Genomic DNA, 50,313 nt, shown 5'->3' on the forward strand with positions numbered 1-50,313 from the left:
GGCATTAGGGCCAGGCCCCGGTTTTCTGTCAGCGTTCGGCTCAAGCCTTCGGCGTGACCCGATCGGCGGTCATCGCGGCTTGCGCGTCACCGTTTTCGATCATCAGTTGCTTCAGACCCTGCGGAAAACCAGGGAATGGCGCGTCGAAGCGGAACTTGGAATGGCTCATCAAGCCACCCGCCTTCTCTACCGCCGCCTGACTCCAGCTCACCTGATAAGCGCTACCAGCGATCGACTCCAGGTCAATGTTGACCAGGAACAGCGCATGCATCGGAGTAATGCCGGCGTAGTCGGCCGCATCAAGGTCAGCGCCCGCGGCAACCAGCCCGTCGATGAACTGCGGGTTCTTCTTCATGCAGTAGTGCAACGCGGTCTTGCCCTGGTAGTCCTTGGCGTTGACGTCCTGATTGGCGGCAAGGCTCAGCAGGCGCTCATCGGCACTCGTGTTTTCGCGGAAGCCCATGAACTTGGCCGAACGGCACAGCAGGTGCAGCGGGGTATTGCCGTACAGATCGACCTGCTTGCCCGCCGGCTCGGCGGCCAGGCGCAGGACGTGGTCGGCGGAGCAGCTCAGTTCATTGGTCATGCAGCGCATCAGGCGGTTCTGGCCGTTGAACGACTGCTTGGAGGCATCGGCGCCCAGCTTGATCATCAGCTCGTAGGCGTTTTCCGCGACACGGTGAATCGGCCGGTTGCCGTACTGATCAAGGGGTGCGTTGATATCGACCTTGCTGTTGGTCAGCAGGTATTCCAGGCCCTGCAGGTCCGCCACCTCGTTGGCGTAACCCTGTTGCCGGCCTTCAAGCATCTTCGCCAGTTGGTAGTTCTCGCCGTCGTTCAAGCTGCGCTCGTAGACGTTGGCCTTGCCGTAGGTGAAGGTGGTCAGGGTCTTTTCGCTGTCGTTGACGATGTCCTGACGCTCTTTGACCGTACCTTCCGGGAACGGCGCGCGGAAGTAACTAAGCTGCTCGCCATCGCGCTTGCCATTAACGTAGTTGTTCACCTTGGCAAGACGCGAGGTGCCGTCTTCGAGTTGGTAATACTCTTCGCTGCGACCGCTGAGTTCGCCGGCCTTGTAGGCCTTGCGCACGCCGATGACACCGGAAGGGAAATACACCTCGCTGATGCCCTCGAGCTTGCCGCTGCCGTCGGTGGCGTAACGATCGACGCCGCGCAGCACTTGCTTGCCCTCGACGATTTGCCAGGCCTTCTGCTCGCCAACGGTCTTGCGGTGATTCGGCGTGCCCGGCTCGTCGATCTTAGCGGTCTGACGCAGGCTGAAGCCGGTGGCGCAGTCGAACGTGGTGTCGGTGCGCACACCGCTTTTCACCACGATAGTCATCGACGGCTTCTTCTCGTCGCCCTTGCTGGTGCAGTACACGGTCGACGAACCGGTGAATTCGCCGGCGCGCAGTTCCAGGTCCTGGATCAGGTTGCCCTGCTCGTCGTGAGCCACCCACTTGCCATCGGCGCGACCGTCCTTGACGCTGAATTCCAGGGTCTTCACGCCGTTTTCGGTACGGGTCACCGAACCGTTGGCCGGCTTGCCGCCATCACGCTCGGCGTAGCGGGAGCCCGGGTTGAAACGGTCACCGTCGGACGACTTGAGGTCCTTGGCGTCATAGCCACCGCAACCGGTGAGGATCAGGCCAATGGCGGCGGGCAACAGAAGTTTGCGCATGCGTTTCTCTCCGTGAATGAGCACAGTCATTTGACGCGAACCAAGGTGACGTTGAGCAGGTTGCCCTCGCCAACCACTTGCAGGCGGTTGCCGCCGTCGAGCACGCGGGCGTGGATGATTGCCTGGCCGTCCTTGTCACGGGCGGTGACCATGCCGTCGGCCTGTTCCCACTCGTCGACCACGTACTTGTCGCCTTCAATGACGATGCTGTCGGACTTGAGTACGGCCTGGCCGCCGTTGATCTGCATACCCATGACACTGCTCTGGACCTGGAAGGTGCCTTCGATGGCGTCATTGCCGCAACCAGTCAACAGCGTGGCGGCGCACAGCAGGGAGAGAAATTTGAGTTTCACGAGGAAGCTTCCTTGTCGCGGGGTATGGGCCCGACTCAAGGTAGCGTGCCATCCACGAATGGCTGACGTTCGTCCCTGAACCCGGCGTTGGAGAGATAACGCGCCACCCACAATGATGGCTACTCAATATCTTGACGCCATTGACTTGCCACTATCGGGAAAGTTCCGATAAACGGTCAGGAAAGATGAAAAAGTTTTCATTCTGGTGGGAAAATCCGGCCCGCACGTCACCACGTCAGGGCGAGGGGCAGCCCCGAAGACGCGCGAAAAAACCGTCAGGCTTCTTCGGGGTAACTGAACTCGAAGACCCGCACCACTTCGGAGGCATGCCAGGACGCCGCAGCCATACCGTCAGACGGTCCGGAAAAGCGCCCCAGACGCTCGACGCATTCGAAGAAGCCGGTGCGCGGCAAACGGCTGGCGCCCTGGCTGATCACCAGCGAGCTGCGCAGTGGTTGCTCGGCACGGGCATCCAGAAGCGCCAGGTGCTCTAGGGCGGCGGTCAGCGTCTGCATCGCTGGGCTGGGCAATTGCAGACGTTCGAGCAAGGCGCGGTAGGTCAGCAGATGGCGCTGGCGGCGCGCGACATCCAGCTCGCCGAGCAGCCCGTCCCAGTGCTGCCGGCTGATCCGCACGGCGCTCATGACGGATCGCTCCAGCCCGGCAACCCCAGCTCCCACGCCAGGCTGCGGCGAATCGCCGAGTCGGGCAGGCGCTCACCGCTTTCAATCATGGCCAGGTAGTGCGGGCTGATGCCAACGCTCCGGGCCAGTTGCTCCGCCGCCAGGCCCTTGGCCTGACGCAATACGGCCAGCTCGCTCAACAAAGGCAGGCTGGCCGGTTCGGAGGGTGCTTCAATGGCGGTCTGCGCGGCCGGAGATACGGCCTCCGGCTGACCCGCCGCCTTGAGTAACGCCTGATAGTGGTCCCAGGGAACAACCGCGTACTCGGGTTGACCGTCTCGGCTAATAACCTGAATAGCCATCACAACCCCCTTGTCGGACTTCTCGCATGTAATCTGTAGGCATAATCGTTATGCCAATAATATTACCAGCCAACGGGGGAATTGCAGCAGCCCGGTTTTACTCAGTGCCGGTTCTGCTCCAGGCGCAGGGCTTCCGGGGTGTCTGGCAGGCGTTCGACCACCCGCAGTTTTTCCGGAGATTGACGCTCGCGCCAGGCACGGAAAGCGTCCAGTTCATCACTCACGGTCTTGAGCACCCAGCCCAGCACGGCAATGTCGTCGAGCAGGCCGACGCCGAGCAGCCAGTCAGGAATGGCGTCCAGCGGGCTGACGAAATACAGCAGGCCCGCCACGATGGTCACCAGCGCCTTTGGACTGATGGCCCGGTATTCGCCGCGCCACCAGGCCACGCAGAGCGCCTGGAGCAGCCGTACATCGTCCTTGAGCTGGCCCAGCCGCGGGCCTTTGCGGGCGACGGCGAACAGCAGCGCCGGCAAACGGCCGCGACTGAGCAGGCGTTCGGCCAGGGGCAGGAAGCGAGCGAAATTCCACGGTGCTTTCATGTGACCTCCAACGGCAATGCCGGAAGGTTATCCACATTAATTGTGGATAACCTTGTGAACAGAGCCTCTTTTTAGGCCCGCGAATCCCGGTGGGCAAGGCCCGGGGTTAAATCGGGCGTTTTTTACACACTTGTTTCAATGCGCAATCGTTTTGCGAAGGGCTTCACAATCTGGCCGCAAGCGCCCTTTGCGTCCCGCACAAACGACAACGCCCCGTCATGACGGGGCGTTGGACAACAGCAGCGGCCGAATTACTTGGCAGGTGCTTCCGCTGGTGCTTGCGCAGGAGCTTCGGGTGCTTCCGGAGCATCCAGCTTGGCCTGATCCTTGATGCCCAGCAGTTCCAGGTCGAAGACCAGAACCGAGTTGGCCGGGATCATCGGGCTCGGGCTCTGTGCGCCGTAGGCCAGGTCAGCCGGGATGAACAGCTTGACCTTCTCGCCAACGTGCATCAGTTGCAGGCCTTCAACCCAGCCCGGGATCACGCCGCTGACCGGCAGATCGATCGGACTGCCGCGCTCGACGGAACTGTCGAACACCTTGCCATCGATCAGTTTGCCTTCGTAGTGAACAGTCACCACGTCGGTCGGCTTGGGCTGGACGCCGTCGGCCTTCTTGACGATTTCGTACTGCAGGCCCGAAGCGGTGGTAACGACACCGGTCTTCTTGCCGTTCTCTTCGAGGAATTTCTTGCCAGCCGCGGCGGACTCTTCGCTCATCTTGGTCAGGCGCTCTTCAGCGCGCTTCTGCAAGGCGGCGAAGGCTTCGATCAGCTCTTCGTCCTTGAGACGCTGCTCTTTCTTGCCTACGGCGTCTTCGATGCCCTGGGCAACAGCCTTGGAATCGAGGTCGTCCATGCCTTCCTGAGCCAGGCTCTTGCCCATGTTCAGGCCGATACCGTAGGAGGCTTTCTGTGCCGGGGTTTTCAGCTCGACGCTGGTCTGCGAATCGCAACCCGCCAGGACCAGGCTAACCAGGGCAACCGCAGCCGCCAACCGATGCTGTTTCATGCTATTTCCTTGTTCATGCGCCAAAGGGGCAATCGGGTAAAGCCGCGAGAATATCAGGCGGCCACGACCAATGGCTACCGGCAATAGGAACGAGAAAAGTCCTAGAAGTTCAGCAAGATGAACAGGTCTTCATGCAAGCATCCGGCACAGGGCCAGTATGGAAGGTCCGCCCCGGGCAAATGTGCCTTTGCCGGGCTTTACGGATAGTCGCCGTCGCGGTATTGCGCTGCAACTTCACGCAACACTTCACACAGCCATTGCGCTGGCAACGGCAGTGGCAAGGCAGCATTGCTGCAGATCCCCACCGAGCCGCCCGGCTCGCTGACGCCCAGGTCCAGCTCGCACAACTCGCCACGGTCCAGATCGACCCGCACGGCGTCGCGCGGCGCCACCCAGATCGCATCGCTGCCCTGCACATAACGCCGGCTCAGGGCCGGTGACAGGGTTTCCAAACGCTGGCGCGGCTGCTCGATGGCGCATTGCACGAACAGGCTGTCGGCATGCTTGCGAATGGTGGTGCCGGCCAACGGCAGCACCAAGGGATAGTCGCCGAGCTGGCTGCGCTCGATCGGCAGGCGCGCCAGCAATGGATGGCCGGGGCGCACCACCAGCGACATTGATTCGCTGTACAGGTGCTCGAACAACAGGCCCTGGATTTGCGGGCTGTCGGTCATACGACCGATCACCAGGTCCAGCTCACCGACATGCAATTGCGCCAGCAGGTGCGCGCTTGGTCCCGTGGCGACACTGACCACCAGCGCGGCATGCCGCTGGTGCAGGCGGCAGAGGGCTTCTGGCATCAGCAGGCTTTCCACGGTGGAAAGCACGCCGACCCGCACCTGCGGCGGCGCGTGTTCTTCGCCGCGCAAGGTGCTGACCCCTTCACGCAGTGCCTGCACGCAAGGCCCGGCGTAGCGCATGAAACGGACCCCGGCCGGGGTCAGTTCGACGCCTTGGCGACCGCGTTCGAACAGGCGGGTCTGGAGCAGGTCTTCCAGTTCCTTGAGGGTCTTGGAGATTGCCGGCTGGGTGATCGCCACGGCGTCAGCGGCCTTGGCGAAACTGCCCTGGCGGGCAATTTCGAGAAAGCACAGGAGGTGGCGGAATTTGATTCGGGTGTCGAGGTTCATGGGTGGGGAGTTTATCGGCTTCCGAGCCTCAAGTTGCAAGCTTCAAGCCGTAAGAAACAGCGGCTGGCGTCGCCGCTGCTTTCCCCTTGCACCTTGTAGCTTGCGGCTTGCAACTGCGATCAAGCGCCGATCTCCACCCGCCCCTCATTCACCCGCACCGCCCAGACGCGCAACGCCTGCCCGTCATCCTCCAGGCAGCGCCCGTCGCGTAGAGAGAAATGCTGCTTGTACAACGGCGACGCCACCACCAGTTCGCCCTTCAGGCTGCCGATCAGGCCACGCCCGATCACATTGGCACCAGAGCGCGGGTCATGGTTGTCCAGCGCATGCACTTCGGTCTCGGCACCCGGCACATAGAACAACGCCACCTGCGCGCCCTCATGCCATACCACCACCCCCGACTGGGCCACCAGGTCGGTTTCGGCGCACACCGGGGTCCATTGGGTTGGCGTTTGCACCGCTACGTTCGACAGGTTCATCAGAGCACCTCCTCGGTGGTCGGGATCAAATGGAGTTCAGCCGCAGCAATCGGCCGGCGCTGGCCGCGCTCGCGGACGAAATGCACGCCCGGATCGGCGCGGTGGTCGTTGACGAAGGTGCGGAAGCGCTTGAGCTTTTCCGGGTCTTTCAGGGCGTTGGCCCACTCGCATTCGTAGCGGTCGACCACATGCTGCATCTGCGCCTCCAGCTCGGCGGCGAGGCCCAGGCTGTCGTCGAGGACCACCTGCTTCAGATACGCCAGCCCGCCCTCCAGCCCCTCGCGCCAGACCGAAGTGCGCTGCAACTTGTCGGCGGTGCGGATGTAGAACATCAGCACGCGGTCGATGAGGCGCACCAGGCTGTCGTCGTCGAGGTCGGTGGCGAACAGTTCGGCATGCCGCGGGCGCATGCCGCCGTTGCCGCAGACGTACAAGTTCCAGCCCTTCTCGGTGGCGATCACGCCGATGTCCTTGCTCTGCGCCTCGGCGCACTCGCGGGTGCAGCCGGACACCGCGAACTTGAGCTTGTGCGGCGAGCGCAGGCCCTTGTAGCGGTCCTCCAGCAGCAAGGCCATTTTCACGCTGTCCTGCACGCCGTAGCGGCACCAGGTGCTGCCGACGCAGGACTTCACCGTGCGGGTCGATTTGCCGTAGGCGTGGCCGGTCTCGAAACCGGCAGCGATCAGCTCTTCCCAGATCAGCGGCAACTCATGCAACTGGGCGCCGAACAGGTCGATGCGCTGGCCGCCGGTGATCTTGGTGTAGAGGTCGTATTTCTTCGCCACTTCACCGATCACGATCAGCTTGTCCGGGGTGATTTCGCCGCCGGGAATCCGCGGCACCACCGAGTAGGTGCCGTTCTTCTGCATGTTGGCCATGAAGGTGTCGTTGGTATCCTGCAGCGGCACCAGCGCCGGGTCCATGATCGGCTGATTCCAGCACGACGCGAGGATCGAGCCTACGGTGGGCTTGCAGATATCGCAGCCGACGTGACCCTTACCGTGACGTTCCAGCAGTTCGGCGAAGGTGCGAATTCCCTCGACCCGCACCATGCCGTACAGCTCCTGGCGGGTGTAGGAAAAGTGTTCGCAGAGGCTCTTGTCCACGGTCACGCCGCGGGCGGTCAGTTCATGTTCGAACACCTGCTTGAGCAGCGCCGCGCAGCCGCCGCAACCGGTGGCGGCCTTGGTGCAACCCTTGACCGCGGCGAGGTCGCCGCAGCCGCTGTCGATGGCGGCGCAGACCGCGCCTTTGCTGACGTTGTGGCAGGAGCAGATGGTCGCCGTGTCCGGCAGCGCGTCGGCGCCAAGGGCCGGGGCGCCGGCCGATTGCGGCAGGATCAGCGACGACGGATCGGCCGGCACCGCGATGCCGTTCTGCACGTATTGCAGCAGGGTGTCGTAATAGCTGTTGTCGCCCACCAGCACCGCACCGATCACCCGCTTGCCGCTGGGGTCCAGCACCAGCCGGCGGTAAGCGCTGCCGGCCTCGTCGATAAAGCGATAGCTGCGCGCACCGGGCGTGGCGCCGTGTGCGTCGCCGATGGAGCCGACGTCCACGCCGAGCAGCTTGAGCTTGGTGGACATGTCGGCGCCCTCGAAGGCGCTGAACGACTGCCCCGCCAGTGCCGCCGCGAGGTTGCGGGCCATGTTGTAGCCGGGCGCCACCAGACCAAAGACGCTGCCGTTCCAGGACGCGCATTCGCCAATGGCGTAGATGCGCGGGTCGCTGGAGCGGCATTCGCCGTCGATGACCACGCCGCCGCGCGGGGCGATCTCCAGGCCGCAACCACGGGCCAGAGCGTCCTGCGGCCGGATGCCGGCGGAGAACACGATCAGGTCGGTCTCAAGGCTCTCGCCGCCGTCGAAGTTCATGCGGTAGCGGTAGTCCTGGCCCTCGACGATCGCCTGGGTCGCCCGCGAGGTGTGCACGCCGACGCCCAGCGCCTCGATCTGCGCACGCAGGGCCGCGCCGCCTTCGCTGTCCAATTGCACCGGCATCAGCCGCGGCGCGAACTCCACCACATGGGCTTCCAGGCCGAGGGACTTGAGCGCGTTGGCCGCCTCCAGCCCGAGCAGGCCCCCGCCCACCACCACGCCGCGCCGGGCGTTGGTGGCGGCGTCGCGGATGGCGTCGAGGTCATCGAGGGTCCGGTAGACCAGGCGCGCCGCGCCTTCCGAACCCTGGATCGGCGGCACGAAGGGATAGGAGCCGGTGGCCAGGATCAGCCGGTCGTAGGGGTAACGGCCCTCGGCCGTCACCACTTCGCGACGCTCGCGGTCCAGCTCCAGCACCGTCTCGCCCAGGTGCAGTGCAATGCCATGCTCGGCGTACAACCCCGCCTCGCCCAGCGCCAGCGCCTCGGCGTCGCTGCCACTGAAATACTCCGACAGGTGCACCCGGTCGTAGGCGCGCTGACGTTCCTCGCCGAACACCCGCACCTCGAAACGGGCCAGGGCGCCGCGCTCGATCAGTTGTTCGACGCAATGGTGGCCCACCATGCCGTTGCCGACGATGACCAGCTTTTCTCGTTGTTCGATGGACGCGATGGCGTTCATGTCCGGATCCTCACGGTGCGGGGCGTACCCCGAAAAAAACACAAAAAAAGGCGCCTGGAGCCGAAGCTCCAGGCGCCTTTGCCTGGTCTTGAATCGTTATGTAGTCCGTAGCGGTGATCGACGTTGACCACCTGGGACGTTGTGGAGTTGTAAAAGCAGGGAGTGTGCCAAGTAGGGAAATCAGGGAAATTGCAGAGAAACCGTGGGGAAATCGAACCACGCTGGTGCAATTCATTCCGGAGGTGAACCCTAATGGGGCTGCTTCGCGAGCAAGCTCGCTCCTACCGAGTCGGCGCGGTTGGCCTCAATAGACATCCCGCAGATAACGCTTGTCCCGCCCCATCTGCGCGACATAGAGCGCAGCATCCTCGGCACTCATCCCACCCTGCACGGCGATCACCTCTTTCAGCGCGGCATCCACATCCTTGGCCATTCGCGCCCCATCGCCACACACATAGAAGCAGGCGCCCTCTTCCAGCCATTGCCACAACAGCGCGCCCTGTTCACGCATGCGCTGTTGCACGTAGATCTTTTCCGCTTGATCCCGCGAAAACGCCGTATCCAGTCGAGTCAGAACACCGCTCTCACACCACGCCATCAGCTCATCGCGGTAGTAGAAATCACAGGCCTCCCGCTGCTCACCGAAGAACAGCCAGTTACGCCCCTTGGCCTGCCGCGCCTCCCGCTCCTGCAGGAACGCGCGAAACGGCGCAATCCCGGTGCCGGGGCCAACCATGATCACCGGCACGCCATCATCCGCCGGCAACCGAAAACTCGCCGATGGCTGCGGGAAAATCTCCACCCTCAGGTTTTCGGCGCGATCCGCGAGGTAGCTGGAGCAAACCCCTTTGCGCTGACCAAAGCGCACGGTGGACATGGTCAGGTGCACCTGCGTCGGGTGCAGCTTCGGGCTGGAACTGATGGAGTACAGCCGCGGCTGCAACGGTTTGAGCAGCGCCAGCCACTCTGTCTGGGAAAGGTTCAAGGGAAATTCTGCGAGCAGATCGACCAACTGCCGTCCCCAGAGCCAGTTATTCAACGCGGCCTTGTCACCGGGCAGCCCGGACACTTTGGCCAACACCTGCGGCGTGATGCGGGTGATATCCAGGTGCTCGCCCAACGCAACAGCCAGCGGCATCGGTTCCTTGAGATTGACCACCGCATCACCGTCCAGCCCGCTGCAACGCAGGAACTCCTCCACCAGTTGCGGACAGTTGTGCGGCCAGACACCCAGCGCATCGCCCACCTGGTAACTCAGCCCGCTGTCGCCAAGGTCAAAGACGATCTGCCGGGTTTCCTTGCTCGCCCCCGGCCCATTGAGCACGCGGTTTTCCAGCAGTTGCGCGGGCAGCGGATGGCTTTTGCCGAACGCCGGCTTTGCCACCTCGGCGACCGGCACCGGCGCTTCGGCGAGTTTTGCCGTCAGCGCCTGCAGCCAACTGGCGAAGGGCTCATCGAAATCCGGCTCGCAATCGACCCGTTCCAGCAGGCGCTCGCCACCCAGTTCAGTCAGACGCTGATCAAGTTTTCGCCCGAAACCGCAGAACTGGTCGTAGCTGGAATCGCCCAGGGCCAGCACTGCATAAGGTCGCTTCGCCCAGGCGACGTCATCCTGCAGCGCCTGCCAGAAGGTGGTGGCGCTGTCGGGCGCTTCGCCATCGCCGAAGGTGCTGGTGATCAACAACAAGCTGGCGGCTTCGCCGACCTGCGCCGGCTTCGCCGCTTCCATGCAGTCCAGGTGCACGCTCAGCCCCGCCTCCCGCAGGTGGCTGGCGCAACGCTCGGCGAGGGTCTGGCTGTTGCCGGTCTGGGAGGCCCAGAGCACCAGGTGCGAGGGCTTTTCCGCAATCGCCGTCGCCTCGGCCCGGACACTGGTGGCCGGCGCTTCGCCGCGGGAATACAGCCCGGCCAGCAGCCCATCGACAAACAGGCGGCGCGCCGGGGCCAGCGGCGCAGTGGCCGGCAGGACCGGCACACCCTTGGGCGTCGCCGCACCAAGCCCAAGCAGGAAGCCGTGCAGATACTGTTGTTCGCTGTCGGCCAGGGCCACAGCAGGTGGCGCACCCAGGCCCAGGACCTGGCGCAAGGTGTCGGTCGGCATCGGCCCGGTCTCCTTGGTAATGACGGGATTCAGTTGAAGTACATCGAGGCGCTCGCCGCTGACCCGGGTCAGGGCCACGGCGCAGTGCTTGAACGCCGGTTGCAGCGACACCGGATCGACGGCATCGCAGGTCACGGCATTGATCGCCAATTGCTCACCGTACAGGTCGTTCCAGTGAAACGGCGCAAAGCAGTTGCCCGCCATCACCCGTGCGCTGACCCGCGCCGGCAGCACGGCCTGGCCGCGACGGGAGCTGACCTGCACCTGATCTTTGTCGGCGATGCCCAGGGCGGCGGCGTCTTCGGGGTTGATTTCGAGGAACGGCCCAGGCTCGAGCTTGTTCAGGCTGGCGACCTTGCCGGTCTTGGTCAGGGTGTGCCACTGGTGCTGGACACGGCCGGTATTGAGCACCAGCGGGTAGGACTCATCCGGTAATTCGGAAGGCGGCAGCCAGGGCCGGGCGAAGAATCGGGCCTTGCCGCTGGCGGTAGCAAAAACGATGGCCGGGCGTTGACCATCGACACCGTCGCGTGGCGTCTGGCTCAGCCCGTCATTGAGGTAGCGCAGCGGACTGCGGCGATCGGCCCGCCCCGGCTCACACGGCCATTGCCGCGGGCCGTCTCGCAGTTGCTGATAATCGAGGCCGCGCAGGTCGTAGCCGGTCGCCGGGTTCCAGGCCTGGCGGATTTCCTCGAATACCGCTTCGGCGCTGGCATAGCTGAAACCCTCGGCGTAGCCCATGGCACAGGCTACCCGGGCAATGATCTGCCAGTCCGGCAGACTATCGCCGGGGGCATCCACCGCCTTGGCGGTGAGGGTCAGGTTGCGTTCGGAATTGATCATCACGCCTTCGGATTCGGCCCACAGCGCGGCGGGAAGAAGGATGTCGGCGTAGCGATTGGTTTCGGTGTCGAGAAAAGCGTCCTGGCTGATCACCAGTTCCGCCGCGCGCAGGCCGTCGATCACCCGCTGGCGATTGGCGACGCTGGCCACCGGGTTGCTGCAGATGATCCAGCAGGCTTTCACCTCGCCCGCCGCCATCTGCTCGAACAGGCCGATGGTGCCCTCGCCGCCTTCAGCGCGCAGGCTGCCCGGCGCAATGTTCCAGAGGCCTTCGACGAACTGACGATCGGCCTCGACCAGCGCCGAGCGCTGCCCGGGAAGGCCGGGGCCCATGTAGCCCATTTCCCTTCCGCCCATGGCATTGGGCTGGCCGGTCAGCGAGAACGGTCCGCTGCCAGGACGGCAAATCGTTCCGGTTGCCAGGTGCAGATTGCACAGCGCATTGGTGTGCCAGGTGCCGTGGATGCTCTGGTTAAGGCCCATGGTCCAGCAGCTCATCCAGTCCTTCGCCGCACGGATCCAGGCGGCGGCCTGGCGGATATCGGCTTCAGCCAAACCGGTGATTTCAGCAACCCGCGCCGGCGTGTAATCGCCGAGGAAAGCCGGCATCTCGTCCCAGCCCTCGGTGTAGCGCGCGATGAAGTCGTTATCGGTATGGCCGTTTTCGTGCAGCAGGTGCAGCAGGCCGTTGATCAGGGCGAGGTCGGTGCCGGGACGGATCTGCAGGAACAGGCCGGCCTTGTCGGCGGTGGCGCTGCGTCGCGGATCGACGACGATCAGCCGCGCGCCAGCCTTGAGCCGGTCGAGCAGACGCAGGAAAAGGATCGGATGACAGTCGGCCATATTGGCGCCGATGACGAAGAACACCTCGGCGTGTTCAAAGTCCTGATAGCTGCCCGGCGGGCCGTCCGCGCCCAGCGACAACTTGTAGCCGCTGCCAGCGCTGGCCATGCACAGGCGCGAGTTGGATTCGATATGCCGGCTGCGGATAAAGCCCTTCACCAGCTTGTTCGCCAGGTATTGGGCTTCCAGCGACATCTGCCCGGACACATACAGCGCCACGGCGTCCGGCCCGTCGCGGTCGATGATTGCGCGCAGGCGGCGGGCGGTCTGCTCGATGGCCTGGTCGATCCCCAGACGCACCGGGTCGCGCTGACGCTGATCGCGCAGAAAAGCCCATTCCATGCGCCCGGACTCGCGCAGCGGCTGATGGCAGCTCAGCCCTTTGGTGCAGAGCCGGCCGAAATTGCTCGGATGCTGCTTGTCCCCGCTGACCTTGGTCACCCGGTTGTCGGTCACGCTCATGACGATGCCGCAACCGACACCGCAATACGGACAGACACTGCGCACCGTCGTGCTGGTCATGGCCCTGACTCCCCTGCCTTGCGCAAAAACAAAAAGGCGCCCTGCCGCTCCGGCCTGATAAACAGGGGAGCAGCACGGCGCCTTTGTCGTGAACGGGGCAATCGACGTTGATTGCCTGATAGGCAGTTGAAAGCAAGGTGCGCGCCAGAGTGCTCGAAGCCCTGATTCATTGGGCGTGGCGGTCTGGCGTAAGGAAATGGCTGCACCGTGATGGTGAGCTGTGCACCAAGGCGCGGCATGGTGTGCGGGAGAAATCGCAGGCACAAAAAAAGCGACCCTAAGGTCGCTTTCTTTGTAACTTCCGGGTGTTCAGTGGGCCCTGGAAGTTGAATATGGCGCAGCGGACGGGACTCGAACCCGCGACCCCCGGCGTGACAGGCCGGTATTCTAACCGACTGAACTACCGCTGCGCTTAACACTGAGTGGTGGGTGATGACGGGATCGAACCGCCGACCCTCTGCTTGTAAGGCAGATGCTCTCCCGGCTGAGCTAATCACCCTTCGTCTCGGTGTGGCGCGCATTCTACGGAGCACCCCAAGGTCTGTAAAGCACTTTTTGAAAAAAATTTTTCAGGCGTTCCAACGACTTAGCGGGGTTGGCCTCAGCGGGTCCGTCGGAGAATAATGCCCCCCTTATATAGAGAGGAGTGATCCGCCCCATGTGGTTCAAAAACCTGCTGAGCTACCGCCTGACCCAGGACATCCCGTTCGATGCCGAAGCACTGGAAACTGCACTGGCCACCAAGCCCGCTCGCCCATGCGCCAGCCAGGAGTTGACCACCTACGGTTTTGTCGCCCCCTTCGGCAAAGGCGAAGACGCGCCGCTGGTGCATGTCAGTGGTGACTTCCTGCTGATCGCCGCGCGCAAGGAAGAGCGCATTCTGCCCGGCAGCGTCGTGCGCGACGCGGTCAAGGAGAAGGTCGAAGAGATCGAGGCCGAGCAAATGCGCAAGGTCTACAAGAAGGAACGCGACCAGATCAAGGACGAGATCATCCAGGCCTTCCTGCCGCGTGCCTTTATCCGCCGCGCCATGGTCTTCGCCGCCATCGCGCCGAAGCTGGGCCTGGTGCTGGTCAACTCGGCGAGCGCCAAGCGCGCCGAAGACCTGCTGTCGACCCTGCGTGAAGTGATGGGCTCGCTGCCGGTGCGTCCGGTGACCGTGAAGATCGCCCCGACCGCCACCATGACCGACTGGGTGAAAAGCCAGAAAGCCGCCCCGGACTTCTATGTCCTGGACGAATGCGAACTGCGCGACACCCACGAAGACGGCGGCATCGTCCGCTGCAAGCGCCAGGACCTGACCAGCGACGAGATCCAGATGCACCTGGGCACCGGCAAGCAGGTCACTCAGTTGGCCCTGGCCTGGCAGGACAAACTGTCGTTCGTCCTCGACGACAAGATGGTCATCAAGCGCCTGAAGTTCGAAGAACTGCTGCAAGACCAGGCCGAGGAAGACGGCGGCGAGGAGGCCCTGGGCCAGCTCGACGCCAGCTTCACCCTGATGATGCTGACCTTCACCGAGTTCCTGCCGGCGCTGTTCGAAGCGCTGGGCGGTGAAGATATTCCGCAAGGCATCTGATGAAGCGCGGGGCCGCAGTTGCGGCCCCGCCTACATCCTGTTTGCCCTTCGCACCAAGACTGTGCACTATACTGCGCACTGCGAGGACGGCCTCGCGACGCACCGCGTGGCCATCCGGGGACGGCCCCATCACCTGATGGAGTAACGAGCATGTCCTGGATCATTCTGTTTTTCGCCGGCCTTTTCGAAGTCGGCTGGGCTGTCGGCCTGAAATACACCGACGGCTTTACCCGCCCCCTGCCCACCGCCCTCACCGTCGCCGCCATGGCGGTCAGCCTTGGCTTGCTCGGCCTTGCCATGAAGGAATTGCCGCTGGGCACTGCCTATGCAATCTGGACCGGCGTCGGCGCGGTGGGCACGGTCATCGCCGGGATCATCCTGTTCGGTGAGTCGATGGCGCTGGTGCGGCTACTCAGCGTTGCGCTGATCGTCGCCGGCCTGATTGGATTGAAGGTCAGCGCAAGCTGACCTTCGTCGCTCACGTCACTTAGCGAATCTCGCCGCGCAACGCCCTTACTCGTTCGCGCAACAGCGCCGGCTCCGCCTGTTCTCCCGCAACAGCGGGGCCGGCCACCAGGGTCACCCGCGACCAGAATCGGCGGAAGAAACCCTTGCCCGGATCGCGACTGAAGAAACTCCCCCACAACCCCTGCAACGCCAACGGAATCACCGGCACCGGCGTGCGCTGCAGAATCAGCTTCATCCCGCCCTTGAACTCGTCGATCTCGCCATCGCCGGTCAGCTTGCCTTCCGGGAAGATGCACACCAGCTCACCGTCCTCCAGGTACGCGGCAATCCGCTCGAAGGCTCGCTCGTAGGTGGCGAGGTCTTCACTGCGCCCGGCAATCGGGATGGCGCCGGCGGTGCGGAAGATGAAGTTCAGCACCGGCAGGTTGTAGATCTTGTAGTACATGACAAAGCGCATCGGCCTACGCACCGCACCGGCGATCAGCAACGCATCGACGAACGATACGTGGTTGCACACCAGCAGCGCCGCGCCTTCGTCCGGAATCTGCTCCAGGTCGCGGTGCTTGACCCGGTACATGGAATGGCTCAGCAGCCAGATCATGAAGCGCATGCTGAATTCGGGAACGATGCTGAAGATGTAGGCGTTCACCGCAATATTGAGCAGGGACACCACCAGGAACAGCTCGGGAATCTCCAGCCCGGCCACACCCAACAGAACCATGGTGACAACGGCCGAGACCACCATGAACAGCGCATTGAGGATGTTGTTCGCGGCGATGACCCGGGCCCGTTGGTCTTCCGGGGTGCGCGCCTGGATCAGCGCGTACAGCGGCACGATATAGAAGCCGCCGAACACGCCGAGGCCGACAATCGACAGCAGGATCCACCAGGCCTTGGCCATGCCCAGCAGCGCCAGCCAGTCATACGGCGCGATGCCGGCCGGGATATCGCCGGAATGCCACCACCAGAGCAGGCCAAACAGGGTCAGACCGAAGGAACCGAACGGCACCAGGCCGATTTCCACCTTGCGCCCGCTCAAGCGCTCGCAGAGCAGCGAGCCGAGGGCGATGCCCACCGAGAACAGGGTCAGGATCAGGGTGACCACGGTTTCATCACCGTGCATCCACACCTGGGCATACGCCGGGATTTGCGTCAGGTAAATCGCCCCGACAAACCAGAACCACGAGTTACCGACAATCGAACGCGACACCGCCGGGGTCTGCCGCAAGCCCATGCGCAGGGTCGCGCCGGTCTGGGCGACGATATTCCATTGCAGCTTGAGTTCCGGCGACGCCGCGGCAGCCCGGGGAATGGCGCGACTGGCGAGATAACCGAGCACCGCGGTGCCGACGATGCCACTGGCCACCACCGGGGCGTAAGTGCTGCTGGACATCATCACCCCGGCGGCGATGGTGCCGGCGAGGATCGCCAGGAACGTGCCCATCTCCACCAGGCCGTTGCCGCCGACCAGTTCTTCTTCACGCAGGGCCTGGGGCAGGATCGAGTACTTCACCGGGCCGAACAACGCCGAGTGCGTGCCCATGGCGAACAGCGCCAGGAGCATCAGCCACAACTGGTTATAAAGGAAGCCGACCGCGCCGATGCTCATGATCACCACCTCGGCCAGCTTGATCGCGCGGATCAGGGCGTCCTTGGTGTACTTCTCGCCGAATTGCCCGGCCAGCGCCGAGAACAGGAAGAACGGCAAGATGAACAGCAGTGCACAGAGGTTGACCAGCATCGAGCCATCGCCGCCGATGCTGAGCTTGTAGAGGATCGCCAGGATCAACGACTGCTTGTACAGGTTGTCGTTGAATGCCCCCAGCGACTGGGTAATGAAGAAGGGCAAGAAGCGGCGTTTCTTGAGCAAGGCGAACTGCGAGGTGTGGCTCATCGTCCATGTACCTGAGTGGGCTTTGTGATTTGAGGCGCCGAGCGCGAGAAAAGCCACACTTTGCCGGATTGGCCGTCTTTCAATCCAGTGCCGCTTGCCACGATCGGTCAGCCCTTCTTGCGGCCACAATCGGCAATACACGGCGAAACGAACAACTCGCCCCGCCACGCCCCGCGCACGGTGCGCCAGGCCACCACCGACCACATCCCGATCAACGCCAGCACCAGCACGCCGCCGAGGGTCTGGAAGAATCCGAGCTTGAGCCACACCGCCAGTTTCAGCGTCGCCAGGGCGTACACCCCCAGCGGGAAGGTAAAGCCCCACCAGCCGAGGTTGAACGGCATGCCCTGATGCAGGTGACGCAGGGTGATCAGCACCGCGGTCAGCAACCACCAGAACCCACAGCCCCAGAGCACGATCCCGGCGATCAGGCCCAGGCCGCGGGCGATTTCGCCAAAGCCGGCCAAGCCGTTGGCGGCGAAGATCGCCGGGGCATCACCGCCGAGCAGCAGCATGCCGAGCGCGCCGGTGCCGATGGGGCCGAGCGCCAGCCAGCTCGAGGCGGCCATGTGCGCCGGTGGCAGTTTGTGCAGGGCCATGCGCAGGATAAGGATGGTCAGGATGCTGAACGCCACTGGCAACGACACCGCCCACAGCACATAACTGGTGATCAGCACCTGGAACTGCCGCGCGGCGTCGTCCAGATGAACTGCCAGCAAGCCGCCGCTGGCCGCCGCCACTTCCGCCGCCACCACCGGCAGCAGCCAGACCGCCGTCATCTGGTCGATGCTGTGCTCCTGGCGTGTGAACATCAGAAACGGAATCGCCACGCCACACAGCAGCGCCAGCGCCACATCCAGCCACCACAGCGCTTCGACCCACGGCAGGATGCCGTCGCCAAAACGCGCGAGGCCAAACGCCAGGGCGCCGTTGAGCAAGGTCGCCAGCGCCATGGGAATGGTGCCGAAGAACATCGACACCGTGGAGTGGGCGAAGATGCGCCGCGCTTCATCGAAGAACAGCACCCAGCGCGCGCCATAAAGAACACAGAACAACACGAACAACCCCATGGCCAACCACCACAGCGCTTCGGCGACGCCCGCCAGTGCCGGCATCGCCTGCGGCAAGGCCAGCGCCAGCACACCGGTGCCCATAACCACGGCGAACCAGTTCGGCGTGAACTGGCGAATCACCTCGCGGGGATGGGCCAACTGGTTGAAAGGGCGTAAGGGATGGGCAGTGGTCTGGCAAGTCATGGCGGTTATCTCCTGTCCTCTGATGAGGTAGGAATGAGCTTACAACTGACAGGAATATCCATATAACGGGTATTTTCTCTATCTGTTATCGATTTAACAGATAACAGAACCCCGCAATTGCGCCACAACCCGTCTGGATCGCCGCTTCCCTGCGACACCCCGCCACTGCGACCTTGGTCGGCGCTGACGAAGCGTTGGCGGCATGCCAGACTGATTGATCGAGGCTCGCCGTCTGCCATGCCGGCCAGCTCACTTTTTGTTCGGAGTTGTCATGTCGTTGTCCAGCGGGCTGATCGCGGTGGTCGCCCTGGCCTATATGGCCATCATGTTCGCTATCGCCTTCTACGGTGACCGTCGCAGCACCCCGCTGCCACCGCGTCTGCGCGCGTGGGTCTACAGCCTGTCGCTGGCGGTGTACTGCACCAGTTGGACGTTCTTCGGCGCGGTCGGCCAGGCCGCCGAACAACTCTGGGCGTTCCTGCCGATCTACCTCGGGCCGGTGCTGCTGATGATCTTCGCGCCCTGGGTGCTGCAGAAGATGGTGGCGATCAGCAAACAGGAAAACATCACCTCCATCGCCGACTTCATCGCCGCCCGCTACGGCAAATCGCAGGCGCTCGCGGTGGTGGTCGCGCTGATCTGCCTGGTCGGCGTGCTGCCCTATATTGCCCTGCAACTGAAAGGCATCGTCCTCGGCGTCAACCTGCTGATCGGCGCCAACGCCGACGCCACCGGCAGCCGGGTGCAAGACACCGCGCTGGTGGTCTCGCTGGTGCTGGCGCTGTTCTCCATCGTCTTCGGCACCCGCAGTCTCGACGTTACCGAGCACCACCGCGGCATGGTCCTGGCCATCGCCTTCGAAGCCATCGTCAAGCTGCTGGCCTTCCTCGCCGTCGGCGCCTTCGTGGTGTTCAACCTGTATGACGGTTTCGACGACCTGTTCAGCCAGGCCAAGGCCTCACCCGCGCTGGACGCCTACTGGCAAGAGACCATCAACTGGCCGTCGATGGTGGTGCAGACCGGGGTGGCGATGATGGCGATCATCTGCCTGCCCCGGCAGTTCCAGGTCACCGTAGTGGAGAACATCGAGCCGCAGGACATGCGCATGGCCCGCTGGGTGTTTCCGATGTACCTGGTTCTGGCCGCACTGTTCGTGGTGCCGATTGCCCTGGCCGGACAAATGCTGCTGCCGGGCACGGTGATTTCCGACTCCTTCGTCATCAGCCTGCCATTGGCCGAGGCCCATCCGAGCCTGGCCCTGCTGGCGTTTATCGGCGGTGCTTCGGCCGCTACCGGCATGGTCATCGTCGAGGCCGTGGCGCTGTCGACCATGGTGTCCAACGACATGCTGCTGCCCTGGCTGCTGCGCCGCAACAACGCCGAGCGTCCGTTCGAAGCGTTCCGCCACTGGATGCTCACGGTGCGCCGGGTGACCATCGTGGTCATCCTGCTGCTGGCGTATGTCAGCTACCGCTTGCTCGGTTCGACGGCGAGCCTAGCGACCATCGGCCAGATCGCCTTCGCCGCGGTCACCCAACTGACCCCGGCCATGCTCGGCGCGTTGTACTGGAAACAGGCCAACCGCCGCGGCGTATTCGCCGGTCTCGCCACCGGCACCTTCCTCTGGTTCTACACCCTGGTGCTGCCGATCGCCGCCCATAGCCTGGGCTGGTCGCTGGAGCTATTCCCCGGCCTGGCGTGGCTGCACGGCAACCCGCTGGACCTGCCGATCACCCCGCTGACCCAAGGCGTGGTGCTGTCGCTGGCCGGTAACTTCACGGTGTTCGCCTGGGTCTCGGTGCTGTCGCGGACCCGGGTCACCGAGCACTGGCAAGCCGGGCGTTTCATCGGCCAGCAAAGCAGCGCGCGGCCGAGCAACCGCTCGCTGCTGGCGGTGCAGATCGATGACCTGCTGCACCTCGCCGCGCGTTTCGTCGGCGAAGAACGTGCACGGCAGAGCTTCATCCGCTTCGCCTACCGCCAGGGCAAAGGCTTCAACCCCAACCAGAATGCCGACGGCGAGTGGATCGAACACACCGAGCGCCTGCTCGCCGGCGTGCTGGGCACGTCCTCGACCCGCGCAGTGGTCAAGGCGGCCATCGAAGGCCGCGACATGCAGCTCGAAGACGTAGTGCGCATCGCTGACGAAGCCTCGGAAGTGCTGCAGTTCAACCGCGCTCTGCTGCAAGGCGCCATCGAGAACATCAGCCAGGGCATCAGCGTGGTCGACCAGTCGCTGCGCCTGGTGGCGTGGAACCGCCGCTATCTTGAGCTGTTCAACTACCCGGACGGGCTGATCAGCGTTGGCCGGCCGATTGCCGACATCATTCGCTACAACGCCGAACGCGGCCTGTGCGGCCCCGGCGAAGCGCAGGTTCACGTTGCCCGGCGCCTGCACTGGATGCGCCAGGGCCGCGCGCATACCTCCGAGCGGCTGTTCCCCAACGGCCGGGTCATCGAGCTGATCGGCAACCCGATGCCGGGCGGCGGTTTCGTCATGAGTTTCACCGACATCACGCCGTTCCGCGAAGCCGAACAAGCGCTCAAGGACTCCAACGAAAGCCTCGAACAACGGGTCGCCGAGCGCACCCGCGAGCTGTCGCAACTGAACCTGGCGCTGACCGAAGCAAAAAGCCATGCCGAGGCGGCGAACAAGTCCAAGACCCGTTTCCTTGCCGCGGTCAGCCACGACCTGATGCAACCGCTGAACGCCGCGCGGCTGTTCTCGGCGGCGCTGTCGCACCAGGCCGAGGGCCTGTCCGGCGAGGCCCAGCAACTGGTCCAGCACATGGACAGCTCGCTGCGTTCGGCGGAAGAACTGATCAGCGACCTGCTGGATATCTCGCGCCTGGAAAACGGCAAAATCACCCCGGACGCCAAGCCCTTCGCCCTCAGCGAACTGTTCGACACCCTCGGCGCCGAGTTCAAGGTGCTGGCCCGCGAACAGGGCCTGGACTTCCGCCTGCGCGGCAGCCGCCTGCGGGTGAACAGCGACATGAAGCTGCTGCGGCGGATCTTGCAGAATTTCCTCACCAACGCCTTCCGCTACGGCAAGAGCCCGATCCTGCTGGGCGTGCGCCGCCACAAGGACCACCTGTGGCTGGAAGTCTGGGACCGTGGGCCGGGCATTGCCGACGACAAGCTGCAAGTGATCTTCGAAGAATTCAAACGCCTGGACAGCCACCAGACCCGTGCCGAAAAAGGCCTCGGCCTGGGCCTGGCGATCGCCGACGGTCTGTGCAAGGTGCTCGGCCATCCGCTGGAGGTGCAGTCATGGACCGGCAAGGGCAGCGTGTTCCGGGTCAAGGTGCCGCTGGCCAGTGAGCGGGCTATCGAGCCGGTGAAGACGCCGGAACAGGCCGGCCAGCCGCTGGCGGGCCTGCAAGTGCTGTGCGTGGACAACGAAGACAGCATCCTGATCGGCATGAACAGCCTGCTCAGTCGCTGGGGCTGCCAGGTCTCCACCGCGCGCAACCGGGAGGAATGCGCCGCATTGCTGGACAAGGGCCTGCGCCCGCACCTGGCGCTGGTGGACTATCACCTGGACGACGGCGAGGTGGGGACGGAATTGATGGCCTGGCTACGCACCCGCCTCGGCGAGCCGGTGCCGGGCGTGGTGATCAGCGCCGACGGTCACGGCGAGACCGTGGCCAAGGTGCATGCCGCGGGCCTCGACTACCTGAGCAAGCCGGTCAAGCCGGCAGCCTTGCGCGCCCTGCTCAATCGCCATCTGAGCCTGGTGCAGTAAGCAGATCGTTGGCCGGGTTGTCGCCGGCCTGCATGGCTCGCTCCAGCAGATCGGTCGGCAGGCTCTTGCTGGCCCGGGCGCCGAGCAGCTTGAGCTGCTCGCTGCGGCTGATCAGGTTGCCGCGCCCCTCGCAGAGCTTGTTGCGCGCCGCCGCGTAGGCCTTGTCGACCTGTTGCAGGCGACTGCCGAGTTCGTCCAGGTCCTGAATGAACAGCACGAACTTGTCATACAGCCAGCCGGCGCGCTCGGCGATTTCCTTGGCGTTCTGGCTCTGCCGCTCCTGTTTCCACAGGCTGTCGATAACCCGCAAAGTGGCCAGCAGCGTGGTCGGGCTGACGACCACGATCTGCCGGTCGAAGGCTTCCTGAAACAGCGTCGGCTCGGCCTGCAACGCCGCCGAAAATGCCGCTTCGATCGGCACGAACAGCAGAACGAAATCCAGGCTGCGCAAACCTTCAAGGCGGCTGTAGTCCTTGCTGGACAAGCCTTTGATGTGGCTGCGCAACGAGTGCACGTGCTGCTTCAATGCGGCTTGGGCGACATCGTCTTCGGTGGCGGCGACGAACTGCTGATAGGCGGTCAGGCTGACCTTGGAGTCCACTACGACCTGCTTGTCGTCCGGCAGGAAAATCAGCACGTCCGGCTGGAAACGCTCGCCATCGGCGCTTTTCAGGCTGACCTGGGTCTGGTACTCGCGGCCCTTCTCCAGGCCGGCATGTTCCAGCACCCGCTCCAGAATCAGTTCGCCCCAGTTGCCTTGGGTTTTCTGCCCCTTGAGGGCCTGGGTCAGGTTGGTTGCCTCGTCGCTCAGGCGCAGGTTGAGTTGTTGCAGCCGCTCCAGCTCCTTGCCCAGCGAGAAACGCTCGCGCGCTTCCTGCTGGTAGCTTTCTTCCACCCGTTTTTCGAAGGCCTGGATGCGCTCCTTGAGCGGATCGAGCAACTGCCCGAGGTGCTGCTGGCTGGTCTGGGCGAAACGCTGTTCGCGCTCGTCGAAGATGCGCGTGGCCATTTCCGCGAACTGCGCACGCAATTCATCCCGCGAGCCTTGCAGGTCATTCAGGCGTTGCTGGTGGCTGTCCTGCTGCTCGCGCAGCTCGGCGTCAAGGGCGGCGCAGCGGGCATCGAGGTGGCGCAGCTCGGCTTCGCGGGCGCTGCGTTCAAGGTTCCAGGCGTGGGCGGCATCACGCGCGTTATCGCGGTCGATCTGCAGCAGGTCCAGTTCGCGGGCCTGGGCGGCGAGATTGGCCTGTTTGACCGCGTTGGCCTGGCTGAGGTCGCTGATCTCGTCACGGCTGGCGTCCAATTGCGCCTGCAGGCCTTCCTGAACCAGAAGCGCGCTGTTCAGGCGCTCCTCGTGAAGGATCGCCAGGGCCTGGCGCTCCGCCTGCTGGCGTTGCCAACGCAACAGCAGCAGGCCCGACGGCACCAGGGCCAGCACCACACCCAGCATCACACTGGCCAGATCGATTGCAGCCATCGACAACATGCTCACCCCCGGAAAAAAGTCCCGCAGAGCTTAACAGCACCCGAGCGCGGTGCAGCACTCAGCCGCGCGGCAGTTGCCCCAGCAGGCGGCTGGCTTCTGCCGAGCCCTTGGCCGCGGCCTGCTCAAGCCAGTGGCGGGCCTGTTCCGGCTCGTTGACTTCGGGCTGGCTGCAGAGCCGGCCGTACTCCAATTGCGCCCGCCGGTCACCGGCCCTGGCCGCCTGGCGCAGCAGCTCATGACCGATACGCCGGTCGCGGGCATTGCCGCAATCGCGGCAGAGCATCTGGCCCAAACGGCTCTGCGCCACCACCACGCCTTCGCGGGCCGGCTGCTTGAGCAGGCGACCGGCAAAATGCTTGACCTGGGGTTTGTCACCCAGCCGCGGGCTGTCCAGCAGCCACAGGGCAACCTTCAGCGAGAAACGCCGAGGCTCGGGAACGGACGATGACGAAGGATTGGCGTCTGAGGATTTACCGCGAAACTTCATAAAAACAGGCAAGGCATTTCTTGGGGCGCGCACTCTACCCGATTTTTCCGACGATCGCCCGGCTCATTTCTGAAGTTTTTTTCGATTCCGCTGAAGTTTTTTCTTGACCTTTCTTAGGTGATTTTTTAGCCAGTACTACGCCCAAGGAAAATTGTCTGACAGCTTCCGACAAGCTAGCACGCCCGTCCTAGAGCAACCGCTCGGGACAATCCACAGAAGCTGTGGATAACTCGGTGGACAACCGCCCCTGACACCCCGCAAACCCCGGTGGAATGGGGCTCCCAGTCAAACTGTCGATTTTTTCACCAGCTCAAAAAAGTGTTTTTTTTCATTGACTTGTCCGTTCGAGCAAGTCAATGGCAGGCGTATCTCAGGCTGTTACAGCGTTGTGACACAGGTCGCTCCAAGTGTGTACAAGCGCCCCAAAGCGAGGCGGCTCACTGCACCATCACAGCGATTCGCGTCAAGAAGCGGGGCTTCACAGCGACCAGCAAAGTGGACATAATGCTCGGCTCGCCGGACGAAAGATAAAAAAGCTTGCCAATCCCAGGCGAGCCCGATACTCTTGCCGCCGTTAGTACCAAGCTGAAACTCATTCTGGCAAAAGCGGTCCTTGCAGCATCGCCCACTCTTCAGGGCCATCCTGCTGAAACAGGACCCGCCACTCGAAAGCTCCCCAGGCAAATCCATACCCGCCCTGCCGAGCCAAAAAGCAGATTGAACAGGATCCTCACCCAGAGGCGCAGAACCCTGCCCTGGTGTGTTGCCCGTCTTCTGAAGTACCTACCAGTCAGCCCAGGCGCCACTTTTTATTGCGCTCATCACTGGCTGCCCTGTTCCAGTCAGGTTCTCCGCATCGCCTCATTAAAGGCCAGCGTTACTGGAACGTTTGAAATATATACGGCTCAAACTTGCCGTATCTCATGCAGGAACTTCCAATAATGATGAATCAAAACACCCGTACTCAGGCTGCCATTCGCACCCTATCCCAGGCTTTTGCGCCACTGAACTGCATCATTCTCGCCTCGCGCAAGAACAGCTTCAGCTTCACCCTGGTCGACGAAAACGGTATCGCTCAACACAGCGAGCGCCTGTACCCCGACCAATACACCGGTGCCGAACCGCTGCAAGCGGTCATCGACCGGACCCGTCAGGCGCTCGTCGCCTGATGGACACACGCCCAAGCCCCTCATTCGAGGGGCTTTTGCTATCCGCATAGCCGTTCCGGCACCCTCAAAACACCCCTGTTTTTTAAGTACCTAACGGCATATGACCTATAACGAAAAGCCGGAAATGATTTAAAAACAGCCCTTTACAGCGCAAATATGACACTACACTTCAACTCAAGCGGCCCTGTCCGCTTCCGGCGGGCCTGACCCCCGACCACCTGCTGCCAAGCACCAGCGTCCCGCCGGCCACTTTCGAGTTCGAGGGCATTATGGGTATCGCCGCGAGCGAGTTGAGCCAATACGTGATTCGTCCGACCTTGATCTACCTGGACCGTCACTGCCCCAGCGCCGAAGCCTTGCTACTGGGCGTAGCGGCCAGCCAGTCAGCCCTCGGCGCCGCCCTCCACGATCGTCGCGGCCATGGCCTCTACCGCATCGCCGAACTGCGTCACCAATCCATCTGGGATCACTTTCTCGCCCGCGATCCGGAACTGGCCAGCCTCGTGCGTGGTCTGGCTAGTCAACATGCCTTTCTCAATGGCCCGCACCTGGAACTGACAGTCAACCTCCGTTACGCGACTGCCATTGCCTGGATGCTGATCGAAGAACAGGCGCCTCGATTACCCGATGCCGATGACCTGCTCGGCATGGCGAAAATATGGCGCCAGATCTTTCAGCCACAGGGCCGGCTGCGCGACTTCACCCGGGCCTGGCAGGCGTGCATCACGCCATTGGAACGTCAGGCATGTTAGGAAAATAACGACATCAGCAAACGGAAAGAATTGCCAACTATGGTCGGATTGTCCTACAAAACCGCTCTATCTCCGGCGATACAGCCTATAGCGCATGTAGGAAAATGTTGGTAATTTGCGCCCCGGTGATCCCCTGGAGTTTCTAATAATGAAAAAAGTCACACTCATCAAAACCACCCTCAGTCTTGCCGTTGCCCTGGCCTCTTCCAACCTGTTCGCCAGCGGTTTCGCGCTCAACGAACAAAGCATCAGCGGCATGGGCACCGGTTTCGCGGGCCGTTCTTCTTCTGCCGACGACGCCAGCACCGTGTTTGGCAACCCTGCCGGCATGTCGCGCCTGAAACGTGAACAAGTCACCGTTGGCGGCGCCGCCGTCATTGCCAAGACAGATATCAAGCACGCAAGCGGCACCTTCGGCGGCAGCAATGACGGCGACATGGTTCCCGTGGTTGGCGTCCCGATGGGCTACTACGTCAAGCCGATCGACGACCACTGGAGCTTCGGCTTCGGTATGTACGTACCGTTCGGTCTGCTGACCGACTATGAAAACGGCTTTGACGGCCGTTACTACGGGAGCAAGTCCGAAGTACAAGTCGTCACCCTGCAGCCAACCATCAGCTACGCCTTCAACGACAAGGTCTCGATCGGTTTCGGCCCGACCATCAACCGTATCGAAGGCGCCCTGGAATCCGCCGCGCTGAACCGCGTATCGCTAGGCCGCAACGACGGCAAGGTGAAGATTTCCGGTGACGACACCGCTATCGGCTACAACATCGGCATCCTGGTGCAGGCCACCGACAGCACCCGCGTCGGCCTGACCTACCACTCGATGGTCGACTACAAGCTCGAAGGCGACACCAAGATCCAGGGTTCCGGCTTTGGCCCGCTGAGCGGCTCCAAGTACGACGCCTCGCTGAAGATCAAGACCCCTGAGTCGGTGGACTTCTCGGTTACCCACGAGCTGGACGACCAGTGGACGATCTACGCGGGCAGCACCTGGACCCGCTGGAGCCGCCTGGAAGCCATCACCGTCAACAACGAAGGCGTGCCGGCGGCCCTGGCGCCAACCCTCGGCCAGATCAGCGAAGAGCAGAACTGGCATGACACCTGGGCACACGCCATCGGTGCTTCCTACAAGCTGAACAAGGAATGGGTACTGCGCACCGGCTTCACCGTCGACCAGTCGCCGACCAACAACGTCAACCGCTCGCCGCGCATTCCGACTGGCGATCGCAAGATCTTCAGCCTCGGCGCCGGCTGGAGCCCGAATGACGACATGACCATCGACGTCGCCTACTCCTACCTGTGGGAAGAAGACGCGAAGATCAACCAGACCACGTCGCCGACCGACCCTGCGCACTTCAAGGGTTCGTACCGCGCCACCTACGAAAACAGTGCACACGGCGTGGGCGCGTCCCTGACCTACCGCTTCTGATTTCGCTTCTGGCTGTATGAAGAAACCGCCCTCGTGGCGGTTTTTTCATGGGTGCGATTTGACCTTCCACTCGTCGCCCAGATTCGCCTGAAGAAACGCCTGGAACGCGCGCACTTTCGGCGTCATCGCCAAACGGTCGGTGACGCACAGGTAGATGTCCATCGGCTCGGTCTGGGCGTAGGCCTGCTCACCCCCCTTGTCCTCGAATAACCGCACCAGCTCCCCGCGCTCGATATAAGGCCGGGCGACGAACTCGGCGAGCCGGGTCACGCCGCCGTCGCGGGCAGCCATCTGGGCCAGGACGTCGATATCGTCGCTGATCAGCACATCGCCGAACTCGGCATCGAAGCGCAAACCATCGCGCACGAAGCCCCAGCGCAGGAAGCGCCCATCCACCGGGTAGCGGAACACCAGGCAACGGCGCTGCTTCAGCTCTTCCGGACTTTGCGGCCAGCCCTCGCGCGCCAGGTAGCCAGGGGATGCGCAACAGACAAACGGCACTTGGGCGACGTGTCGCGCCAGCAGGCCATCTTCAAGCTGCGGGGTGATGCGGATACTCACGTCCACACCCTGGCGGGCATGGTCGACTTTGTTGTCACTCGTAAGCAATTCAATCGAAAGGCGTGGATACAGCGCGCTGAACTCAGGAATCAACCGCCCCAGCACGTGACGACCGAACGCCGACGAAGTGGAAATGCACAGGCGGCCTTGAGGCTCGCTATCCACGGTGGTCACGGCTTGTTGTGCTTCTTCGAGGTCGCGTTCGATATGCCGGACTTTCTCGTAATAGAGCGTACCGCTCGCAGTCAGCACCATGCTGCGAGTGGTGCGGGCCAGCAGGCGGACCTGCAGGTGCGCTTCGAGACGGGCGATATTCTGGCTGACCGCGGCCGCACTCAAGCCGAGACTGCGGGCGCCGCCAGCGATGCTGCCGGCCTCGACCACCTTGATGAAGCTCTTGATCAGGCCCAGCAGGTTCACGGGCAATCTCCGGTATTCGTAAGCTTCCCTTTATAAAGACCTAAGACCTGCCCGTCTACTTGCGCCGCGAATGCCTTGTTAACCTGCGCCCACTCAACTGAATCCTTCGAGGAGCATTCATGAATTCATCCGCCGTCACCCGTCGCCCGAAGCTCGGCGTTCGCGCCACCCCGTACGTCTTCGCGTTCTATATGTCGTCCATCATGGCCATGCTGATGTGCTTCGTGATCACCGCCGCCAACAGCGGTGTCAACGAGCATTACCTGGGCAATGTGCTGCGGGCCTATCAACTGGCCATGCCGGTCGCGTTCGTCTGCGTGCTGGTGGTTCGGCCGATCGTGATCAAGCTGGTGTCGTGGACCGTCCACCCGCCGAAATGATCTCGCGCCGCATCAGGGCCGGGAGGCGATGGCTTTTTCGATGGCCGCCTTGAACTCCGGATCATCCGGCTTGGTCAGACTGGAGAAATTGGCCACCACCTTGCCCTGGCGGTCGACCACATATTTGTAGAAATTCCACTTCGGCGCGCTGCTCTGCTGCGCCAGCTCGCGAAACAGCGGCGTGGCATCGGCGCCGCGCACCCGCTGCGGCTCGGTCATGGTGAAGGTCACGCCGTAGTTGGCGTAGCAGACCTTGGCGGTCTTCTCGCTGTCGGCGTCTTCCTGCTTGAAGTCATTGGACGGCACGCCGAGCATTTCCAGCCCCTGCCCGTGGTACTCCTTGTAGACCGCTTCGAGCCCTTCGAACTGCGGGGCGAAACCGCAATAGCTGGCGGTGTTGACCACCACCAGCGGCTTGCCGGCGAACTGCTCGCACAGATCGATCCGCTCTTTGGCGCGCAGTTTCTGCAGATCGCCCTGGAGCAAGGCCGGGCAGCCATCGGCCAGGGCGAAACCACTGAAGCCGAGCAGGAGTGAGGCAATCAACAGGCGGCGTACGTGCATGAAGGTTCTCCTTTTGGGGTGCGAACCTTCAGCCTACGCCTAACAGACGCCCATGCCCAATTGCATCAGGGCGAGCCCGCCTTTTTGCCAGCCCCACCAGGCCAACGCCAGCAACAGGGTTGCCAGCGACAGCCCGACCAACCACAGACCGTAACGACTCACGCCGCCCCCGCCGTGGCTTGCAGACGCGCCACGGGACGCTCGCGCACCGGCCAGTTCAACGCCGCCGCCAGCAAGCTGAGGACGATGGAAATCTGCCAGACCAGGTCGTAGTTACCGGTCTGGTCGTAGACCACCCCGCCCAGCCAGCCACCCAGGAAAGCGCCCAATTGATGGAAGAGGAAGACGATACCGCCGAGCATCGACAGGTTGCGCACGCCGAACAGGGTCGCCACGGTGCCGTTGGTCAGCGGCACGGTGGACAGCCACAGCAGGCCCATGGCGATACCGAACAGGTAGGCGCTGAACGTGGTGATCGGCGCCCAGAGGAACAGCACGATGACCACGCTGCGCAGCAGGTACAGCCCAGCCAGCAGACGCGGCTTGGACATCCGTCCGCCGAGCCAGCCGGCGGTGTAGGTGCCGACGATATTGAACAAGCCGACCAGCGCCAGCACCGTGGTCCCGGTGGTCGCCGGCAGGTGCTGATCCACCAGGTAGGCCGGCAGGTGCACACCGATGAACACCACCTGGAAGCCACAGACGAAGAAGCCCAGCGCCAACAGCCAGAAACCCGTGTGCGAACAGGCTTCGCGCAGGGCCTCGCCGAGGGTCTGTTCATGACCCTGGGCCGGCAACGGACGATCCTTGAGCATGCTCACCAGCGGCACGATGAACGCCACCATCAGGCCCAGCGCCAGCAACGCCAGCGACCAGCCCAACCAGTTGATCAAACCGAGGGTGCCAGGAAGCATGGCGAACTGGCCGAACGAGCCGGCAGCGCTGGCGATACCCATGGCCATGCTGCGTTTTTCCGGTGGGACGGCGCGACCAACCACACCGAGGATCACCGAGAACGAGGTGCCGGACAGGCCGATACCGATCAGCAAGCCGGCACTGAGGGAAAGCGTGACAGGCGAGTCCGACATGCCCATCAGCACCAGGCCACAGGCGTAGAGGATGCCGCCGATGACCACCACTTTCGCCGCGCCCAACCGATCGGCCAAAGCTCCGGCGAAAGGCTGGGCCAGACCCCAGACCAGGTTCTGCAAGGCGATGGCAAAGGCGAAGACGCCGCGGCCCCAGCCGAATTCGGCACTCATCGGCGCCAGGAACAGGCCGAAGCCGTGTCGCACGCCCAGCGACAACGCCAGGATCAGCGCCGCGCCCAGCAACAGCCAGCCACTGGTTCGCCATACGGATGTCATTGTTCTTCTCTCCTGTGCCGGAAATTATTTGCGGGTATATACCCGCTTAAGGTCGTTAAAACTCAGGCCAACTGTTTTAGCAAGCGGACCAGCTCATCGCGCTGCGTTTCACCCAGGGTGTCCACCAGCCGTTCCTGCGCCTGCTCCCAGGCGGGTTCGGCGGCCTGCAAGCGGGCCTTACCCTGTTCGGTGAGCAACACCAGGCGATTGCGCAAGTCATCGCCCTCGGTCATGGCCACCAAACCGTCAGCCTGCAACACCTTGAGGTTGCGGCCCAGGGTGCTGCGGTCCAGGCCCATGGCGTCGGCCAAGGACGAAATACTGGGCTTGTCGAGGCGTTGCAGGTGCCGCAGCAGGGAAAACTGGGCGACATTGATGCCGAAGCCTTCGAGGGCCTCGTCGTAATGCCGGCTCACCCCTCGGGCAGCGCGACGCAGATGAGTGCAGATGCAGATACCGGTCAACATGAAAGCGTGTATATACCCGCACCTCGACAAACGCAACAAAACATTTCAGCCGAGCCCCAGGGCAAGACTCAACAAAACCACCGTTTCCAGCAGCTCCAGCAAGGCGCCAGCGGTATCGCCGGTGGTGCCGCCCAGTCGTCGCATCATCGAGCGACGCAAGGCGAAAAAGGCCAGCCCCGCCGCCAGCAATGCCACTGCCGCCGCCCCGCCGCCCATGAGCAGACAACCCGCGCCACTCAGCAACAACATCCAGGTCGCGCCACGACGCGGCAGGTGTTCGGCCAACGCCTGGCCGAGCCCGCCGGGCCGCACATACGGCGTATGGAGAAACAGCGCCAGCATCGCCGCCCGCCCTGTCACCGGCGCGAGCAACAGCAGTGCGCCCTGCCCCGCCTCAATCAGGGCCAGCAACGCGCAGAACTTGAGCAGCAGCACCAACACCAGCGTGACCACCGCAATCGGCCCGCTACGCGGGTCCTTCATGATGGTCAGCGTGCGCTCGCGATCGCCGAAACCACCCAGCCAGGCATCGGCGCTATCGGCCAGCCCGTCCAGGTGCAGGCCACCGCTCAAGGCGACCCAGGCGCTCAATAGCAGCGCCGCATGCAACAGCGCCGGGCTCCCGGCCAACACGGTGTTCAAGCCCCAGAGCAGCACACCGAACAACAGCCCCACCAACGGATAGAAGAGCAGCGACCGCCCGTTCTGCTGGGGCGATGGCATGTCCGGCAAGGTCACCGGCAGGCTGCTGAGGAACTGCAAGGCGATCCAGAATGGCAACATCAGCAGATCTCCCGCAACCGGCCACCCGCCTCGACATCCAGCCGATGCAGCGCACCATGGCCGACCTGCACCTGCAACAACTGCTCACGGGGCAACCCACGGGCGCGCGCCAGCAACAGGCGCATGACTCCGCCATGCGTCACCAGCAACACCCGCTGACCGGCATAAGCCAATTGCAACCGCTCCAACGCGGCCAGCACCCGCGCGGAGAACGCCGCCACCGGCTCGCCCCCCGGCGGCGTGAAACCATAGGGATCAGCCCAGAATTCGCCCAGCGCCTGTTCGTGGTCCTGCATCAGGTCGAGGGCGCTACGTCCTTCCCAATCACCGAAATGCAGCTCCTGAAGCCCCGGATCCAGCGCCAGCGGCAGGTCCAGACGCTCCGCCAGCACCTCGGCAAACCGCGCGCAGCGCTGCAACGGCGAACTCACCAGTTGATCCCAAGGCCCGGCCTCGGACACCGCAGCGTGCATCTGCGCCCAACCCTGCTCAGTCAAGGCGTCATCAAGGCTGCCGCGAAAGCCGCCGCCCAGTTCGGTTTCACCGTGCCGCAGCAGGTCGAGGATCATGCCGGACGGTCCGCCACCGCGGCTTCGGCGAATGTCGCCATCTGCCCGTGCAGGTCGCAGGCCAGGCGCAGCAGCGGCACCGCCAGCGCCGCGCCACTGCCCTCGCCCAGGCGCAGGCCCAGTTCCAGCAGCGGCTCGCCGTCCAGTTCCGCCAGCACCCGGCGATGACCCGGCTCGGCGCCGCGATGACCGAAGAACAGCCATTCACGGCAAGACGGATTGATCCGTACCGCCACCAGCGCCGCCACGGTGCAGATAAACCCGTCCACCAGCACCGCCACGCCTTCCTGAGCGCAGGCCAGATAAGCGCCGACCAGCGCCGCGATTTCCAGGCCGCCGACATGGAACAGCGCCTGCAACGGATCGCCATTGACCTCGGCATGACGCTTCAGCGCCGCCTCGATCACTGCCGCCTTGTGCCGCACACCCGCCGCGTCCAGGCCGGTGCCCGGCCCGCTCAGTTCGGTCGCCGGGCAACCGAGCAAGGCGCAAGCCAGGGCGCTGGCGGCGGTGGTGTTGCCGATGCCCATTTCTCCACCGATAAACAGCCGCGCACCCGCCTCGACCGCACGCAACGCGCTGTCGCGACCCGCCTGCAATGCTTGTTGGCCCTGCTCAGCGGTCATCGCCGGTTCGCGGGCGAAATTGGCGGTGCCGGGGGCGATGCGCAGATGGCGCACGCCAGGCAGATCCAGCGCCAGGTTCACCGTGCCGAGATCGACCACCTCCAGCCGCGCGTCCAGTTGCCGGGCAAGCACGCTGATGGCCGCGCCGCCGCTGACGAAATTCAGCAGCATCTGCCCGGTGACTTCTTGCGGATAAGCGGAAATGCCTTCGGCAACCACACCGTGGTCACCCGCGAAAATGCTGATCCAGACCTGCTCCAGCGCCGGCTTCAGCCGCCCCTGCAGCGCGGCCAGGGTTACTGCCACCTGCTCCAGCCGGCCGAGGGAGCCGGCCGGTTTGGTCAGTTGTTGCTGACGCGCCAGCGCGGCATCGCGCACCGATTCGTCGGCGGCGCGACAAGGGTTCAGCCACCAGGTTTGACTCATGATTCGGCTCCTTTGAGGAAAAGCGGCAGGCCCGCGACAGTCAGCACCACGCGCTGGCAACGTTCGGCGATGGCTTGATGCAACCAGCCGGCTTCATCGACGTAACGCCGGGTCAGTTCGCCCATGGGCACCACGCCAAGGCCGGTTTCATTGCTGACCAGGATAATCTCGCCCGGCAGCGTCGGCAGGCAGGCCAGCAGCGCGTCGCGCTCGGCGGCCAGGCGCTGCGGGTCTTCGAGCATCAGCAAGTTGGTCAGCCACAGGGTCAGGCAGTCCACCAGCAGGCAACGGTCGCTGGCGGCTTCGGCCTGGAGGACCCTGGCCAGGGCCACGGGTTCTTCGATCAGGGCCCATTCGGCGGGGCGGCGCTCGCGGTGCAGTTGCACCCGGGCGTTCATTTCACCGTCGAGCGGTTCGCTGGTGGCGATGTAGGTCACCGCCAGGCCGCTGGCCGCGGCACGCTGTTCGGCCAGGCGGCTCTTGCCCGAGCGGGCGCCACCGAGAATCAGGTTGAGCATGTCAGTCGAGCCCACAGAGTTGACGGAGCCGGGCGCAATCCAGGTGGGCATCCACCAAGTCGGCCAGGCGTTCGATATCGCGTTCGCGCAGGGCGTGATAGTCGACCCGCTGGACCTCGCTCAGCCCGGCCCAGCGCAGCAACGCGGCGCAAGAGTCCGGCGCTTCGAACAGGCCGTGCAGGTAAGTGGCGAGGATCTGCCCGTCGGCGCTGATGGCACCGTCGCGACGGCCATCGGCCAGGTTCACCGCCGGGCGGTCCAGGGCCGCGCCGCGGGTCACGCCGGCATGAATCTCGTAACCGCTGATCGCCGCCTGCTCCAACTCAAGGACGCCGCTGACATTGCGCAGTTGCTTGTGGGTTTCCAGCACCGTGGCGTAGTCCAGCAGGCCCAGGCCCGGACTGCTGCCAGCGGCGCCTTCAAGGCCCAGCGGGTCATGCACGTCGCGGCCAAGCATCTGCAGGCCGCCGCAAATTCCCAAGACCTTGCCGCCATAGCGCAGGTGCCGGGCGATGGCCGGCTCCCAGCCGCGCTCGCGAAGCTGCGCGAGGTCGCCGCGCACGCTCTTGGAGCCGGGCAGGATGATCAGGTCGGCGGGCGGAATCGGCTGGCCGGGGCCGATGAATTGCAGGTCCACCTGCGGGTGCAGGCGCAGCGGGTCGAAATCGGTGTGGTTACTGATGCGCGGCAGCACCGGCACGATCACTTTGAGCACCTGCGCGGCTTTTTCGCCCTGGCGTCGGTCGAGGCCGTCCTCGGCTTCCAGGTGCAGGTCGGTGACGTAGGGCAGCACGCCGAGCACCGGTTTGCCGGTGCGCGCCTCCAGCCAGTCCAGGCCCGGCTGCAACAGCGCGATGTCGCCACGAAAACGGTTGATGACGAAACCCTTGACCCGCGCCTGCTCGCTCGGCGAGAGCAACTCCAGCGTGCCGACCAGATGGGCGAAGACGCCGCCGCGGTTGATATCGGCGATCAGGATCACCGGGCAGTCCACCGCCTCGGCGAAGCCCATGTTGGCGATATCACCCGCGCGCAGGTTGATCTCGGCCGGCGAGCCGGCGCCTTCCACCATGACCACCGGCCAACCGGCGCTGAGCCGCTGATGCGAGGCCAGCACCGCCTGCATGGCGATGGCCTTGTAGTCGTGATAGGCCACCGCGTTCATGCTGGTGACCGCGCGGCCATGGATGATGACCTGCGCGCCCGTGTCGCTGTTGGGCTTGAGCAGCACCGGGTTCATGTCGGTGTGCGGTTCCAGGCCCGCGGCCTGGGCCTGGACTGCCTGGGCGCGACCGATCTCGCCGCCGTCGGCGGTCACCGCACTGTTCAGCGCCATGTTCTGCGGCTTGAACGGCACCACGCCGACGCCCTGGCGTTTCAGCCAGCGACACAGCGCGGTCACCAGCGTGCTCTTGCCGGCATCGGAGGTAGTGCCCTGCACCATCAGGGTGGTCATGGCGTTTCCTTGCGGTAGTCGTCGAGCGCCAGGGCCAGCCGCTGCCAGTCGGCATCCTCGGCGGGCAGGCCGAAGCGCAGGCTCGGGGGATGATCGAACAGGCGCAGGAGAATGCCGCGCCGGGCCATGAAGTCGTGAATGGCAGCGGCCTGGTCGTGGCGCAGGTACTGGAACAGGTCGCAGCCGCCGGCGGGCTTGAGCCCGGCGCTTTCCAGCAGCGCGGCGAGACGGGCGCTGGCGGCGGCGCAGCGTTCGGTCTGCTGGCGCTGGCTGGCCAGATCAGTGAAACAGGCCTGGGCCAGCGCCCGGGTCGGGCCGCTGACAGACCACGGCCCCAGCTCTTCGGCCAGCGCCCGCAGCAGCAACGGTTCGGCCAGCACACAGCCGAGGCGCACCCCGGCCAGGCCGAAGAACTTGCCGAACGAACGCAGGACAATCAGCCCCTCGCGCTCGCTGTACGCGGCGATGCTCTGCGCCGGCGTGTTGTCCATGAAGGCTTCGTCCACCAGCAGCCAGCCGCCGTGACGCGACAGGCGCTGATGCCACTCGAGCAAGGTGTCCGCCGGCAGCAGGCGGCCCGTGGGATTGTTGGGGTTGACCACCACCAGCACGTCGAGGTGGTCGAGTTGCCCGGCGAGCTGTTCCTCGCTCAGTTCCAGCACGTGATGGCCAGCGCGGCGCCAGCCTTCGGCATGCTCGGCATAGCACGGCGAGAGCACCCCGACGGTGCCGCGCGGACGCAAGCGCGGCAGCGCCTGGATCGCCGCCTGCGAGCCGGCCACCGGCAGCAGGTGCGAAACGCCGTAATACTCGGCCGCAGCCTGCTCCAGGCCATCATCGGTTTCAGGCAGTCGCGCCCAGGCCCGCAGCGGAATTTCGGGAATCGGAAAAGACCAGGGCGCGATGCCGCTGGACAGGTCCAGCCAGTCCTCGCGGGCGATGCCGTAGTGCGCGATCGCCCGCAGCAGGCGGCCACCGTGTTCAAGCATAGAATTCGGCTCCCAGGCACAGCAGCAACAACCACAACCACACGCCCTGGCACACCAGCCGCCAGCCGCGCTCGATGGATCCGGCGTCGGCCGCCGGGCCTTCGCCCAGGCGGGCGCGCTCGTGCAGTTCACCGTGATAGACCGCCGGCCCACCCAGCTCGACGCCAAGGGCTCCCGCCCCCGCCGCCATCACCGGGCCAGCGTTGGGGCTGTCCCAGCGCGGCGCCTGCTGGCGCCAGCACTTGAGCGCCAGGCGGGTCTTGCCCAGCAGCGCGTAGGTCAGCGCCACCAACCGCGCCGGCAGGTAATTGAGCACGTCGTCGATACGCGCCGCGGCCCAGCCGAAGCGCTCGAAGCGTTCGTTGCGGTAACCCCACATGGCATCCAGCGTGTTGCTCAGCCGATAGAGCACCACCCCGGGCGCACCCGCGACGACGAACCAGAACAGCGCGGCGAACACCGCGTCGCTGCCGTTCTCCAGCACCGATTCGGTGGCGGCGCGGGCCACGGCGGTGTCGTCCAGCTCGGAAGTCTGCCGGCTGACCAGATACCCCACACGCTGACGCGCTTCGTCCAGGTCGCCAGCGCGCAGGGCATCGGCCACCGGTTGCACATGCTCGCCGAGACTGCGCAGGCCGAGGGCGCAATACAGCGCGAGGATTTCCACCAGCCAGCCGATATACGGCAGCCAGGACAAGGCGGTGGCCAGCAGCGTCAACGGCACCACCGCGAGAACCCAGGCCGTGACACCATGGCTGCGCCAGCCGCGCCCGCCCGCGTTGAAACGCTGCTCCAGGCGCCCGGCCATGTTTCCGAACGCCACCAGCGGATGCCAGCGCCGCGGTTCGCCCAGCAGCGCATCCAGCGCCACCCCGGCCACGGTCAGCAAGGCCACACTCATTCGGTTTCTCCCCAGTGGTTTTCAAACAGCATGTCCGCCAGCGGTCGCGGCGTGGTCCAGCCTTCCAGCGCCAGCATCGGCGCCGGATAAAATTCGTGCACCGGACCCAGGCAGAGAATCGCCAGCGGCTTGGCGCCCACCGGCATGCCCAGCAGATCGGCCAGTGCCTGCGGATCGAACAGCGACACCCAGCCCATCCCCAGGCCTTCGGCGCGGGCCGCCAGCCACAGGTTCTGAATGGCGCACGACAGCGAGGCGAGGTCCATTTCCGGCAAGGTGCGACGGCCGAAGATATGCACCTCGCGCTTGTCCATCAGCGCGGCGACCAGCACTTCGGCGCAGTCGTTGATGCCTTCGACCTTGAGTTTCATGAACTCATCGGAGCGCTGCCCCAGCGCTTCGGCGGTGCGTATCCGCTCGTCCTCCACCAGCGACTGAATGCGCTGGCGCAGGTCGCGGCGGGTGATGCGGATAAACCGCCAGGGCTGCATCAGGCCGACGCTGGGCGCCTGGTGCGCCGCCTCCAGCAAACGGACGAGCAACTCGGGCGCGACCTCGCCGCCGCTGAAATGACGCATGTCGCGGCGCTCGCCAATGGCGCGGTAGATCGCCGCGCGCTCGGCCTCACTGTAGGCGTGTTCGCTCATGGTGCCAGCAGCGCCGCCGTCGCATCAGGGTTGGACGGGAAGTAGAAATGCACGTACGACGCGGTCAACCGGCCAAGGCGGTACACCGCTTCGGCGCCGCGCCCGCCGTTGGGGCTCTGGCCGCGAGCGATGGGTTCCAGTGCGGTGCTGGTCAGGGAATGGTGGTAGGTGTGCCCGCGCAGGGTGCCTTCCGGCAGCTCCACCGCTTGCAGGGCCAGCGCGGCCAGACGCTTTTGCATCACCGCTTCACCGGACAGCAACCCGGCCAGTTCGGCACGCTCGCCCGCGACATCAGTCAGCGCATCGAGCAGATAAAGCATGCCGCCGCACTCGGCCAGCAACGGCTTGCCCGCCTGATGGTGGGCGCGGATGGCCGCCAGCATCGGTGCGTTCGCGGCGAGGGTGTGGTGGTGCAGTTCCGGGTAGCCGCCGGGCAGGTACAGGCTGTCGGCCGGCGGGATTTCGCGGTCGTGGACCGGCGAGAAGAAACTCAGCTCAGCGCCCATCGCCCGCAGCAGTTCGAGGTTGGCGCCGTAGGTGAAGGCGAACGCTTCGTCGCGGGCCACGGCAATGCGCACGCCCTCAAGACGCCGCTCGATGCTGCGCGGCGCCGGCCCGCTGAACGCCACCGGCGGCGGCAAGGCCGACTGGCAACTGTCGCCCAGCGCCTTGGCGGCGGCATCGAGGCGCAGGTCGAGGTCGGTCAGCTCGCTGGCCTGGACCAGCCCGAGGTGGCGACTCGGCAGTTCGATCCCGGTCTCCCGCGACAGCCCGCCATACCAGCGCAACCCTTCGGTGAGGCTGCCTTCCAGCAGTTGCGCGTGGCGCAGCGAGCCGACCCGGTTGGCCAGCACCCCGGCGAACGGCAGGTCCGGCTGGTAACGAGCCAGGCCGAGGGCCAGGGCGCCGAAGGTCTGGGCCATGGCCGTGCCGTCGATCACCGCCAGCACCGGCACGCCAAAATGCCGCGCCAGGTCGGCGCTGGACGGCGTGCCGTCGAACAGCCCCATGACGCCTTCAATCAGGATCAGGTCGGCCTCGGCCGCCGCTTCCCAGAGCAGGCGCCGGCTTTCCTCGGCGCCGACCATCCACAGGTCGAGCTGGTACACCGGCGCGCCGCTGGCGCGTTCGAGAATCATCGGGTCGAGGAAATCCGGGCCGCACTTGAACACCCGGACCTTGCGCCCCTGGTTGCGGTGCAGACGGGCCAAGGCCGCGGTCACGGTGGTCTTGCCCTGGCCGGAAGCCGGCGCGGCGATCAGTACCGCCGGGCAATGCCGGGTGTCGCTCATAGTTCGACGCCCTTCTGGGCACGGATGCCGGCCTGGAAAGCGTGTTTGATCATGCCCATCTCGGTGACGGTGTCGGCCAGCTCGATCATCTCGTCCTTGGCCCCGCGGCCGGTCACGATCACGTGCTGCATCGGCGGGCGGGCCTGCAAGTCGGACAGCACCTGTTCGAGGTCGAGGTAGCCGTGCTTGAGGGCGATGTTCAGCTCATCGAGCACCACGAAGCCGATGCTCGGGTCCTGCAGCAGTTGCCGGGACACCGCCCAGGCCGCTTCGGCGGCGGCGATGTCGCGCTGGCGGTCCTGGGTTTCCCAGGTGAAGCCCTCGCCCATGACGTGGTAGCGCACCTGTTCGGGGAAGCGGCGGAAAAACAGCTCTTCGCCGGTGGCGTTACGGCCCTTGATGAACTGCACCACGCCGCACTGCATGCCGTGGCCGAGGGCCCGGGCGAGCATGCCGAAGGCCGAGCTGCTTTTGCCCTTGCCATTGCCGCTGAGTACCAGCAACAGGCCACATTCATTTGGGGAGTTGGCGATGCGCTCGTCGATCACCGCCTTTTTGCGCAGCATGCGCGCCAGGTGGCGTTCGTCACGTTCGGTGGATTCGGTCATCGGGATCTCCGCGGGCCACTGTCGGCGCGGCTTGTCCGCTGGCGCGACAAGGCTGGGGGCATCGACAGATGAAGGGGGTAGTGGCACACGGAACGCGCAGGAGCCGGGCGACGAGGCCCGGAAAACCGCGCATCACCCTCCGTGATGCCGTTGACTGTTTGCAGGCCGGTCTCCGGGCTCATGAGCGGATCTGCAGATCCTGGCCGGGCGCCTTCCCGGGTGACGACACCCAGTGGCCATGCGCAGCCTTGACTCATTTACCGTTGCGGGGGCAGCGCCGGAATCGCACGTCTGGCGTGCTCACCGGCTTCCCTGTTTCACCCTGTCGGCCGGCGGGCCACAGAGCACCTGAAACAAGCCGCAAAGGTTAGAGGGTTGGACCCGGAGCGTCAATGAAAGGCGCCCGTTACGAGGCGACCGATGGCGTTTCTGTCGTCTTGTGCAACACTCAGTCGAGTGATATCAAAGTGCCACGGTTTTCCGCTGTACTCGTACAACAATTACGAAAGGAGAGCAGCATGCAAGGCCTGATCATCAACAATCCTCGCCTGGAATTCCTGCGCCCGGCGCTGGAGCGTTGGGGCGAATGCATCGAACGCTTCAACCAGACCCTCGGCGACAACGAAGGGCCTTATTGGCAAGGCCTCCAGGGCAACCTCGGGATACTCTCGGCGGCCATCTGGCAAGCCGAGCTGGTCACCCTTCAGGATTTCCAGAGCAAGAAGCAACGCGACGAGGGCGAGCGGGATGCTCGCTGCGCCTTGCTGATCGCCAGCCGCGAAGAGTCGGCGTACCTGCATGCCGGCCAGCGCTGGCCGAAGGTCGGCCGGCTGGACCTGAGCGCGGCCTTGCAGGACGTCGGCGCCAGCGCGCGCGCGATCGCTTACCCGAGCCAATTGAAGATCGCCGCGCTGTTCGCCAGCCCGTGCAAGCTCGGCCAGCATGTCAGCCCCGAGGAACTGCAGGACCTGGTGGACGACCTGCAAAAGCACAACGCCTGCGCCATTGCCTGGTGTTTCCCGTATGGCTATCGAAAATTGCATGACGAGTTTGGACAGTACTATCCGGGCGTGGCCTTGTTGCTGAAGCAGGCCTGAGGATTGTCGGGGCCGCCCGCGGCCCCGACAATTGAACCTCCTTTCTCCGATCCACCTCTGACTCCTTATAAGCACCCGTTCCCCAAGGAGTCGCACATGTCTTCACTACGCATTGCAGTTCTACTGGCGATCACTACCGGCCTGACCGCCTGCGGTGACACCGCCCGGCTCCAGGTCACCGACGGCAGCGGCCCGGCGCCGCAACTGCCGGAACCGAACAAGACCCTGATCCCCACCGTGAACATCGCCCCCGCGGTCGGCTGGCCGAAAGGCGCCAAGCCCGCCGCGGCGCCCGGCACCCAGGTGGCGGCCTTCGCCAGCGGCCTGGACCATCCGCGCTGGCTGTACGTGCTGCCCAACGGCGACGTGCTGGTGGCGGAAACCAACGCGCCGCCGAAACCCGAAGACGGCAAGGGCATCAAGGGCTGGGTGATGAACAAGGTCATGGCCCGCGCTGGCGCCGCCGTACCCAGCGCCAACCGCATCAGCCTGCTGCGCGATACCGACGGCGATGGCGTCGCGGAAACCCGCACGGTCTTTCTGATGAACCTCAACTCCCCGTTCGGCATGACCTTGGTGGGCAACGATCTCTACGTGGCCGACACTGATCGCCTGCTGCGCTTCAAGTACGAGGCCGGCGCCACGGTGATCAACACGCCCGGCGAAGTCGTCGCCGAACTGCCCGGCGGCCCGCTGAACCACCACTGGACCAAGAACGTGATTGCCAGCCGCGACGGCAAGAAGCTCTATGTCACCGTCGGCTCCAACAGCAACGTCGCCGAAAACGGCCTGGACAAGGAAGAAGGCCGCGCGGCGATCTGGGAAATCGACCCGGCCACCGGCAACCACCGAATCTTCGCCTCGGGCCTGCGCAACCCCAATGGCCTGGCTTGGGAACCGCACAGCGGGCAACTGTGGACGGCGGTGAACGAGCGTGACGAAATCGGCAGCGATCTGGTGCCGGACTACATCACCTCGGTGCGTGACGGCGGTTTCTATGGCTGGCCTTTCAGCTATTACGGCCAGCATGTGGATGTGCGCGTGCAGCCGCAGGACCCGAGCCTGGTGGCCAAGGCCATCGCCCCGGACTACGCGGTCGGCCCACACACCGCGTCTCTGGGCCTGACCTTCGCCGAACCCGGCGTCCTGCCGCCGCCGTTCGACCAGGGCGCGTTCATCGGCCAGCACGGCTCCTGGAACCGCAAGCCGCACAGCGGCTACAAAGTGGTGTTCGTGCCGTTCAGTACTGCGGGCAAACCAGCGGGCAAACCGATCGACCTGCTCACCGGCTTCCTTAATGATGACGGCAAGGCCATGGGCCGGCCAGTGGGCGTGATCAACGACCAGCGTGGCGGGCTGCTGGTGGCCGATGACGTGGGCAATGTGATCTGGCGGGTCAGCAAGGCGCCTTGAGAACGTTCAGCGCTTGCGACACAGCGTCAGGCCGTCACCCAGCGGCAGCAGCGACAAATCCACCCGCACATCGTCACGCAGCGCCAGGTTCAAGGCCTGGATGGCGCGGGTGTCGTCGCTGTCCGGCTGCGCCTGCAACACCCGGCCGCTCCACAAGGTGTTGTCGAACAGCACGACGCCACCCTGGCGCAGCAGCCGCAGGGCCTCTTCGAGGTAGCGTGGGTAATTGGCCTTGTCGGCATCGATGAAGATCAGGTCGAACGCGCCGTCCGCCAGTGTCACCAAGGTGTCCAGCGCCGGGCCAGGACGCAGCTCGATGCGGCTGTCCACCCCCGCCTCTCGCCAGTAGCGGCGGGCAATGTCGTGGTAGTCGCCCGGAAGGTCGCAGCACAGCAGTTCACCGTCCGCCGGCAAGGCGTCGGCCATGCACAGCGCGCTGTAGCCGGTGAAGGTGCCCACCTCGATCAATCGGCGCGCACCGCTCAAGCGCACCAGCAGCGCCAGCAACTGACCCTGCTCGGGGGCCACCTGCCAATTGGCATTCGGTCGCGCGGCGGTTTCAGCGCGCAAACGCTCCAGCAACGGCGTCTCGCGCAAGGAGACGCGCCGCAGGTAATCGTAGAGAGCATCGTCGAGGTAAAGCGTCTGACCGGTCATCGCTTACCTCGGCGTAATCAGGGGTTGTGCGCCAGATGGTTGCCTTGCAGCACGCGCTTGGCGTTGAGGTAGGACTTTTGCCAGTAGTTGTTCGACAGGTAGTCGAGCCGTACCGTCCCGCCCGTGGACGGCGCATGGACGAAGCGCCCCTCGCCGACATAGATGCCCGCATGGTTGACCTGGCTGCCACCGTTGGTGGCGAAGAACACCAGGTCACCGGACTGCAAGGCGTCGCGGGACACGTTCGGGGCGCCCATGACGATCATCTCGCGGGTCGAGCGCGGCAAGGCGATGCCAGCGGCGTCACGGTAGACGTAGCCAATCAGGCCGCTGCAATCGAAACCGGCATCCGGCGTGTTGCCACCCCAGCGATAGGGCGTGCCCACCAGGCCAAGCGCGCGAAACAGCACGTCTTCGGCGACGGGAGAGAAATACACCTGAGGAGAAGTGAACGCCGGCTGGACCACCTGGGGCGGGGTCGGGGCGTGGCTGGAGCAGGCACCGATCAGTGCCGCCAGGGACAATACCGCTAAGCGCGCCATTATCGACATCGTCAGAACATCCTGTCTGAAGCTGCCCGGCTGGATGCCGGCAAAGTGGTGAGAATCAAGATTAGACGCTTTCTGTAAACACGCACGGCGACGAGCTTTTCAGCATCGTCGCCGTGTCCATGACGCTAGCGAAGGAATCAGTTGCGCGAGAGCGTGGTCGGTGCCATCGCCAGCGCGCGCTTGGCTTCGATGAACGTCTTGCTCCAGTAGCGATCGCCGAGGCTGTCGATACGCACGCCACCGCTGCGACGGCTGCTGGAGTGAATGAACTGGTTGTCGCCGAGGTAGATACCGGCGTGGCTGACGCGACCGCGGCCGTTGGTGCTGAAGAACAGCAGGTCACCCGGCTTGAGGTTGTTGCGCGAGACCAGCGGGGCATCGACGTTGATCATTTCGCGGGTGGAGCGCGGCAGGTTCATGCCAGCTTCTTCGCGGAACAGATAACCGATGAAGCCACTGCAATCGAAGCCCGACTGCTCGGAGGTGCCACCGAAGCGGTAGCGGGTGCCGATCAGCGACATGCCACGCTCGAGGATGCTGTCGGCCAGCACGGGCAGTTGGTAAGGCTTGGAGGTGGAGAACTGTTCCAGGTCCTGCTCGGTGGCCAGTTCTTCTTCGAACACCGAAACGTCGGTGGAAGACTGGGTGGCGACCTTTGCAGCGATTGGAGCGTGATCCTGCTGTTGCGAAACCGGGCTGTGGGCAGCGCAGCCGAAAAGCAGCGTCACGAGTGCGAGGGGCACGAGGGGTGCGAAGCGATTTAGCATGGGCACGACCGTGTCTGGAATTCAAAGAAGCCGAGACTATGCCTTCTATCGATTCGATTTGCAAATTCAATCGAAAAAAATGTGACTTTTATGTTCCGAGGCTCTGGGACGGCGTTTACCAGCCCAGCGTCTCCTTCAAAAACGGGATGGTCAGCTTGCGTTGTGCCTGCAGCGACGCCTGATCGAGGCGTTCCAGCAGGTCGAACAGCGCGCTCATGCTGCGGGTACCGCGGGTGAGGATGAAGTGCCCGACCTCGTCGGTCATGTGCAGGCCGCGACGCGAAGCCCGCAATTGCAGGGCGCGCAGCTTGTCTTCGTCGGACAGCGCACGCATCTGGAAAATCAGCGCCATGGTCAGGCGCGACTTGAGGTCGGCGAGTTTGATCGGCAGTTCGCGCGGCGAGCTGGAGGCCGCGATCAACAGGCGCCGGCCACTGTCACGCAGGCGGTTGAACAGGTGGAACATCGCCTCTTCCCACTCCGGCTTGCCGGCGATGGTCTGCAGGTCGTCGATGCAGACCAGTTCGTACTGTTCGAGGTGATCCAGGAGTTCGACGCCACGGTCGAGCAATTGCGCCAGAGGCAAGTAGACCGCCGGCTCGCCCATCTGCTCGAAACGCAAACAGGCCGCCTGCAACAGGTGGGTACGTCCGACACCCTGCTTGCCCCACAGGTAGATCAGGCTCTCGGTCCAGCCGGCGTCGGCTTCGCAGAGTCGCTCGACGTAGCCCAGTGCGGCGGCGTTGGCACCCGGATAGTAGTTGATGAAGGTGGCGTCATCGCGCAGACGCACACCCAGGGGCAACTGGATCGGTTTCATGCTGGCTGGGCGGTTGCGAGGAACCGCAAAGGGCCCTTGGTAAAAGTCTGCAAAGTCTATACCCGTGACGTCGGTCGCACAATGAGCGAAGACCACAAGGAAAATCAAAGGCTTGCGCCGGACACTCAGGCACGGCGCGAGCCTTTAGCCATTACTTAAAGGTCGGGGTCTATTTTCTCGCCATACATGTCCGACCTTTTATAGAAGTCGTGCGCATGACGCAGCAGCACCATGATCACCGCCGCCGCCGGCAACGCCAGCAACACACCGGTGAAACCGAACAACTCGCCGCCGGCGAGGATCGCGAAGATCACCGCCACCGGGTGCAGGCCAATGCGGTCGCCCACCAGCAGCGGCGTGAGCACCATGCCTTCGAGCATCTGGCCGATCATGAATACTGCGGCGATCCCCAGCAGCGGATAGATGTCGCCGCCGAACTGGAACAGCCCCGCGACCATCGCCGCGCCGATACCGATGATGAAACCCATGTACGGCACGATGGCCGCCAGCCCCGCCAACAGGCCGATCAGCAAGCCCAGCTCGAGGCCCACCAGCATCAGCCCCGCCGCGTAGATGACGCCCAGCGCCAGCATCACCAGCAACTGGCCGCGGACGAAGGCGCCAAGCACCTCATGGCACTCCCCCGCCAGCCCCACCACCTGCTCCTCGCGCTGACGCGGCAGCAGGCTGCGCAGCTTGGCCATCATCAGGTCCCAGTCGCGCAGCAGGTAGAAGCCCACCACCGGGATCAACACCAGATTGGCCAGCCAGCCGAGCAGCGCCAGGCTCGACGCGGTCGCCTGGGCCAGCACCGCGCTGACGATATCGGTGGTCTGGCCCATGTGCGCGCCGATCGCCGCCTTGACCTTGTCGAACTTCCAGAAGCCATCGGCCAGCCCCAGCTTGGCCTGCACCCACGGCAGCGCCGCATGCTCCAGCCAGTCGAGCATCTGCGGCGTCAGCTCATAGAGGCGCACAAGCTGCTTGGCCAGCATCGGGATCAGCACCAGCAACATCGCCAGCAGAATCAGGCTGAACAGGGTGAAGACCACCACCACGCCGGCCGTGCGCGACAGCCCCGCGCGTTCCAGGCGATCGACCAGCGGGTCGGCCAGGTAGGCCAGGAGAATCCCGATAAGAAACGGCGACAGAATTCCGTGCAACAAATACAGCAGCACACCGAGCAGAAACACCATGCCGAACCACATCCAGCGGCGTGTATCCATCATCACCACAACTCCTTACCAGCGAAAACGCAGACCGTTGAACGGTGCGGGGGCCGGGGCAGGCGCGGCGCCGGAGGCATCCGCAGGCGCCGCCGGGTTGGTGACCGGTGCGACCGGAGCGGCTTCGGCCGGAACCTCCTGCAAGCGCGCCAGCCCCAGTTGGGCGCGCAACTGATCGGCGGTGGCGGTGGCCTCCCACGTCATGACATCGCCCTGGACTTCGGTGATACGACCGCCGAACGGCTCCAGCACGCGGCCCAGCTCGGCATAACGCTCCAGATTGACACCCTGCACCTGAATCGCCTGCTCGCTGCTGGCGCCAGGACGGGCGACGAAACGCGGCGCCAGCCGCTGGCTCACCGCCAGCATCACGGCATCGGCCAAGGCGGCCTGATCGGCGCCCTCGACCTTGCCCTGCTCGCGCTGCTCGCCCAGCCACAGGCGCCATGTGCCGCTCCATTTACCCTCAGCCTCGGTGGCATGCACGGCCAACAGGGCGTCGGCGCCATAACGCCCGGATGCCGCCTTGAGCGGCGCCGGGTCGGTGCCTTCAAGATTCTTCGCGGTGGCCACGAGCTGTTCGTCGAGATCGCCCAGTGGCAGGCGCAGTGGCAAACCACGGTGCTGGGCAGCGCGGCGCAGGGGCTCGGCAGCGCCCTGGCCGTCACCGATCAGGTTAGAACCCTCGGTGCCGTCATTCAGCCACCAGCCGAGGATCGCCGGGCGATTGTTGCCCCACAGCGCCAGGCCAGCCTTGCGCAGCGCGCGTTCAGTGCTGCCCGGATCGAACTCCACCAACAACGTCTCCGGCGGCCCGGCCTCGGTGCCGAACTGGCTGATGATCTGTTGCGGGTCCTTGCGCAATTCGGCAAGGCCCGGGTTCTGAGGCGCCTTCGGGTCACCGGTCAGGCGCAGCACCAAGGTATCCAGCGCGGCCTGGGTCGCCTGGGCCCGCGCTTCGGCGCCCTGCCCACTGACCGGCTCACGGACCTGATACAGCCCACTGAGGGTCTCGGCCTGGGCGGCGAGGCCGAACAACGCAACACAGCAACCGAACAGATAAGAACGCAAACGCATGAAGGATTCCTGTCCAGATAAAGGAAGAAGTGAAAGGTGACGCGTGAAGCCAAGACCCGCGCCACGGCGCAAAATTCACTCATGGGTCGGTGTTTCCCTTCCTATACCTTATACAGGCCGTGACAAGGCAACCACCCGCGCACGGAGAATCGATGTTTTTCACCGGATTCAGGCCCAGCCCGTCGGCCTGAGGATGGCCGCTGCCGGGCAACCCTGATAAAATCGCGCGCCTTCGCAGACCGCCGACGGTCAGGCAGGCGGATCTTTTTCCCGCTCCCTGGCAGGTCACGGTCGATTCCCCCGAATCCCTCCCCCCTAAAGGCCTGGATCATGAGCAAGCAACCCTCCCTGAGCTACAAGGACGCCGGTGTAGACATCGACGCCGGCGAAGCATTGGTCGAACGCATCAAAGGCGTCGCCAAGCGCACCGCGCGCCCCGAAGTCATGGGCGGCCTGGGCGGTTTTGGCGCCCTCTGTGAAATCCCGGCCGGCTACAAACAGCCGGTTCTGGTCTCGGGCACCGACGGTGTCGGCACCAAGCTGCGCCTGGCACTGAACCTGAACAAGCACGACAGCATCGGCCAGGACCTGGTCGCCATGTGCGTCAACGACCTGGTGGTCTGCGGCGCCGAGCCGCTGTTCTTCCTCGACTACTACGCCACCGGCAAGCTGAACGTCGACGTTGCCGCCACCGTGGTCACCGGCATCGGCGCTGGTTGCGAACTGGCCGGCTGCTCGCTGGTCGGCGGCGAAACCGCTGAAATGCCAGGCATGTACGAAGGCGAAGACTACGACCTGGCCGGCTTCTGCGTCGGGGTGGTCGAGAAAGCCGAAATCATCGACGGCTCCAAGGTCGCCACTGGCGACGCGCTGATCGCCCTGCCGTCTTCCGGCCCGCACTCCAACGGCTACTCGCTGATCCGCAAGATCATCGAAGTCTCCGGCGCCGACATCGAGCAGGTCCAACTCGACGGCACCCCGCTGACCGAGCTGCTGATGGCCCCGACCCGCATTTACGTCAAGCCGCTGCTGAAGCTGATCAAAGACACCGGCGCGGTGAAGGCCATGGCCCACATCACCGGCGGCGGCCTGCTCGACAACATCCCGCGTGTACTGCCAAAAGGCGCGCAGGCCGTGGTCGATGTCGCGAGCTGGGAACGCCCGGCGGTCTTCGACTGGCTGCAAGCGCAAGGCAACGTCGACGAGCACGAAATGCACCGCGTGTTGAACTGCGGCGTCGGCATGGTCATCTGCGTTGCCCAGGACAAGGTCGAAACCGCCCTGAACGTCCTGCGCGAAGCCGGTGAGCAGCCATGGGTGATCGGCCAGATCGGCGTCGCCGCCGAAGGCGCCGCCCAGGTCGAGCTGAAGAACCTCAAGGCGCACTGATGCCAAGCAAGACCTGCGATGTCGTGGTGTTGCTGTCGGGTTCCGGCAGCAACCTGCAAGCCCTGATCGACAGCGCCCGTGCCGGGGATTCCCCGGTACGGATCCGCGCCGTGATTTCCAACCGCGCCGATGCCTACGGCCTGCAACGCGCCCGCGATGCCGGTATCGACACCGCCGTGCTCGACCACAAGGGCTACGACGGCCGCGAAGCCTTCGACCAGGCCCTGATCGAATGCATCGACGCTTTCTCGCCGCAACTGGTGGTCCTGGCCGGGTTCATGCGCATCCTCAGCGGCGGTTTCGTCCGTCACTACGAGGGGCGCCTGCTCAACATCCACCCGTCCCTGCTGCCCAAGTACAAGGGCCTGCACACCCACCAGCGGGCGCTGGAAGCCGGTGATAGCGAGCACGGCTGCAGCGTGCACTTCGTCACCGAGGAACTCGATGGCGGGCCGCTGGTCGTACAGGCAGTCATTCCGGTGGCGCCGGATGACACGCCAGAGACACTGGCGCACAGGGTTCACAGCCAGGAACATCAGATTTACCCGCTGGCGGTGCGCTGGTTCGCCGAAGGCCGTTTGCGCCTGGGCGAACACGGTGCTCTACTGGACGGCCAGCCCCTGGCGGCCAGCGGCCACTTGATACGACCCTAGGAGATTTTATGCGTCGCGCCCTGCTCTTCGCCCTCGCCGTGCTCGCGCTGCCGCTTCAGGCAGCCGACCTGAAACCGTTCTCGGCCAGCTACACCGCCGACTGGAAGCAACTGCCCATGAGCGGCACCGCTGAACGCAGCCTGGAAAAGAATGCCAACGGCACCTGGAGCCTGAACTTCAAGGCTTCGATGATGATCGCCAGCCTGACCGAGCAAAGCACCCTGACTCTGGACAAGGACACCCTGCTGCCGCAGAGCTACCACTTCGAACGTGGCGGCCTGGGCAAGGCGAAGAAAGTCGACCTGGACTTCGACTGGTCAACCAAGATGATCACCGGCAGCGACCGTGGTGACGCCGTCAAGCTGCCACTCAACCGCGGCGTGCTGGACAAGTCTTCCTACCAGTTGGCCCTGCAACATGACGTGGCCGCCGGCAAGAAGAGCGTGAGCTACCAGGTTGTGGATGGCGACGAGATCGACACCTACGACTTCCGCGTGCTCGGCACCGAGAAAGTCACCACCCGCACCGGCCTGGTCGATGCGGTGAAGGTCGAGCGCGTGCGCGACCCGAGCCAGAGCAAGCGCATCACCGAGCTGTGGTTCGCCAAGGACTGGGACTACCTGCTGGTGCAACTGCGCCAGGTCGAGACCGACGGCAAGGAATACGTGATCGTGCTGCAGGACGGTACGGTCAACGGCAAGGCGGTCAAGGGCAACTGACCGACCTGCTTGCCGGCAACACCCGAAACCCCGCCTTGTGCGTAATGCC

The 50,313-nt window shown here is 64.4% G+C and carries 47 protein-coding genes, 2 tRNA genes and 1 riboswitch; of the genes, 12 read left to right on the forward strand and 37 right to left on the reverse strand.

Translation table 11 applies throughout. From position 1 onward, the window contains the following. Positions 1 to 40: 40 nt before the first annotated feature. The 12 genes from NTD82_RS17200 to NTD82_RS17255 all read right to left on the reverse strand — a co-directional run bounded on the left by NTD82_RS17200 (position 41) and on the right by NTD82_RS17255 (position 13,546). Entirely contained in the window at positions 41 to 1,681 is a 1,641-nt protein-coding gene (locus NTD82_RS17200) for a hypothetical protein (protein ID WP_262129565.1), read from the reverse strand. A gap of 26 nt (positions 1,682 to 1,707) precedes the next feature. Beyond that, positions 1,708 to 2,034: a hypothetical protein gene (locus NTD82_RS17205; RefSeq protein WP_095155445.1), complete on the reverse strand. Its 327-nt coding sequence runs from the start codon at positions 2,032 to 2,034 to the stop codon at positions 1,708 to 1,710. Positions 2,035 to 2,309: 275 nt separating this feature from the next. Further along, a complete protein-coding gene (locus tag NTD82_RS17210) occupies positions 2,310 to 2,678 on the reverse strand; it encodes a hypothetical protein (protein WP_095155444.1) in 369 nt (122 codons plus the stop codon). Beyond that, positions 2,675 to 3,019: a multiprotein-bridging factor 1 family protein gene (locus NTD82_RS17215; protein WP_095155443.1), complete on the reverse strand. Its 345-nt coding sequence runs from the start codon at positions 3,017 to 3,019 to the stop codon at positions 2,675 to 2,677. Before NTD82_RS17215 ends, NTD82_RS17210 begins: the two co-directional genes overlap by 4 nt. A gap of 101 nt (positions 3,020 to 3,120) precedes the next feature. After that, complete coding sequence (locus tag NTD82_RS17220; RefSeq protein WP_175652440.1) at positions 3,121 to 3,561, reverse strand: YkvA family protein; 441 nt, start codon at positions 3,559 to 3,561, stop codon at positions 3,121 to 3,123. A 251-nt stretch (positions 3,562 to 3,812) separates the two neighbouring features. Beyond that, on the reverse strand, positions 3,813 to 4,571 hold the full coding sequence (locus tag NTD82_RS17225; protein WP_262129566.1) for an FKBP-type peptidyl-prolyl cis-trans isomerase: 759 nt from the start codon (positions 4,569 to 4,571) through the stop codon (positions 3,813 to 3,815). A 197-nt stretch (positions 4,572 to 4,768) separates the two neighbouring features. Further along, positions 4,769 to 5,701 (reverse strand): pca operon transcription factor PcaQ, encoded by a 933-nt coding sequence (pcaQ, locus tag NTD82_RS17230; protein WP_095155440.1) that lies wholly within the window; start codon positions 5,699 to 5,701, stop codon positions 4,769 to 4,771. Between the two features lie 119 nt (positions 5,702 to 5,820). Continuing rightward, positions 5,821 to 6,180: a nitrite reductase small subunit NirD gene (gene nirD, locus NTD82_RS17235; RefSeq protein ID WP_095155439.1), complete on the reverse strand. Its 360-nt coding sequence runs from the start codon at positions 6,178 to 6,180 to the stop codon at positions 5,821 to 5,823. After that, the gene (nirB, locus tag NTD82_RS17240; protein WP_262129567.1) at positions 6,180 to 8,738 is read right to left on the reverse strand and encodes a nitrite reductase large subunit NirB; all 2,559 of its coding nucleotides are present in this window, start codon (positions 8,736 to 8,738) and stop codon (positions 6,180 to 6,182) included. Before nirB ends, nirD begins: the two co-directional genes overlap by 1 nt. 304 nt (positions 8,739 to 9,042) lie before the next feature. Continuing rightward, the gene (locus NTD82_RS17245) at positions 9,043 to 13,047 is read right to left on the reverse strand and encodes a bifunctional nitrate reductase/sulfite reductase flavoprotein subunit alpha (RefSeq protein ID WP_262129568.1); all 4,005 of its coding nucleotides are present in this window, start codon (positions 13,045 to 13,047) and stop codon (positions 9,043 to 9,045) included. 333 nt (positions 13,048 to 13,380) lie between these two features. After that, positions 13,381 to 13,457 (reverse strand) — tRNA-Asp (locus NTD82_RS17250). 13 nt (positions 13,458 to 13,470) lie between these two features. Further along, positions 13,471 to 13,546: transfer RNA gene (locus NTD82_RS17255), tRNA-Val, on the reverse strand. 159 nt (positions 13,547 to 13,705) lie between these two features. Between NTD82_RS17255 and rdgC the strand changes: the two genes are divergently transcribed. Next, a complete protein-coding gene (gene rdgC / locus NTD82_RS17260; RefSeq protein ID WP_262129569.1) occupies positions 13,706 to 14,626 on the forward strand; it encodes a recombination-associated protein RdgC in 921 nt (306 codons plus the stop codon). A 150-nt stretch (positions 14,627 to 14,776) separates the two neighbouring features. Further along, positions 14,777 to 15,094 carry a quaternary ammonium compound efflux SMR transporter SugE gene (sugE, locus tag NTD82_RS17265; protein ID WP_095155435.1) on the forward strand — a complete coding sequence of 106 codons (318 nt, stop codon included), beginning with the start codon at positions 14,777 to 14,779 and terminating at the stop codon, positions 15,092 to 15,094. A gap of 19 nt (positions 15,095 to 15,113) precedes the next feature. On the opposite strand, the gene NTD82_RS17270 is transcribed toward sugE, so the two are convergent. Both NTD82_RS17270 and NTD82_RS17275 read right to left on the reverse strand, forming a co-directional pair. Continuing rightward, positions 15,114 to 16,988: an MFS transporter gene (locus tag NTD82_RS17270; RefSeq protein WP_262129570.1), complete on the reverse strand. Its 1,875-nt coding sequence runs from the start codon at positions 16,986 to 16,988 to the stop codon at positions 15,114 to 15,116. A gap of 107 nt (positions 16,989 to 17,095) precedes the next feature. After that, positions 17,096 to 18,244, reverse strand: a complete 1,149-nt coding sequence (locus tag NTD82_RS17275; RefSeq protein ID WP_095155433.1) for a TDT family transporter — start codon at positions 18,242 to 18,244, stop codon at positions 17,096 to 17,098. A gap of 271 nt (positions 18,245 to 18,515) precedes the next feature. On the opposite strand from NTD82_RS17275, the gene NTD82_RS17280 reads away from it, so the two are divergent. Then, positions 18,516 to 21,992 (forward strand): hybrid sensor histidine kinase/response regulator, encoded by a 3,477-nt coding sequence (locus NTD82_RS17280; RefSeq protein WP_175652431.1) that lies wholly within the window; start codon positions 18,516 to 18,518, stop codon positions 21,990 to 21,992. Here NTD82_RS17280 and rmuC read toward each other — a convergent pair. Together rmuC and NTD82_RS17290 are read right to left on the reverse strand one after the other, a co-directional pair. Next, the gene (rmuC, locus tag NTD82_RS17285) at positions 21,964 to 23,478 is read right to left on the reverse strand and encodes a DNA recombination protein RmuC (protein ID WP_262129571.1); all 1,515 of its coding nucleotides are present in this window, start codon (positions 23,476 to 23,478) and stop codon (positions 21,964 to 21,966) included. The two genes, NTD82_RS17280 and rmuC, sit on opposite strands and share 29 nt — an antisense overlap. A gap of 58 nt (positions 23,479 to 23,536) precedes the next feature. Next, positions 23,537 to 23,965, reverse strand: a complete 429-nt coding sequence (locus NTD82_RS17290) for a tetratricopeptide repeat protein (protein WP_262129592.1) — start codon at positions 23,963 to 23,965, stop codon at positions 23,537 to 23,539. A gap of 944 nt (positions 23,966 to 24,909) precedes the next feature. Between NTD82_RS17290 and NTD82_RS17295 the strand changes: the two genes are divergently transcribed. The 3 genes from NTD82_RS17295 to NTD82_RS17305 all read left to right on the forward strand — a co-directional run bounded on the left by NTD82_RS17295 (position 24,910) and on the right by NTD82_RS17305 (position 27,321). Next, positions 24,910 to 25,134 (forward strand): hypothetical protein, encoded by a 225-nt coding sequence (locus tag NTD82_RS17295; protein WP_095155718.1) that lies wholly within the window; start codon positions 24,910 to 24,912, stop codon positions 25,132 to 25,134. A 269-nt stretch (positions 25,135 to 25,403) separates the two neighbouring features. Continuing rightward, positions 25,404 to 25,886: a hypothetical protein gene (locus NTD82_RS17300; protein WP_095155429.1), complete on the forward strand. Its 483-nt coding sequence runs from the start codon at positions 25,404 to 25,406 to the stop codon at positions 25,884 to 25,886. A gap of 148 nt (positions 25,887 to 26,034) precedes the next feature. Next, positions 26,035 to 27,321, forward strand: a complete 1,287-nt coding sequence (locus NTD82_RS17305; protein ID WP_262129572.1) for an OmpP1/FadL family transporter — start codon at positions 26,035 to 26,037, stop codon at positions 27,319 to 27,321. Between the two features lie 45 nt (positions 27,322 to 27,366). Here NTD82_RS17305 and NTD82_RS17310 read toward each other — a convergent pair whose 3' ends face one another. Then, positions 27,367 to 28,302 (reverse strand): LysR family transcriptional regulator, encoded by a 936-nt coding sequence (locus tag NTD82_RS17310; protein ID WP_095155427.1) that lies wholly within the window; start codon positions 28,300 to 28,302, stop codon positions 27,367 to 27,369. 119 nt (positions 28,303 to 28,421) lie between these two features. Between NTD82_RS17310 and NTD82_RS17315 the strand changes: the two genes are divergently transcribed. Further along, complete coding sequence (locus NTD82_RS17315) at positions 28,422 to 28,682, forward strand: DUF2798 domain-containing protein (protein ID WP_095155426.1); 261 nt, start codon at positions 28,422 to 28,424, stop codon at positions 28,680 to 28,682. A gap of 12 nt (positions 28,683 to 28,694) precedes the next feature. On the opposite strand, the gene NTD82_RS17320 is transcribed toward NTD82_RS17315, so the two are convergent. The 14 genes from NTD82_RS17320 to cobO form a co-directional block, all read right to left on the reverse strand. Continuing rightward, positions 28,695 to 29,246, reverse strand: a complete 552-nt coding sequence (locus NTD82_RS17320; protein WP_262129573.1) for a glutathione peroxidase — start codon at positions 29,244 to 29,246, stop codon at positions 28,695 to 28,697. Positions 29,247 to 29,285: 39 nt separating this feature from the next. Continuing rightward, a complete protein-coding gene (locus tag NTD82_RS17325; protein ID WP_262129574.1) occupies positions 29,286 to 29,408 on the reverse strand; it encodes a hypothetical protein in 123 nt (40 codons plus the stop codon). Then, positions 29,405 to 30,613 (reverse strand): MFS transporter, encoded by a 1,209-nt coding sequence (locus NTD82_RS17330; RefSeq protein WP_262129575.1) that lies wholly within the window; start codon positions 30,611 to 30,613, stop codon positions 29,405 to 29,407. The genes NTD82_RS17325 and NTD82_RS17330 overlap by 4 nt, the downstream gene beginning before the upstream one ends. Positions 30,614 to 30,675: 62 nt before the next feature. Further along, positions 30,676 to 31,080 (reverse strand): MarR family winged helix-turn-helix transcriptional regulator, encoded by a 405-nt coding sequence (locus NTD82_RS17335; protein ID WP_095155423.1) that lies wholly within the window; start codon positions 31,078 to 31,080, stop codon positions 30,676 to 30,678. Positions 31,081 to 31,125: 45 nt separating this feature from the next. After that, positions 31,126 to 31,863, reverse strand: coding sequence for an adenosylcobinamide-GDP ribazoletransferase (locus NTD82_RS17340; RefSeq protein WP_262129576.1), 738 nt, complete (start codon positions 31,861 to 31,863; stop codon positions 31,126 to 31,128). Further along, positions 31,863 to 32,432, reverse strand: a complete 570-nt coding sequence (cobC, locus tag NTD82_RS17345) for an alpha-ribazole phosphatase (RefSeq protein ID WP_262129577.1) — start codon at positions 32,430 to 32,432, stop codon at positions 31,863 to 31,865. The genes NTD82_RS17340 and cobC overlap by 1 nt, the downstream gene beginning before the upstream one ends. Then, complete coding sequence (gene cobT, locus NTD82_RS17350) at positions 32,429 to 33,484, reverse strand: nicotinate-nucleotide--dimethylbenzimidazole phosphoribosyltransferase (protein WP_262129578.1); 1,056 nt, start codon at positions 33,482 to 33,484, stop codon at positions 32,429 to 32,431. The genes cobC and cobT overlap by 4 nt, the downstream gene beginning before the upstream one ends. Next, positions 33,481 to 34,002 (reverse strand): bifunctional adenosylcobinamide kinase/adenosylcobinamide-phosphate guanylyltransferase, encoded by a 522-nt coding sequence (gene cobU, locus NTD82_RS17355; RefSeq protein WP_095155419.1) that lies wholly within the window; start codon positions 34,000 to 34,002, stop codon positions 33,481 to 33,483. The genes cobT and cobU overlap by 4 nt, the downstream gene beginning before the upstream one ends. A 1-nt stretch (position 34,003) precedes the next feature. After that, a complete protein-coding gene (locus NTD82_RS17360) occupies positions 34,004 to 35,458 on the reverse strand; it encodes a cobyric acid synthase (RefSeq protein WP_262129579.1) in 1,455 nt (484 codons plus the stop codon). Further along, positions 35,455 to 36,447, reverse strand: a complete 993-nt coding sequence (gene cobD, locus NTD82_RS17365) for a threonine-phosphate decarboxylase CobD (RefSeq protein ID WP_262129580.1) — start codon at positions 36,445 to 36,447, stop codon at positions 35,455 to 35,457. The genes NTD82_RS17360 and cobD overlap by 4 nt, the downstream gene beginning before the upstream one ends. Further along, complete coding sequence (gene cbiB, locus NTD82_RS17370) at positions 36,440 to 37,348, reverse strand: adenosylcobinamide-phosphate synthase CbiB (protein ID WP_262129581.1); 909 nt, start codon at positions 37,346 to 37,348, stop codon at positions 36,440 to 36,442. The genes cobD and cbiB overlap by 8 nt, the downstream gene beginning before the upstream one ends. Then, on the reverse strand, positions 37,345 to 37,995 hold the full coding sequence (bluB, locus tag NTD82_RS17375) for a 5,6-dimethylbenzimidazole synthase (protein WP_262129582.1): 651 nt from the start codon (positions 37,993 to 37,995) through the stop codon (positions 37,345 to 37,347). The genes cbiB and bluB overlap by 4 nt, the downstream gene beginning before the upstream one ends. Further along, positions 37,992 to 39,287: a cobyrinate a,c-diamide synthase gene (locus tag NTD82_RS17380; protein WP_262129583.1), complete on the reverse strand. Its 1,296-nt coding sequence runs from the start codon at positions 39,285 to 39,287 to the stop codon at positions 37,992 to 37,994. Before NTD82_RS17380 ends, bluB begins: the two co-directional genes overlap by 4 nt. After that, positions 39,284 to 39,895, reverse strand: a complete 612-nt coding sequence (gene cobO / locus NTD82_RS17385) for a cob(I)yrinic acid a,c-diamide adenosyltransferase (RefSeq protein WP_095155413.1) — start codon at positions 39,893 to 39,895, stop codon at positions 39,284 to 39,286. Before cobO ends, NTD82_RS17380 begins: the two co-directional genes overlap by 4 nt. Positions 39,896 to 40,040: 145 nt before the next feature. Beyond that, positions 40,041 to 40,262, reverse strand: a riboswitch (cobalamin riboswitch). 151 nt (positions 40,263 to 40,413) lie between these two features. Here cobO and NTD82_RS17390 point away from each other — a divergent pair. Continuing rightward, positions 40,414 to 40,992, forward strand: coding sequence for a hypothetical protein (locus tag NTD82_RS17390; RefSeq protein ID WP_262129584.1), 579 nt, complete (start codon positions 40,414 to 40,416; stop codon positions 40,990 to 40,992). 96 nt (positions 40,993 to 41,088) lie between these two features. Beyond that, positions 41,089 to 42,405 (forward strand): PQQ-dependent sugar dehydrogenase, encoded by a 1,317-nt coding sequence (locus NTD82_RS17395; RefSeq protein WP_262129585.1) that lies wholly within the window; start codon positions 41,089 to 41,091, stop codon positions 42,403 to 42,405. A 6-nt stretch (positions 42,406 to 42,411) separates the two neighbouring features. Here NTD82_RS17395 and NTD82_RS17400 read toward each other — a convergent pair whose 3' ends face one another. The 6 genes from NTD82_RS17400 to NTD82_RS17425 all read right to left on the reverse strand — a co-directional run bounded on the left by NTD82_RS17400 (position 42,412) and on the right by NTD82_RS17425 (position 47,503). After that, positions 42,412 to 43,062, reverse strand: coding sequence for an O-methyltransferase (locus tag NTD82_RS17400; protein WP_262129586.1), 651 nt, complete (start codon positions 43,060 to 43,062; stop codon positions 42,412 to 42,414). Positions 43,063 to 43,079: 17 nt separating this feature from the next. Continuing rightward, positions 43,080 to 43,613, reverse strand: coding sequence for a C40 family peptidase (locus tag NTD82_RS17405; RefSeq protein ID WP_262129587.1), 534 nt, complete (start codon positions 43,611 to 43,613; stop codon positions 43,080 to 43,082). Positions 43,614 to 43,750: 137 nt separating this feature from the next. Continuing rightward, positions 43,751 to 44,380 carry a C40 family peptidase gene (locus tag NTD82_RS17410; protein WP_262129588.1) on the reverse strand — a complete coding sequence of 210 codons (630 nt, stop codon included), beginning with the start codon at positions 44,378 to 44,380 and terminating at the stop codon, positions 43,751 to 43,753. Between the two features lie 115 nt (positions 44,381 to 44,495). Beyond that, on the reverse strand, positions 44,496 to 45,200 hold the full coding sequence (gene hda, locus NTD82_RS17415; RefSeq protein WP_095155407.1) for a DnaA regulatory inactivator Hda: 705 nt from the start codon (positions 45,198 to 45,200) through the stop codon (positions 44,496 to 44,498). Positions 45,201 to 45,355: 155 nt separating this feature from the next. Further along, positions 45,356 to 46,429: an AI-2E family transporter gene (locus NTD82_RS17420; protein WP_262129589.1), complete on the reverse strand. Its 1,074-nt coding sequence runs from the start codon at positions 46,427 to 46,429 to the stop codon at positions 45,356 to 45,358. Positions 46,430 to 46,441: 12 nt separating this feature from the next. Then, positions 46,442 to 47,503: a DUF2066 domain-containing protein gene (locus NTD82_RS17425; RefSeq protein ID WP_095155405.1), complete on the reverse strand. Its 1,062-nt coding sequence runs from the start codon at positions 47,501 to 47,503 to the stop codon at positions 46,442 to 46,444. 330 nt (positions 47,504 to 47,833) lie between these two features. Between NTD82_RS17425 and purM the strand changes: the two genes are divergently transcribed. The 3 genes from purM to NTD82_RS17440 are packed head-to-tail and all read left to right on the forward strand — an operon-like array spanning position 47,834 to position 50,264. After that, a complete protein-coding gene (purM, locus tag NTD82_RS17430) occupies positions 47,834 to 48,892 on the forward strand; it encodes a phosphoribosylformylglycinamidine cyclo-ligase (protein WP_110969163.1) in 1,059 nt (352 codons plus the stop codon). Then, positions 48,892 to 49,545: a phosphoribosylglycinamide formyltransferase gene (gene purN, locus NTD82_RS17435; protein ID WP_262129591.1), complete on the forward strand. Its 654-nt coding sequence runs from the start codon at positions 48,892 to 48,894 to the stop codon at positions 49,543 to 49,545. Before purM ends, purN begins: the two co-directional genes overlap by 1 nt. Before the next feature lie 8 nt (positions 49,546 to 49,553). Continuing rightward, the gene (locus NTD82_RS17440) at positions 49,554 to 50,264 is read left to right on the forward strand and encodes a DUF3108 domain-containing protein (RefSeq protein WP_095155402.1); all 711 of its coding nucleotides are present in this window, start codon (positions 49,554 to 49,556) and stop codon (positions 50,262 to 50,264) included. Positions 50,265 to 50,313: the final 49 nt, after the last annotated feature.

Source organism: Pseudomonas sp. 5P_5.1_Bac1 (assembly GCF_025466015.1).
In the GTDB taxonomy this organism is placed as follows: Bacteria; Pseudomonadota; Gammaproteobacteria; order Pseudomonadales; family Pseudomonadaceae; genus Aquipseudomonas.

Excerpts from the sequence above, each read along its gene's own strand:
- NTD82_RS17200 (WP_262129565.1), bottom strand. The coding sequence starts at position 1,681 with ATGCGCAAACTTCTGTTGCCCGCCGCCATTGGCCTGATCCTCACCGGT.
- NTD82_RS17210 (WP_095155444.1), bottom strand. The coding sequence starts at position 2,678 with ATGAGCGCCGTGCGGATCAGCCGGCAGCACTGGGACGGGCTGCTCGGC.
- NTD82_RS17215 (WP_095155443.1), bottom strand. The coding sequence starts at position 3,019 with ATGGCTATTCAGGTTATTAGCCGAGACGGTCAACCCGAGTACGCGGTT.
- NTD82_RS17220 (WP_175652440.1), bottom strand. The coding sequence starts at position 3,561 with ATGAAAGCACCGTGGAATTTCGCTCGCTTCCTGCCCCTGGCCGAACGC.
- NTD82_RS17225 (WP_262129566.1), bottom strand. The coding sequence starts at position 4,571 with ATGAAACAGCATCGGTTGGCGGCTGCGGTTGCCCTGGTTAGCCTGGTC.
- pcaQ (WP_095155440.1), bottom strand. The coding sequence starts at position 5,701 with ATGAACCTCGACACCCGAATCAAATTCCGCCACCTCCTGTGCTTTCTC.
- nirD (WP_095155439.1), bottom strand. The coding sequence starts at position 6,180 with ATGAACCTGTCGAACGTAGCGGTGCAAACGCCAACCCAATGGACCCCG.
- nirB (WP_262129567.1), bottom strand. The coding sequence starts at position 8,738 with ATGAACGCCATCGCGTCCATCGAACAACGAGAAAAGCTGGTCATCGTC.
- NTD82_RS17245 (WP_262129568.1), bottom strand. The coding sequence starts at position 13,047 with ATGACCAGCACGACGGTGCGCAGTGTCTGTCCGTATTGCGGTGTCGGT.
- rdgC (WP_262129569.1), top strand. The coding sequence starts at position 13,706 with ATGTGGTTCAAAAACCTGCTGAGCTACCGCCTGACCCAGGACATCCCG.
- sugE (WP_095155435.1), top strand. The coding sequence starts at position 14,777 with ATGTCCTGGATCATTCTGTTTTTCGCCGGCCTTTTCGAAGTCGGCTGG.
- NTD82_RS17270 (WP_262129570.1), bottom strand. The coding sequence starts at position 16,988 with ATGAGCCACACCTCGCAGTTCGCCTTGCTCAAGAAACGCCGCTTCTTG.
- NTD82_RS17275 (WP_095155433.1), bottom strand. The coding sequence starts at position 18,244 with ATGACTTGCCAGACCACTGCCCATCCCTTACGCCCTTTCAACCAGTTG.
- NTD82_RS17280 (WP_175652431.1), top strand. The coding sequence starts at position 18,516 with ATGTCGTTGTCCAGCGGGCTGATCGCGGTGGTCGCCCTGGCCTATATG.
- rmuC (WP_262129571.1), bottom strand. The coding sequence starts at position 23,478 with ATGTTGTCGATGGCTGCAATCGATCTGGCCAGTGTGATGCTGGGTGTG.
- NTD82_RS17290 (WP_262129592.1), bottom strand. The coding sequence starts at position 23,965 with ATGAAGTTTCGCGGTAAATCCTCAGACGCCAATCCTTCGTCATCGTCC.
- NTD82_RS17295 (WP_095155718.1), top strand. The coding sequence starts at position 24,910 with ATGAATCAAAACACCCGTACTCAGGCTGCCATTCGCACCCTATCCCAG.
- NTD82_RS17300 (WP_095155429.1), top strand. The coding sequence starts at position 25,404 with ATGGGTATCGCCGCGAGCGAGTTGAGCCAATACGTGATTCGTCCGACC.
- NTD82_RS17305 (WP_262129572.1), top strand. The coding sequence starts at position 26,035 with ATGAAAAAAGTCACACTCATCAAAACCACCCTCAGTCTTGCCGTTGCC.
- NTD82_RS17315 (WP_095155426.1), top strand. The coding sequence starts at position 28,422 with ATGAATTCATCCGCCGTCACCCGTCGCCCGAAGCTCGGCGTTCGCGCC.
- NTD82_RS17320 (WP_262129573.1), bottom strand. The coding sequence starts at position 29,246 with ATGCACGTACGCCGCCTGTTGATTGCCTCACTCCTGCTCGGCTTCAGT.
- NTD82_RS17330 (WP_262129575.1), bottom strand. The coding sequence starts at position 30,613 with ATGACATCCGTATGGCGAACCAGTGGCTGGCTGTTGCTGGGCGCGGCG.
- NTD82_RS17335 (WP_095155423.1), bottom strand. The coding sequence starts at position 31,080 with ATGTTGACCGGTATCTGCATCTGCACTCATCTGCGTCGCGCTGCCCGA.
- NTD82_RS17340 (WP_262129576.1), bottom strand. The coding sequence starts at position 31,863 with ATGTTGCCATTCTGGATCGCCTTGCAGTTCCTCAGCAGCCTGCCGGTG.
- cobC (WP_262129577.1), bottom strand. The coding sequence starts at position 32,432 with ATGATCCTCGACCTGCTGCGGCACGGTGAAACCGAACTGGGCGGCGGC.
- cobT (WP_262129578.1), bottom strand. The coding sequence starts at position 33,484 with ATGAGTCAAACCTGGTGGCTGAACCCTTGTCGCGCCGCCGACGAATCG.
- cobU (WP_095155419.1), bottom strand. The coding sequence starts at position 34,002 with ATGCTCAACCTGATTCTCGGTGGCGCCCGCTCGGGCAAGAGCCGCCTG.
- NTD82_RS17360 (WP_262129579.1), bottom strand. The coding sequence starts at position 35,458 with ATGACCACCCTGATGGTGCAGGGCACTACCTCCGATGCCGGCAAGAGC.
- cobD (WP_262129580.1), bottom strand. The coding sequence starts at position 36,447 with ATGCTTGAACACGGTGGCCGCCTGCTGCGGGCGATCGCGCACTACGGC.
- cbiB (WP_262129581.1), bottom strand. The coding sequence starts at position 37,348 with ATGAGTGTGGCCTTGCTGACCGTGGCCGGGGTGGCGCTGGATGCGCTG.
- bluB (WP_262129582.1), bottom strand. The coding sequence starts at position 37,995 with ATGAGCGAACACGCCTACAGTGAGGCCGAGCGCGCGGCGATCTACCGC.
- NTD82_RS17380 (WP_262129583.1), bottom strand. The coding sequence starts at position 39,287 with ATGAGCGACACCCGGCATTGCCCGGCGGTACTGATCGCCGCGCCGGCT.
- cobO (WP_095155413.1), bottom strand. The coding sequence starts at position 39,895 with ATGACCGAATCCACCGAACGTGACGAACGCCACCTGGCGCGCATGCTG.
- NTD82_RS17390 (WP_262129584.1), top strand. The coding sequence starts at position 40,414 with ATGCAAGGCCTGATCATCAACAATCCTCGCCTGGAATTCCTGCGCCCG.
- NTD82_RS17395 (WP_262129585.1), top strand. The coding sequence starts at position 41,089 with ATGTCTTCACTACGCATTGCAGTTCTACTGGCGATCACTACCGGCCTG.
- NTD82_RS17400 (WP_262129586.1), bottom strand. The coding sequence starts at position 43,062 with ATGACCGGTCAGACGCTTTACCTCGACGATGCTCTCTACGATTACCTG.
- NTD82_RS17405 (WP_262129587.1), bottom strand. The coding sequence starts at position 43,613 with ATGTCGATAATGGCGCGCTTAGCGGTATTGTCCCTGGCGGCACTGATC.
- NTD82_RS17410 (WP_262129588.1), bottom strand. The coding sequence starts at position 44,380 with ATGCTAAATCGCTTCGCACCCCTCGTGCCCCTCGCACTCGTGACGCTG.
- hda (WP_095155407.1), bottom strand. The coding sequence starts at position 45,200 with ATGAAACCGATCCAGTTGCCCCTGGGTGTGCGTCTGCGCGATGACGCC.
- NTD82_RS17420 (WP_262129589.1), bottom strand. The coding sequence starts at position 46,429 with ATGATGGATACACGCCGCTGGATGTGGTTCGGCATGGTGTTTCTGCTC.
- NTD82_RS17425 (WP_095155405.1), bottom strand. The coding sequence starts at position 47,503 with ATGCGTTTGCGTTCTTATCTGTTCGGTTGCTGTGTTGCGTTGTTCGGC.
- purM (WP_110969163.1), top strand. The coding sequence starts at position 47,834 with ATGAGCAAGCAACCCTCCCTGAGCTACAAGGACGCCGGTGTAGACATC.
- purN (WP_262129591.1), top strand. The coding sequence starts at position 48,892 with ATGCCAAGCAAGACCTGCGATGTCGTGGTGTTGCTGTCGGGTTCCGGC.
- NTD82_RS17440 (WP_095155402.1), top strand. The coding sequence starts at position 49,554 with ATGCGTCGCGCCCTGCTCTTCGCCCTCGCCGTGCTCGCGCTGCCGCTT.